Source organism: Paraglaciecola marina (genome assembly GCF_004360155.1).
In the GTDB taxonomy this organism is placed as follows: domain Bacteria; phylum Pseudomonadota; class Gammaproteobacteria; order Enterobacterales; family Alteromonadaceae; genus Paraglaciecola; species Paraglaciecola marina.
The window spans coordinates 1-57,671 of sequence record NZ_ML178726.1 but is presented as its reverse complement, the minus strand read 5'-3'; the positions used below and the strand labels follow the sequence as shown (position 1 = coordinate 57,671).

Annotated in this window: 47 protein-coding genes and 1 pseudogene (1 of these 48 running past the window's edge); 25 read left to right on the top strand and 23 right to left on the bottom strand. The window is 40.5% G+C overall.

What is annotated here, in order from left to right:
- Both EOK74_RS05145 and EOK74_RS05140 read right to left on the bottom strand, forming a co-directional pair.
- Nucleotides 1–823 carry the 5' portion of a hypothetical protein gene (locus tag EOK74_RS05145; protein WP_133468853.1) on the bottom strand. 629 nt of this gene lie to the left of the window's left edge, so only the first 823 of its 1,452 coding nucleotides appear in the window; it begins with the start codon at nucleotides 821–823; the stop codon falls past the left edge of the window.
- A gap of 174 nt (nucleotides 824–997) precedes the next feature.
- On the bottom strand, nucleotides 998–1,963 hold the full coding sequence (locus EOK74_RS05140) for a C1 family peptidase (protein WP_133468852.1): 966 nt from the start codon (nucleotides 1,961–1,963) through the stop codon (nucleotides 998–1,000).
- A gap of 232 nt (nucleotides 1,964–2,195) precedes the next feature.
- Here EOK74_RS05140 and EOK74_RS05135 point away from each other — a divergent pair, with 232 nt between their 5' ends.
- The 3 genes from EOK74_RS05135 to EOK74_RS05125 all read left to right on the top strand — a co-directional run bounded on the left by EOK74_RS05135 (nucleotide 2,196) and on the right by EOK74_RS05125 (nucleotide 5,348).
- A complete protein-coding gene (locus EOK74_RS05135) occupies nucleotides 2,196–3,350 on the top strand; it encodes a hypothetical protein (RefSeq protein WP_133468851.1) in 1,155 nt (384 codons plus the stop codon).
- 371 nt (nucleotides 3,351–3,721) lie between these two features.
- On the top strand, nucleotides 3,722–4,747 hold the full coding sequence (locus EOK74_RS05130; RefSeq protein ID WP_239024020.1) for a YHYH protein: 1,026 nt from the start codon (nucleotides 3,722–3,724) through the stop codon (nucleotides 4,745–4,747).
- A gap of 115 nt (nucleotides 4,748–4,862) precedes the next feature.
- Nucleotides 4,863–5,348, top strand: coding sequence for a hypothetical protein (locus tag EOK74_RS05125; RefSeq protein WP_133468850.1), 486 nt, complete (start codon nucleotides 4,863–4,865; stop codon nucleotides 5,346–5,348).
- A 116-nt stretch (nucleotides 5,349–5,464) separates the two neighbouring features.
- Here EOK74_RS05125 and EOK74_RS21235 read toward each other — a convergent pair whose 3' ends face one another.
- The 3 genes and pseudogenes from EOK74_RS21235 to EOK74_RS20940 all read right to left on the bottom strand — a co-directional run bounded on the left by EOK74_RS21235 (nucleotide 5,465) and on the right by EOK74_RS20940 (nucleotide 7,423).
- Entirely contained in the window at nucleotides 5,465–6,568 is a 1,104-nt protein-coding gene (locus tag EOK74_RS21235; protein ID WP_338047271.1) for a methyl-accepting chemotaxis protein, read from the bottom strand.
- Nucleotides 6,569–6,598: 30 nt separating this feature from the next.
- Nucleotides 6,599–6,985: pseudogene (locus EOK74_RS21230) on the bottom strand (cache domain-containing protein); the annotation flags it as partial.
- Nucleotides 6,986–6,997: 12 nt separating this feature from the next.
- Nucleotides 6,998–7,423 (bottom strand): hypothetical protein, encoded by a 426-nt coding sequence (locus tag EOK74_RS20940; protein ID WP_205964522.1) that lies wholly within the window; start codon nucleotides 7,421–7,423, stop codon nucleotides 6,998–7,000.
- A gap of 862 nt (nucleotides 7,424–8,285) precedes the next feature.
- Here EOK74_RS20940 and katG point away from each other — a divergent pair.
- The 9 genes from katG (at nucleotide 8,286) to EOK74_RS05075 (ending at nucleotide 20,219) form a co-directional block, all read left to right on the top strand.
- Nucleotides 8,286–10,442, top strand: coding sequence for a catalase/peroxidase HPI (gene katG, locus EOK74_RS05115; protein WP_133468849.1), 2,157 nt, complete (start codon nucleotides 8,286–8,288; stop codon nucleotides 10,440–10,442).
- 261 nt (nucleotides 10,443–10,703) lie between these two features.
- Entirely contained in the window at nucleotides 10,704–11,501 is a 798-nt protein-coding gene (locus EOK74_RS05110) for a substrate-binding periplasmic protein (protein ID WP_133468848.1), read from the top strand.
- Between the two features lie 322 nt (nucleotides 11,502–11,823).
- Complete coding sequence (locus EOK74_RS05105; RefSeq protein ID WP_133468847.1) at nucleotides 11,824–13,434, top strand: catalase; 1,611 nt, start codon at nucleotides 11,824–11,826, stop codon at nucleotides 13,432–13,434.
- Nucleotides 13,435–13,549: 115 nt separating this feature from the next.
- Nucleotides 13,550–14,131 (top strand): ankyrin repeat domain-containing protein, encoded by a 582-nt coding sequence (locus tag EOK74_RS05100; protein WP_133468846.1) that lies wholly within the window; start codon nucleotides 13,550–13,552, stop codon nucleotides 14,129–14,131.
- A gap of 69 nt (nucleotides 14,132–14,200) precedes the next feature.
- Nucleotides 14,201–14,593: an OsmC family protein gene (locus tag EOK74_RS05095; protein ID WP_133468845.1), complete on the top strand. Its 393-nt coding sequence runs from the start codon at nucleotides 14,201–14,203 to the stop codon at nucleotides 14,591–14,593.
- Between the two features lie 180 nt (nucleotides 14,594–14,773).
- Complete coding sequence (locus EOK74_RS05090) at nucleotides 14,774–15,799, top strand: HlyD family secretion protein (RefSeq protein ID WP_133468844.1); 1,026 nt, start codon at nucleotides 14,774–14,776, stop codon at nucleotides 15,797–15,799.
- Between the two features lie 14 nt (nucleotides 15,800–15,813).
- Nucleotides 15,814–18,594 (top strand): ribosome-associated ATPase/putative transporter RbbA, encoded by a 2,781-nt coding sequence (gene rbbA / locus EOK74_RS05085; protein ID WP_133468843.1) that lies wholly within the window; start codon nucleotides 15,814–15,816, stop codon nucleotides 18,592–18,594.
- Nucleotides 18,595–19,722, top strand: coding sequence for an ABC transporter permease (locus EOK74_RS05080; RefSeq protein ID WP_133468842.1), 1,128 nt, complete (start codon nucleotides 18,595–18,597; stop codon nucleotides 19,720–19,722). It begins immediately after the preceding gene.
- Between the two features lie 290 nt (nucleotides 19,723–20,012).
- Nucleotides 20,013–20,219, top strand: coding sequence for a cold-shock protein (locus EOK74_RS05075; RefSeq protein WP_133468841.1), 207 nt, complete (start codon nucleotides 20,013–20,015; stop codon nucleotides 20,217–20,219).
- Between the two features lie 221 nt (nucleotides 20,220–20,440).
- On the opposite strand, the gene EOK74_RS05070 is transcribed toward EOK74_RS05075, so the two are convergent.
- The 3 genes from EOK74_RS05070 to arfA all read right to left on the bottom strand — a co-directional run bounded on the left by EOK74_RS05070 (nucleotide 20,441) and on the right by arfA (nucleotide 22,853).
- Entirely contained in the window at nucleotides 20,441–22,207 is a 1,767-nt protein-coding gene (locus EOK74_RS05070; protein WP_133468840.1) for a hypothetical protein, read from the bottom strand.
- Between the two features lie 113 nt (nucleotides 22,208–22,320).
- Nucleotides 22,321–22,572, bottom strand: a complete 252-nt coding sequence (locus EOK74_RS05065) for a hypothetical protein (RefSeq protein WP_133468839.1) — start codon at nucleotides 22,570–22,572, stop codon at nucleotides 22,321–22,323.
- Between the two features lie 80 nt (nucleotides 22,573–22,652).
- Entirely contained in the window at nucleotides 22,653–22,853 is a 201-nt protein-coding gene (gene arfA, locus EOK74_RS05060) for an alternative ribosome rescue factor ArfA (protein WP_133468838.1), read from the bottom strand.
- Between the two features lie 229 nt (nucleotides 22,854–23,082).
- Between arfA and EOK74_RS05055 the strand changes: the two genes are divergently transcribed.
- Nucleotides 23,083–23,490, top strand: coding sequence for a hypothetical protein (locus EOK74_RS05055; protein ID WP_133468837.1), 408 nt, complete (start codon nucleotides 23,083–23,085; stop codon nucleotides 23,488–23,490).
- 33 nt (nucleotides 23,491–23,523) lie between these two features.
- The gene (locus EOK74_RS05050; protein WP_133468836.1) at nucleotides 23,524–24,306 is read left to right on the top strand and encodes a phytanoyl-CoA dioxygenase family protein; all 783 of its coding nucleotides are present in this window, start codon (nucleotides 23,524–23,526) and stop codon (nucleotides 24,304–24,306) included.
- 15 nt (nucleotides 24,307–24,321) lie between these two features.
- Here the strand turns inward: EOK74_RS05050 and EOK74_RS20810 are convergent, their stop codons facing one another.
- Nucleotides 24,322–24,483, bottom strand: a complete 162-nt coding sequence (locus tag EOK74_RS20810) for a hypothetical protein (RefSeq protein ID WP_166638718.1) — start codon at nucleotides 24,481–24,483, stop codon at nucleotides 24,322–24,324.
- A 7-nt stretch (nucleotides 24,484–24,490) separates the two neighbouring features.
- Entirely contained in the window at nucleotides 24,491–24,709 is a 219-nt protein-coding gene (locus EOK74_RS05045) for a hypothetical protein (protein ID WP_133468835.1), read from the bottom strand.
- Between EOK74_RS05045 and EOK74_RS05040 the strand changes: the two genes are divergently transcribed.
- Nucleotides 24,708–25,505 carry a DUF1223 domain-containing protein gene (locus EOK74_RS05040; RefSeq protein WP_133468834.1) on the top strand — a complete coding sequence of 266 codons (798 nt, stop codon included), beginning with the start codon at nucleotides 24,708–24,710 and terminating at the stop codon, nucleotides 25,503–25,505. The genes EOK74_RS05045 and EOK74_RS05040 overlap by 2 nt on opposite strands.
- Here EOK74_RS05040 and EOK74_RS05035 read toward each other — a convergent pair.
- The 4 genes from EOK74_RS05035 to EOK74_RS05020 all read right to left on the bottom strand — a co-directional run bounded on the left by EOK74_RS05035 (nucleotide 25,502) and on the right by EOK74_RS05020 (nucleotide 30,659).
- Nucleotides 25,502–26,095 carry a DUF6624 domain-containing protein gene (locus EOK74_RS05035; protein WP_133468833.1) on the bottom strand — a complete coding sequence of 198 codons (594 nt, stop codon included), beginning with the start codon at nucleotides 26,093–26,095 and terminating at the stop codon, nucleotides 25,502–25,504. The genes EOK74_RS05040 and EOK74_RS05035 overlap by 4 nt on opposite strands.
- Before the next feature lie 188 nt (nucleotides 26,096–26,283).
- Nucleotides 26,284–28,395 carry a S9 family peptidase gene (locus tag EOK74_RS05030; protein ID WP_239024019.1) on the bottom strand — a complete coding sequence of 704 codons (2,112 nt, stop codon included), beginning with the start codon at nucleotides 28,393–28,395 and terminating at the stop codon, nucleotides 26,284–26,286.
- A 366-nt stretch (nucleotides 28,396–28,761) separates the two neighbouring features.
- Complete coding sequence (locus EOK74_RS05025) at nucleotides 28,762–29,415, bottom strand: dUTP diphosphatase (protein WP_133468831.1); 654 nt, start codon at nucleotides 29,413–29,415, stop codon at nucleotides 28,762–28,764.
- A gap of 14 nt (nucleotides 29,416–29,429) precedes the next feature.
- Entirely contained in the window at nucleotides 29,430–30,659 is a 1,230-nt protein-coding gene (locus EOK74_RS05020) for a multifunctional CCA addition/repair protein (protein ID WP_133468871.1), read from the bottom strand.
- A 177-nt stretch (nucleotides 30,660–30,836) separates the two neighbouring features.
- Here EOK74_RS05020 and EOK74_RS05015 point away from each other — a divergent pair, with 177 nt between their 5' ends.
- The 6 genes from EOK74_RS05015 to EOK74_RS04990 all read left to right on the top strand — a co-directional run bounded on the left by EOK74_RS05015 (nucleotide 30,837) and on the right by EOK74_RS04990 (nucleotide 38,780).
- Entirely contained in the window at nucleotides 30,837–31,748 is a 912-nt protein-coding gene (locus tag EOK74_RS05015; RefSeq protein ID WP_133468830.1) for an ExeA family protein, read from the top strand.
- The gene (locus EOK74_RS05010) at nucleotides 31,741–32,784 is read left to right on the top strand and encodes a general secretion pathway protein GspB (protein ID WP_133468829.1); all 1,044 of its coding nucleotides are present in this window, start codon (nucleotides 31,741–31,743) and stop codon (nucleotides 32,782–32,784) included. Before EOK74_RS05015 ends, EOK74_RS05010 begins: the two co-directional genes overlap by 8 nt.
- Nucleotides 32,785–32,991: 207 nt before the next feature.
- Nucleotides 32,992–33,777, top strand: coding sequence for a substrate-binding periplasmic protein (locus tag EOK74_RS05005; RefSeq protein ID WP_133468828.1), 786 nt, complete (start codon nucleotides 32,992–32,994; stop codon nucleotides 33,775–33,777).
- Between the two features lie 112 nt (nucleotides 33,778–33,889).
- Nucleotides 33,890–35,266: an MFS transporter gene (locus tag EOK74_RS05000; RefSeq protein WP_133468827.1), complete on the top strand. Its 1,377-nt coding sequence runs from the start codon at nucleotides 33,890–33,892 to the stop codon at nucleotides 35,264–35,266.
- On the top strand, nucleotides 35,253–37,637 hold the full coding sequence (locus EOK74_RS04995; RefSeq protein ID WP_239024018.1) for a GH36-type glycosyl hydrolase domain-containing protein: 2,385 nt from the start codon (nucleotides 35,253–35,255) through the stop codon (nucleotides 37,635–37,637). Before EOK74_RS05000 ends, EOK74_RS04995 begins: the two co-directional genes overlap by 14 nt.
- A 357-nt stretch (nucleotides 37,638–37,994) precedes the next feature.
- The gene (locus tag EOK74_RS04990; RefSeq protein ID WP_133468826.1) at nucleotides 37,995–38,780 is read left to right on the top strand and encodes a substrate-binding periplasmic protein; all 786 of its coding nucleotides are present in this window, start codon (nucleotides 37,995–37,997) and stop codon (nucleotides 38,778–38,780) included.
- 37 nt (nucleotides 38,781–38,817) lie between these two features.
- Here EOK74_RS04990 and leuD read toward each other — a convergent pair whose 3' ends face one another.
- From leuD to leuA, 4 genes are all read right to left on the bottom strand, one after another.
- The gene (gene leuD, locus EOK74_RS04985; RefSeq protein ID WP_133468825.1) at nucleotides 38,818–39,441 is read right to left on the bottom strand and encodes a 3-isopropylmalate dehydratase small subunit; all 624 of its coding nucleotides are present in this window, start codon (nucleotides 39,439–39,441) and stop codon (nucleotides 38,818–38,820) included.
- Nucleotides 39,442–39,458: 17 nt separating this feature from the next.
- Nucleotides 39,459–40,871, bottom strand: coding sequence for a 3-isopropylmalate dehydratase large subunit (gene leuC, locus EOK74_RS04980; RefSeq protein WP_133468824.1), 1,413 nt, complete (start codon nucleotides 40,869–40,871; stop codon nucleotides 39,459–39,461).
- A 77-nt stretch (nucleotides 40,872–40,948) separates the two neighbouring features.
- A complete protein-coding gene (gene leuB, locus EOK74_RS04975) occupies nucleotides 40,949–42,037 on the bottom strand; it encodes a 3-isopropylmalate dehydrogenase (protein WP_133468823.1) in 1,089 nt (362 codons plus the stop codon).
- A gap of 6 nt (nucleotides 42,038–42,043) precedes the next feature.
- Nucleotides 42,044–43,618 carry a 2-isopropylmalate synthase gene (gene leuA, locus EOK74_RS04970; RefSeq protein WP_133468822.1) on the bottom strand — a complete coding sequence of 525 codons (1,575 nt, stop codon included), beginning with the start codon at nucleotides 43,616–43,618 and terminating at the stop codon, nucleotides 42,044–42,046.
- A gap of 467 nt (nucleotides 43,619–44,085) precedes the next feature.
- Between leuA and EOK74_RS04965 the strand changes: the two genes are divergently transcribed.
- Together EOK74_RS04965 and EOK74_RS04960 are read left to right on the top strand one after the other, a co-directional pair.
- Nucleotides 44,086–45,975 (top strand): bifunctional acetyl-CoA hydrolase/transferase family protein/GNAT family N-acetyltransferase, encoded by a 1,890-nt coding sequence (locus EOK74_RS04965; RefSeq protein WP_133468821.1) that lies wholly within the window; start codon nucleotides 44,086–44,088, stop codon nucleotides 45,973–45,975.
- Nucleotides 45,972–46,895 carry a histone deacetylase family protein gene (locus tag EOK74_RS04960; protein ID WP_133468820.1) on the top strand — a complete coding sequence of 308 codons (924 nt, stop codon included), beginning with the start codon at nucleotides 45,972–45,974 and terminating at the stop codon, nucleotides 46,893–46,895. Before EOK74_RS04965 ends, EOK74_RS04960 begins: the two co-directional genes overlap by 4 nt.
- A gap of 7 nt (nucleotides 46,896–46,902) precedes the next feature.
- On the opposite strand, the gene EOK74_RS04955 is transcribed toward EOK74_RS04960, so the two are convergent.
- The 4 genes from EOK74_RS04955 to EOK74_RS04940 form a co-directional block, all read right to left on the bottom strand.
- Nucleotides 46,903–47,553, bottom strand: a complete 651-nt coding sequence (locus EOK74_RS04955; RefSeq protein WP_133468819.1) for a GDSL-type esterase/lipase family protein — start codon at nucleotides 47,551–47,553, stop codon at nucleotides 46,903–46,905.
- Nucleotides 47,550–49,274, bottom strand: a complete 1,725-nt coding sequence (locus EOK74_RS04950; protein ID WP_133468818.1) for a DUF885 domain-containing protein — start codon at nucleotides 49,272–49,274, stop codon at nucleotides 47,550–47,552. The genes EOK74_RS04955 and EOK74_RS04950 overlap by 4 nt, the downstream gene beginning before the upstream one ends.
- Nucleotides 49,275–49,687: 413 nt before the next feature.
- Nucleotides 49,688–51,313, bottom strand: a complete 1,626-nt coding sequence (locus tag EOK74_RS04945) for a PepSY-associated TM helix domain-containing protein (RefSeq protein WP_133468817.1) — start codon at nucleotides 51,311–51,313, stop codon at nucleotides 49,688–49,690.
- A 7-nt stretch (nucleotides 51,314–51,320) separates the two neighbouring features.
- Nucleotides 51,321–51,692, bottom strand: coding sequence for a hypothetical protein (locus EOK74_RS04940; RefSeq protein ID WP_239024017.1), 372 nt, complete (start codon nucleotides 51,690–51,692; stop codon nucleotides 51,321–51,323).
- Between the two features lie 66 nt (nucleotides 51,693–51,758).
- On the opposite strand from EOK74_RS04940, the gene EOK74_RS04935 reads away from it, so the two are divergent.
- Nucleotides 51,759–54,089, top strand: coding sequence for a TonB-dependent receptor (locus tag EOK74_RS04935; RefSeq protein ID WP_133468816.1), 2,331 nt, complete (start codon nucleotides 51,759–51,761; stop codon nucleotides 54,087–54,089).
- A 1,740-nt stretch (nucleotides 54,090–55,829) separates the two neighbouring features.
- Here the strand turns inward: EOK74_RS04935 and EOK74_RS04920 are convergent.
- Nucleotides 55,830–56,279 (bottom strand): GNAT family N-acetyltransferase, encoded by a 450-nt coding sequence (locus tag EOK74_RS04920; RefSeq protein WP_205964520.1) that lies wholly within the window; start codon nucleotides 56,277–56,279, stop codon nucleotides 55,830–55,832.
- Nucleotides 56,280–56,537: 258 nt separating this feature from the next.
- Here EOK74_RS04920 and EOK74_RS04915 point away from each other — a divergent pair, with 258 nt between their 5' ends.
- Nucleotides 56,538–57,455, top strand: a complete 918-nt coding sequence (locus EOK74_RS04915; RefSeq protein WP_133468814.1) for a LysR substrate-binding domain-containing protein — start codon at nucleotides 56,538–56,540, stop codon at nucleotides 57,453–57,455.
- Nucleotides 57,456–57,671: the final 216 nt, after the last annotated feature.

Here is a 57,671-nt window from a genome sequence, read left to right as displayed (position 1 = left end):
TTCTATTACCTTTGGTATACTTAAATTTATTATGTCGCGCCCATAAATGATTCAGAATATCGTAAGCGACAATTGAGCCTAGGCTATGGCCTACAATTACTATACGATCATAGTCGCCACTTTGATGGATACGTTCCACAAGTTCAATGCCGCCTTTGCGAATGGCTTGACGGATATTAATATTTGCTGGGTTCGCCCTTACATATCTAGCGACATCACCAAAATATTTAGTGAATTTACTTTTAAGCCAATTTAATCCACATAACGCTAAAATTTCACCAATAGTAATAATTACTATTAACACGCTTTGACCCACTTCTTTGCATGTATCATCTATGTGATTGACTAATGCTCCCCAGCCCACTAGAGACATACCCGCAAGAATTATAAGCCCCCAGAGTGCAAACCATAAAGGCTTAAGAGTGTTAGGGTGGTCATCATATTTTCTGGGGCGACAAACTAAAAGAGTTAGAAACCAGCCCACAAAGTGTTCCCATTTTGTATTGACGGTATGGTGAGCCCAGTAGTACTCATAAAAATCTGTTCGGTAGACACTTTCTTTACCAGAAGACAATGTAGGTTTATTTGTGGTTAATCTTCGTTGTTCAAAAGATTCGCTCACACTACTGGGTTTATTCCAAAAATGAGGATCTTTAAGGTTTGGATCTTGTTTAAATACATGGTTAACAAACTCACGAATAGTATCCATTGGGCGCTGCTCACCCATGCCATGAATAACTACTACTGCTTGCTTCAAATTATTTTTTGAAAGTGAATCTTTAGTTGTTGCGGCTTGTTCGTTGGTGTTTGAAATACTTACCATAAATCATTCCTTTGTAACTCGGCGTTTTCTCTCAATTAGTATTGAGTACTTCAAAATTCAGTTTGTGATTGTTTACACAGTAGATGAAAGGTGTTTCGTTGGTCAAATTTAAGCCTAGTTAATTATTTTTTGCGGTTATTAAAGTTTTGAAACTAAGCTTTTTGACTTGGTGTATTAACCGAAATTTCCGGTTTGTAGCCACTCAACTTTAAATACGGTCCAAAAATCTCTTGCTAAGCCAGCAGTAATATATTCAAAAGGTAAGTAGCCATACCCATGGTCTCCCCATTCAACCCCCCAAGAATTTTTGAATATAATAGAGGGTATATTTCTGCCATCTTGCGTTTGATGGTCGTCATCATATCCAACGGCCAGAACCGCATGTCCTCCTTTGACTTTATCAATTGTACTCGGGAAAGGTACGTCTGCTGCGCCGGAAAGCGAACTATAAACGGTAAAGCCAAAACTGATACAAAAACCGGCTGTTAACACCCTTTTTATAGCTAGGATTAGATCATCTGATGAAATGCCATAATGGTCGATTCTAGCGTAGTTTAGTGCTTTAAAATTTTCCGCATATGCGTATAAAAATGGACTTGGCTCTACTTCGAATTGGTTGACATCGTAAGGCCAGTGAGTTTCTGGAGGCGAACCGAAGGCAACAACTGATTGAATACTGGTACGAATGTATGCACCGGTGTCTCCTTCCCATCCGAGTAGGTTTCTGGTTACTTTATAAGTGAACAATCTAGAAAGATCTACATGTTCTTTACCTGAGCGTCGCATCATATATTCTAAAAGGTTAATGGCAGCTTGTGCAGTGCAAGACCCTAAAACTCCTTGATCGTCTACTGGTGAACAATCGACACTATTGTCAACCCATCTTGGCAGAGGTAAATTTTTAAGAATGATAGAATCGCTCTCTGACAATGGCCCTGATACTTCTGTGCTATTCAAGGTTCGATCTCTTAAATCTGGTAAATCTGGTTGCCAACCTAAAGAAACTTGTTTTTTACTTCCACTATATTCGTGATTGGCCCAGCTTCTTCGACAAATTAATGAATGGTGACACTGCACTGCTGAAGGCTTAATTTGGCTGTTAGGTTTGTCTCTAGTTACAACGGCTTGACTTTTAGTCATCGTTTTTTCCTTGGTATATTTTTAATTTCAGTTACTAATATTGCAGCAGTGCTCTATGAGTTGTTTATCTCTCAGGAGGTTTACGGATTCTGATTGGTTTAATGTTCTACAAATATCAGTGAAAAATATTTTGGTGATGGTTATCCATGAATAATTTAAGAGTCTAGCGAGCGAGTGAGAGGTTTTGAATGGTTGTTGCACTGATCTACCAAAACAATAAATGGAGCTTCATATGAACAAGTCGATGTTAATCACCGCTATAACGTTAGGGTCTTTAGCCATTTCATTTCCGAATAAGGCTGAAGAGTCAAAAAATTCCATACTTACAGTTGATTGCAAAAATGACACACAAAAGAGCTGTGTGGACGCTGAGATTGATAAGCTTATCCCGAGTTTCAAGCTGTGCTCTGCTGGAGAGCTTGAAGACGACGTGTACCTTGAGAGTTTTGCAAATAAAAAGTTCCCTCAGCCTACTCCCCCAACAGATATGATTAAACAACAAAAAGTCGATTGGATTAGTAGAGTCATAAAAATTTGTAAAGATGAACCCACTCCACAAGAAATAGAAAAGAAAAATGCAGATTTTACCGAGTATTCTAGTTGGACTAATCAATTTATGGTGGGATATGCCATTGCTTCCGCCTATGAAGATGATGGCACACATAAAGGGCTAACTGAGCAATCTCCTTTAGCTCAATTTAGTTTTGATGGACGATGGCTTGTTGGTAAAAAAGCACCTATTCATTGGGAGATAGGTGGTTTTTTGGCTAGTAGCCCTTCGTTTATTGATGCTGAGGATAGCTCATCAGAAGTAGATGTTGATCCTGTCGAAGAGGCAGAAGTAGAGGTTGATGCCGGTGACAATACCGATACTGATGTCGCCGCCGATGAGGATGTGACTAGTGTAACTAAACCTACATTTAATGATGTTGTAGGCTCCTTAGATGTATACACCAAACTTACAACGAGTTTTTGGAATGATGATAAAGGTGAGTTGAAAGATTATTTTGCAGTCGGAGGCATTGCTGGTTTTAAAACAAGAGACAAAGTGGCTGATGATTTAGATGCCGTGGTGTATTACTACGGACCAATTCTCGAATATCGTTATTACGGTAAAGACATGCGTACTAATAAAAATTCCATTCCAAGAGGTAAAGTATGGGCTGGTTATTTAAGATTTGAAGAATATGGAGGATTGGAAGATCAAGACCGTTTGTTGTTAGTTGGTGAATGGCAACTTAACGACAATGAAGAAGCTGAGCCAGAAGAAGGGCGATTTGTAGTCGGACTGAAAGCAAATTTGGGTGAAGGAGCTGATGATGTTGGAATTTACTTCGCATACCGCACAGGTTTTGACAGCATTCAATCATTCTTAACAGGGAAGTAATTTGTCAGTTTTAAAAGAAATATGGAATTAGAAATAGTTCCGTTATCCGCTGTTTTATCAATGTTATCAAACACATTTACTTTCAAAACTGGGCATGATCTTCTTCATCTATAATGTAAAAGGTCATGCTCTACTTTTATTCTGTAAAATAGATAAACACTTTTACACAACGATTAAAGTATTGCCGCTTCCTCATTTTATCCACATTCTTTTATTTTTTATCTTTTAGAGTAAACCTCGATATCGGTTGCTATCAAGTATTCAGTTTTTAATTAGCTGCTATTTTTGCTAGCACCTTTTCATGAAAAAACTACTTATGTGTTTGGTTGTAGTTGTGACTTTAATTCTTGGCGTTGATTGGGGAGAGTGGTGTGAATAATAAAATAATTCGAGTAAGTGCTATTACATTTTGTCTGTTTATGGCGGCCTGTAGCGATAGTAATTCTGACGATTCATCGGTTGTCGAAGACACTGTCGTTGATAGTGGCACTGACGACTCAAGTGTTGACTCTGATGAGCTTGTTTTAGATGTAGACGCTACTTTATTTTTAACCGGCGAAAATGTCAGTATTGATACTGTGTCTTGTTCTTTAAGTGATGGTACAGAAACATTATGTTATGAAATTACCTCTAAACACACAGCAACCGAACATGATATGGGCCCTTGGTGCCCAGAGACCATTTATGACACTGCTGAAAACGGTGGTTTATGGTTTGATAATGGTGAAATAAATGATCTTGATGGTGAGTTTATTTTAAACCTTGCGACTTACTACGACGACCCTGGTTTTAAGATGTATGAAGATGATGGCTCTGTGCGCCGTATGGAAACCGCCGAACAATGTGCCCAAGGTGCCGATCCTAATATTGAAGATGAGTTTACTAATATGTGTGCACAGTGTTTGCCAGAGTGGGTGAGTACTCAGGTGTCTTACTTAATTCCAATTACCCCAAGTAAACAAAGCGAGTCAGTCGTTCTTAGTGATGGGCCAACCTTAGAAGTTCAAGGAGTTGATTATGGCCCAACCGTGCGAGGCCTAGCATTTAATGGCGTGAGGTTTGATCATCCAGCTGACATAGATATTATTCTGGCGGGATATCAAATAGCACCAGTAGATGATGCAGGGGGGCATGTTAACAATAGTTTGGGTTATCACTATCATGGTGATACCGGCATGACGACCCGTATTGAACAGTCTGATGGTCATTCTGCCATGATTGGTTATGCCTTAGATGGCTATGGGTTATACGCGAAGTTAGATGATGAAGATAACGAAGCGACTGACCTAGATGAATGTCGGGGCCATACAGATGATACCCGTGGTTATCATTATCATGTTTTGTCATTGGAAAGTAATGAGTTTCTAGATTGTTTCTATGGAGCTTGGGCTGAATAAAATAGAGTGATGAAACTCTATTTAAATAGTTTTATTCAAGTACAAAACCTAAACCTTACTAGAAAGGTTTAGGTTTTTTTTCAATATCCCGTAAATTAATTGAGGTGTATTTAGTATGAAAAAATTCATACTGTTTATAGTGGTTTTTTGGTTATCATTTAATGTTCAAGCCCACGGTTTTGACTATTCCGTGGTGACGTTTACCGAGCAAGATAACAATACTTGGAGCTTACACATAAAATCGTCATTAGATGCATTTAGAAAAGAGGTGAAAATGCATTTTTCTGATACTCCATACGCCACACCCGAGGAGTTCAATCAGCAAGTTTTGGCCCATTTAAATAAAACACTACAAGTGACTGTAAAAGGTAAAGTTATTCCACTTGGGAAAGGTACAGTTTATCTGGGACACGAGACCTCAGTGCTTTTTACTGAAGTAAAAATACCTGCGAATACTGCTGCAATTAAGTTGGTAAATGGTGCAGTGAAAGATATATATAGGCATACTACAAAGTTATTTGTAGCCCCTCATGGCTTAGCGAAAAGCTCGTATATTTTAAATCAATCAAATCACTTTACTGCCGAGTTTAAGGTTCAGTAAATGTTTACTGTGCTTAAGTCGAACCAAGTAACCATAAATCTTGTTTTTAATCCGTCTAAGCTAACCTTTTGTGACTTACGTAAAGTTTGTTTTAAATTGCCATGTCTCCTTAATCACTAAGACTCATTTGATTTAAAATGAGACACCATGCTTTGTAATTCTGTGGATAATCTATTTAACGTGGTAGCTGATTCGGAAACTTGATTAGACAAAGCGTCTGATTTTACCGTGCCATTATGAATTTGGGTTACGTTGGTATTGATCTCTTCGGCTACATGATGCTGCTTTTCGGCAGATAGACTGATTTCGATCATTTTGCCCTTTATATCTAAAACTGATTTTAAGATGTTCTCGAACACTGCAGATGTTTCAGTTGCTAGGTCTACCGAGCTTTTCGCTACTGCGACGCTATGATTCATCTTGGTTGCGGATGCATTGGTTTTTTGCTGAAAATTATTGAGCATTTTGTCAATTTCATCTGTGGCTTCAGTGGTGCGTCCAGCAAGGGTTCTTACTTCATCAGCAACCACAGCAAAACCTCTGCCTTGCTCTCCTGCTCTTGCTGCTTCAATAGCAGCGTTTAGGGCCAATAAGTTGGTCTGTGCAGCTATTGCTTTAATGGTGTCTAAAATGCCAACTATATTGCTAGATTCTTTTGCTAAGGCTCCCATTGTATCGTTTGACTCGTCTATCTCAACTTGCAAACCTTGCAGCGATGCCATGGTTTGTTTGATTAAGTCGTTACCTTCTTGTACTTGCTCTTCACTATTCTCCGCAGCCTCAGCTGCTGTTGTACAGTTTGTGGCAACTACATTAGATGTTTGAACCATCTCATTAAAAGCAGTTGATACTTGATCAACAGATTTGACTTGATGTGAAACTACTTCACTTAATTCATCAGACAGGGTGTCCGATTGATCTGCAACATCGCTAATTTGAGCACATGATGACTTTGTGTGGCCAATAATACTGTCGATTGATTCAACTAAGTGATTGAAAGCTTGTGCCATTTGCCCTGACTCATCATTGGAGTTTATCGACAATCGTTGGGTTAAGTCTCCCTCACCATGGCTAATATCAGTTAGGCGATTGGCCATAACGTTAATTGGTCGAATGGCGGTACTTGCTAAGAAATAACCAATAACGATAAAGATCGCCACCATGAAAATAGCAATAATGACGGTAGTTATTATAAGTTTGTTCGCGTTGGAAAATACCACTCTACTTGGGACTAACCCTATAAATTTCCAGCCTAAATCAGGTGAGGTATAGACTTTTGCAAGCCATGTTTCGCCTTTTATGCTTAACTCCTGCAAATCTGATTTATCACTTAACATACGGTAAGGCTTGGAAGCTTCAGACAGAGGTTTAAAGTTGTTGTTCGGGTCTGATGGGGCGGCCAATACCGCGCCGGTATCTTCAACCATAACAACATAGCCTTCACCGCCAAACTTCATGCCTTTTAACACTTCAGTTAGCTTAGCTAAAGATACATCAACTCCTACAACTCCATGAAAACCATTTTTACCGTCAAACCTTTGAACATAATCTAATAAAGGCGCGCCATTCGATGCATCAGCATAGGCAGGAATGCGTACCGATTTTTGACTATTTACGGCCTTAGTGTACCAACCACGCTCTCTAGGGTCTTAGTTAGCCGTGCCAACAGAAGGAGGCCATTGCAAATATCCACCATCGTTGCTGCCTAACCATATATAGGCCAGCTCTGGATGTGACTTACCAAAATCATCCATCATGGCAAACGCTATTTGCTCGGCAGGCGAGTTTTTATCAGGAGTCATCATGTACGACGGTTGGTCGGTATAAATTTTAATGTCTCCAGGCTTAAGATTTGTGAGGGCATTTGCTCTGGCAAAAAATGCTGCGTTTTCAGCTAACCCATTAAGAAAATGGGAAAACATAGTATCTACTAACCCAATTTCGTGGGTGCTTTTTTGTTCAAAAGCTAGCAAAGCATTTGAGCGTACATTGTTGATAATTACTAAGGATATTATTAGCAAAGGAAGAACTACACTGACTGCGATCAGAGCAATTATTTTAGATTTTATTGTCATAGTTATTTTAATCTAATGTTAATAAAAAACAGTAAGTTGGAAGTTTTTTGTAAAACCCAAAAGAGCATTAGTTTTGTACACTTACTGATTGAATAATACAACCAAGGTCTAATGATGCTGGTGAGAAATAGACATGTTTATGTCGTTATTAGATGTCCTAATTGGATTTGCTAGGTCTGAGTATTTTTTTCAAGCAACAAAAGATTAATTGCAACGCTCCTTTGTAATTTAACTATGATTTTTGGAACAAGGGATTAGTAGTAATTGAAGGGGGGTAAGAATACCCACTTCCTTAGTTGTGTGTATCGCTTGATGAATAAATTTACTTTGTATTATTACGCTGGGTTCGCCCTGTTAGTATTCATCTAAACGTATTTAGCTAAGGGGGACGCTAGAATTTAGGCTGTTGAATAGGCGTTCAGTACAAGTGATTGTTACATCATGGTAAGCCCCGTGTCACTTTTACAAAGACTTTATAAGCCATAAACAGTAATTTTTGAAATCCGAGTGTAACTATGTAAATAGCAATATTGGGGGTATGGGTCGCCCAGAGTAAGCTTTATAAGTTGCGTGTTTGTTTGCATTGGCTGTAAGTCCGCTGGCAATAATAGCTTCGAAACTAATAACTTGCATAACAACAGAATTGTTAACCTTATGCTATACCTTATTAGCAATTTAACAGTAGCATCTTCATCAATACGTTAAACACCTATTTAATAGTTAAAATCTATTAAAGTAATCTAAATTAATTGTTTTAAATGATTGAAGTTGTCGTTAATAATGACCACATAGACACTTACAATTAATTAATTAATTAATTAATTAATTAATTCATTTCATTAAAGAAGTAGGAGATTTAGATATGTCACAGAGCAAATGTCCAGTTATGCATGGTGGTGCAACTGCAAGTAATATGTCAGTAATGGAGTGGTGGCCAAAAGCCCTCAACCTAGATATCTTGCATCAGCATGATACAAAGACCAACCCTTTGGGAGATAGTTTCGATTATAGAGAAGCTATTAAAGCACTAAACGTTGACGAACTGAAAAAAGACCTGCATGCAATGATGACAGATAGCCAAAAATGGTGGCCAGCAGATTGGGGTCATTATGGAGGCTTGATGATAAGAATGACTTGGCATGCCGCTGGAACTTACCGCATAGCCGACGGTCGTGGAGGTGCTGCTACTGGTAATCAGCGTTTTGCACCATTAAATTCTTGGCCTGACAATGCTAATTTGGATAAAGCTCGTCGTTTACTTTGGCCCATTAAGAAAAAATATGGCAACAAACTAAGCTGGGCTGATTTAATTGCCTATGCAGGTACCATCGCCTATGAATCTATGGGATTAAAAACCTTTGGGTTTGCATTTGGTCGTGAAGATATTTGGCACCCAGAAAAAGATATTTATTGGGGAGCTGAAAAAGAATGGCTAGCCCCAAGCGGTGGCGAAGGTTCTCGTTACTCTGGTGAGCGAGACTTAGAGAATCCTTTGGCTGCAGTTATGATGGGCCTTATTTACGTAAACCCTGAAGGGGTAGATGGTAATCCTGACCCACTTAAAACGGCTCAAGATATGCGTGTGACGTTCGAGCGTATGGCAATGGACGATGAAGAAACTGTGGCACTAACCGCTGGTGGACACACTGTAGGTAAAACCCACGGAAACGGTGATGCTGCTTTACTTGAAGCTGATCCAGAAGGCGCTGGCTTAGAAGAGCAAGGCTTTGGATGGATGAATAATACCAAACGGGGTATTGGCAGAAATACAGTCACAAGTGGTATTGAAGGAGCGTGGACCACACACCCAACCAAATGGGACAATGGTTTTTTCAAGTTATTGCTGAATCACGAATGGGAACTGACAAAAAGCCCTGCAGGGGCTTGGCAGTGGGAGCCTATCGACATTGCAGAAGCAGATAAGCCTGTTGATGTTGAAGATTTAACAACGCGTTTGAACCCGATTATGACAGATGCCGATATGGCTCTGAAAATGGATCCTACTTACCGAGAAATTTCAGAAAAATTCAGTAAAGATCAAGCTTATTTTTCAGAAGTATTTGCTCGCGCATGGTTTAAGTTAACCCACAGAGACTTAGGGCCGAAAGCACGTTACTTTGGGCCTGATGTACCCAGTGAAGATTTGATTTGGCAAGACCCTGTCCCAGCTGGTGCAACTGACTATGATATCGACTCTGTAAGGGCAAAAATAATCGAAAGTGATTTAAGTGCTAACGATTTGGTGTCTACTGCTTGGGACAGTGCCAGGACTTACAGAGATTCAGACAAACGTGGCGGTGCAAACGGTGCTCGTATCCGACTTGCCCCCCTAAAAGATTGGGAAGGAAACGAACCTGCACGCTTAGCCAATGTGCTTAGGGTGTTAGAAGGTATTGCCATTGAAACAGGTGCAAGTGTTGCTGATGTCATAGTTATTGCCGGTAATATTGGTGTTGAGCATGCCGCTAGAGCTGCGGGGTTCGATGTGCGTGTGCCATTTTCACCGGGCCGAGGTGATGCAAGTCTTGAAATGACTGACGTAGAGGCATTTGAAGTGTTAGAGCCTGTACATGACGGTTTCCGTAACTTCTTAAAAGCAAATTACGTAGTGACGCCTGAGGAACTATTACTCGATAGAAGTCAGTTGATGGGGTTAACCGCACCAGAAATGACAGTGTTAGTGGGAGGAATGCGAGTTATAGGTACAAACTTTAATGGCACCAAGCATGGTGTGTTTACTGACAATGAAGGTGCTTTAACCAACGACTTCTTCGTAAACCTTACCGATATGAATTACAGTTGGAAACCAACTGGTAAAAATTCATATGATATTTGTGACCGAGAAACAGATGCAGTGAAATGGACAGCGACGAGAGTTGACTTAGTCTTTGGCTCAAACTCAATTTTACGTTCATATGCAGAAGTGTATGCGCAAGATGATAGCAAAGAGAAGTTTGTAAAAGACTTTGTTGCAGCTTGGGTAAAAGTTATGAATGCAGATAGGTTTGATGTTGCATAATTTTTATTAGTCAAAAAATACAGCTCCGAGCGTAAGCATCGGGGTTTTTTTTTGTGTTTTTTAATATGAGCTGAAATAAAGTTTGGCTAAAAGTGGGAGGGGGTGTTTCTAATACAGTCCCACTTATGTCACCTAATAAGTGGGTATATTTAATATTATCTTTTGTTCTGGAGTTTTTATTGTAAAATCATAGGCTTGTGGCTAGTTTTGCATAAGTATGCAGTGTTCGGTCTATCGCTCCAAGAAAGTAGATGGTGTTAAATGTTTAAAGTACCCCGTTACGTTTATTCAATAATGTTAGGCTGTATGCTAATGATAGGTTTACCGTTGACGGCTTGTGAGCTGGTGATAAAGGCTGTTAGTAGTGATGATTGGCCTCCATATTTTTATAAAGCCTACGGTAAAGAAGCTGGCTTAGAAGTTGATATATTACATACAGTGTTAGAAAAAACACCTTACTGTATAGAATTTGTGGCTATGCCCTCTTTAAGCCGAGCTGTTGAAGAATTAAAACGTAATCGAGTAGACCTACTTGTTGCTTCAAGTTTTAATCAAGACAGAGCGAATTTTTCGCAGTTTAGTCAATCGTATCGTGATGAAAAAATGGTTATGTTTGAAAATAAACATAACAAAACACTTTCTCAACCCCTAGCCACCACTGCAAATTATAAAGATTATATCAACCAAGAAAATATTTTTATAGCTGTACACCGGGGAAGTCATTACGGTAAAGAATTTGATCAGTTTTTAGGTAATTTTAAAGGTAATACAATTAGTACTACCTTTGCTAAACAGCGTTTCGATTTGCTTAAGAAAGGCAGGGTAGACTTTGCTATTGAAGATGAGTTGGCTGGCGTTTTTTTGATGGCAGATGCGAATTATTATGAACATATAGTTAATACTCAAATAGTTGTATTTAATGAGCCTGTATATTACATGTTGAGGAAAGGGTTAATGAATGAGCAACAATTGGAGGTATTCAATCTAGCTATCAAGGATAGCTTGCAACAAATTCAAGACTTAATTCAAGAGTATTCTAATTACAAACCGAAACTCTAACTTTTCCCAGATTTAATTAGGTTACAAAGTTATATCTACTGCCCTTTATTTAAATACATTTTCAAAACTTACCCCTTGCTTCACAAATCTAGAACATCACCTTCGATTTAATTCAATTTATTAGTATCACCTTTCTCATCATAATTCTTTCAAGCCACAGGATAGGCCGCAAAAATTACAACTAGATTAGCGAAAAATTCGAATTGTGAAATGTTTGCGACACACCACAAAGTGAATTGTCGCAACTTAAAATGAAAGACACGGCTTAAGGTTATTGACACAAATGACCCTAAGCAACATAAGACTAAATTGGAGACTTATTATGAAAATCAAAGCGTCAATTATGATTGCAGCAACGCTTTTTAGCGTAGCGACTCTGTCGAGCGCTGATACGCTTACACGCCAGAATGGTGCGCCAGTGGGCGATAATCAAAATTCACAAACTGCAGGCCCCTGGGGACCTGTATTATTACAAGACAGTCATTTAATTGAAAAATTAGCTGCCTTTGATCGTGAACGTGTTCCAGAGCGTGTGGTTCATGCTCGTGGTACGGGTGTGCATGGCTACTATGAAAACTATGTTGATTTATCTGACATTACAGTTGCTGCGCCTTTTCAAGGCGAGAACAAAAAGACAGATGTTTTCGTACGTTTTTCAGCGGTAATACACGGTCACCAGTCACCAGAAACTTTACGTGACCCTCGTGGTTTTGCGGTTAAGTTTTATACAGAACAAGGTAACTGGGATTTAGTGGGTAATAACTTCCCGATTTTCTTCATTCGAGATGCAATTAAGTTTCCGGACATGGTTCACAGCTTAAAACCATCACCTGTGACGAATGCGCAAAGTGCGGCTCGTTTGTTTGACTTTTTCTCTCACGTTCCAGAATCAACTCACATGTTGACGCACTTGTTCTCTGATATGGGAACACCAAAAAGCTACTTAAATATGGATGGTTCTAGTGTTCATGCCTTCAAATTTGTAAATGAAAAGGGTCAAGTAAAATACTTCAAGCTAACTTGGAAAACTAACCAAGGTGAGAAAAATTTCACTGCTGCAGAAGCACAAGCTATGCAGGGTAAAGATTTCCAACCTATGACTACTGATATTTACACTCGTATCGGTGAAAAAGGTGAGACAGCGTCATGGGATTTATACTTACAAACCATGGATCCTGAGCAACTTGATGACTTTGATTTCAACCCGTTAGATACCACTAAAATCTGGCCTGTATCTTTAGTTCCGGCTAAGAAAATTGGTAAGTTAACCCTTAATCGTGTACCCAATAACTTCTTTGAAGAAACTGAACAAGCTGCATTTGCACCTAGCAACTTGATCCCAGGTATCGAGCCATCTGAAGACAGAATGCTACAAGGCCGTTTATTCTCATATGCTGATACCCAGCGTTACAGAATTGGCGTGAATGCTTACCGCATTCCAATTAACGCGCCGCGTAATGCAAAAATTGATAACCACGAGCAACACGGTAAATTACGTACAACTAGTAGCGCTCGTGATGTGAACTATCAACCAAGCCGTCGTGTAGCTTTAGATGATGACAACCAGTACAAATATGCTCAAACGCCTTTGTCTGGTACAACGCAACAAGCTCCTTTTTACAAGCAGCGTAACTTTGCACAAGCAGGTGAGAAATTCCGCTCATTCACAAAAGTTGAGCAGCAGCATTTAATTGAAAACTTAGGAACAACACTAGCAGGTGTACCTGAAGAAGAAATCCGCGTCATTATCAGTGCCTATATGTATAACGCTGATAAAAACTACGGTAAAGGTGTTGCTAAGCTTGCGAATGCACCATTAAGCAAAGTAAAAGTCACAGCTAAGCAATTAATGGATGTACAAGCTGAGCGTGAAAAGCGCGCTAAGAAAGTTGCAGAGGGTTTCAGCCGTATTTCTTACAAAGCTGATTTATAACTCAAGTATGTCGCCTGCCACGTTTTAAATAACACTGTGGCAGGAAACAATTTAACGTTAAGGTGTGCAGTGGTTAAGTCATCGCATGCCTTCTTTATTTAAAGAGGACGCAATCATGAAGACAGTTTTTCAACTATCCATTAAAAGCATGATGACACTAATTGTGCTTACTTTGGCATTTTCAGGCCAAGCAGAGCCTGTTGATAGTGAGCAATTAAAAACCATCTACTTTGATGCCGCTAGAAAAGGCGACGTATCAACACTAACTGCTTATTACGCTGCAGGGTTAAGCCCAAATGTTGCAGATAAAAAAGGCTATACAGCTCTGATTTTAGCTGCTTATCACGGTGAAACAGATGTCGTTAATTATTTGATTAATGAGGCTAATGCTAACGCTTGTCAAGAAGATAACTCTGGAAACACCGCGTTAATGGGGGCAATTTTTAAAGGCAACTTTGGCGCGATAAAAGCGTTAATTGGTGCTGATTGTGATATTGACCAAACCAATGAAAACGGTCAAACCGCGGCAATGTTCGCAACACTTTTTAATCGCACAGAAACGATTACTGCTCTAACAGAAGCGGGCGCTGATTTAGGGGCTAAAGATAGCTCAGGAAATAGCCTAGTGGATATAGCACTTAGCCAAGGTAACTATGAATTAGCCGAGCACTTAGTTGAAAAAACACAGGGTGAGTAATCTAGTTTATTGTTTTTGGCTCTGACGTATACTAAAAGACCAGCTTAATTTTTATTGTAAAGGTGAGTTATGAAAATTGAAATTGATTTACTTGAAGGTCAAAAAATTCAGGCAAGTTTTGGTAAACATCAAATTATTAGTGATCAAAGTTTCAGCGCAGGCGGTGATGAGTCTCATCCTGAGCCCTTCGATTACTTTCTTGCAAGTATGCCGCTTTGCGCCGCTTTTTATATACGAAAGTTTTGTGAGTCAAGAGATATCAGTACCGAGGGCATAACCCTCACCCAAGACAATAGTAATATTGGCGAAGATAAATATCATAAGCGTTTTAGTATCGATGTGACCGTTCCTGATAGCTTTCCTCAGAAATATAAAAAAGCGTTATTGGCCGCCGCTAACACATGCACGGTTAAAAAAGTGATTCAAACCATGCCTGAATTTGAGATTAAAATTGCAGAGTAATTAAGAACTTGGTTCAGCTTGCTGTGACCTTAAAGAACCGATTATTCGTTATATTACAGGCAAGGCCTGGCAACTACTTAAGGCAAGTCATACCAATAAGCTTTTGATTGACTCACATCAATGATTTTTTCTTTACCTTAGTCATAATACTTTTCAGGTATTACTGGAGAGTTTTATATTATGGCGACAGGCTTAAAAAAATTATTGGTGGCCGTAATCGTCACTGGTGTTGCCATTGTGGTGTGGCAAGTTTGGCAAGAGATGCAAGAACCAAGTGTGCCAGATGGCATTGCATTTGGTAATGGTCGAATAGAAGCGGTACAAACCGATATTTCAACTAAAATTGCTGGGCGAGTCGATGCTATTTTGGTCCAAGAAGGCGATTTAGTAGAAGCTGGCCAAATAGTTGCGAGCATAGAAACCAGTCAATTGCGGGCCAAGTTACTTCAAGCTCAGGCCGCCGTCGCAAGTGCCGAGAGTTTGGTCGCATCCGCTCAGGCAGCCATAGCACAAAGCCAGGCCCAGCAGGTATTGGCCGAGCAAGAGCTGACCCGTTCTAAAGAGTTAATCAAAAAACAATTAACCAGTACCGAAGAATACGACACTAAAGTAAGCCAACTGGCCGTGGCAAAAGCCAATGTGGCCGCCGCCGAAGCAATGTTAGAGTCTAGGTTGCGTAATGTGGATGCATCAGAAGCTACTGTACTCGAAATTCAGACACAGATAGACGACTCCACTCTCGTGTCGCCTAGCAAAGGGCGTGTTTTATACCGTCTCACAGAGCCAAGTGAAGTGTTGGGCAGTGGTGGTAAGGTACTAACATTATTGAATTTGACTGATATATACATGGAGGTGTATTTACCTACCTCTGTGGTACAGCGTATTTCAATAGGCGCGCCAGCACGTATTCAACTAGATTTCATGGACACTATCATTCCTGCCAACGTGAGTTTTGTCTCTCCTGAATCTCAATTTACACCTAAGTCTGTTGAAACTGCTACCGAGCGAGAAAAATTGATGTTTCGCGTTAAGGTGAGGGTACCTCAAGCTTTAGTGCAACAACATATTGAACTTGTGAAAACTGGCGTAAGAGGTGTGGCATATATTCAATTGAGCCCTGTTGCGGAAGACTCAGTTACTCCTTGGCCTGAATTTCTACAAAACTTGCCGTCAGGATATCTCTCAACTACAGATACAACACAATAGGGTAACGACAGCATATGGCTGATGACAAGCAACCTCTTGTGTGTATTAAAGGCCTTTCTCATGTTTATAAGAAGGTTCAGGCTCTTGATGACATTAGCTTATCTATACCAAGAGGGTTAATGATAGGTTTACTTGGGCCTGATGGTGTAGGTAAGTCTACCTTGCTTGGCCTTATCTCTGGCGCTCGTAAGCTTCAAAAAGGTAGCTTAGAGGTTTTGGGCGGAGACATGGCATCGCTGAAACATCGAGAGCACGTGAGGCCTAAAATTTCCTATATGCCTCAAGGGTTAGGTAAAAACCTGTATGCAGACCTCAGTGTAAATGAAAACCTCGATTTTTTTGGAAAACTGTTTGGTCAAAATTCACAAGAACGTAAAGAGCGAATTGAACGTCTAACTAAAGCCACGGGTTTGTATCCTTTTTTACCACGCCCAGCGGGCAAGCTATCCGGGGGCATGAAACAAAAACTTGGTTTATGTTGTTCACTTATCCACGACCCTGATTTACTTATTTTAGATGAGCCTACCACTGGGGTTGACCCATTATCACGCCGTCAATTCTGGCAATTAATTGATTCTATCCGTCAAGAAAAACCCAATTTAAGTGTGATTGTATCAACTGCTTACATGGATGAAGCTGACGGTTTTGATTGGTTAGTGGCTATGGATGCAGGGCAAGTTTTAGATACAGGTAGCCCCCAGGAATTAAAAACCAAAACTGCCACAGATAACCTTGAAAGTGCCTTTGTTAAGCTTTTACCTAAAAGTAAGCGTGGTGATAGTCATTCATTAACTATTCCGCCATTAGCAAAAAGTAATGGGGTTCCAGCCATAGTTGCCAAAGGAATGACTCGGCGTTTTGACGAATTTATTGCTGTGAATAATGTAAGTTTTGAAATACAAGCAGGTGAAATATTTGGATTTTTAGGGTCTAACGGTTGCGGTAAAACAACCACAATGAAAATGCTAACTGGTTTGTTACCTTTGTCTGAGGGGGAGGCTAAGTTATTTGGTAAGCCATTAGATGCGAATGATTTAGAAACCCGTAAACGTGTTGGGTTTATGACCCAAGCATTCTCTTTATACGGAGAACTTACTATTAAACAAAACCTAGAGTTACATGGGCGTTTGTTTCATATGAGTTCTCAAAAGTGCCAAGAACGTATAGCAAGTTTAGTTGAACGATTTGACTTAAAGGCGCAAATAGATGAAAAGGCAGATGCGCTGCCTTTAGGTATACGGCAACGTTTATCATTAGCAGTCGCTGTGATCCACGAGCCAGAAATGTTAATTCTTGATGAGCCTACCTCGGGTGTTGACCCTGTGGCTCGTGACGGTTTTTGGGAATTACTTATCGAGCTGTCTCGTAAAGATAAGGTCACCATTTTCATCTCGACCCATTTTATGAATGAGGCAATGCGCTGTGATCGTATTTCGTTAATGCATGCAGGTCAGGTACTGGTCTACGATACACCGCAACAAATTATTGAAACGAAACAAGCGGATTCATTAGAGCAGGCCTTTATTCATTACTTAGAAGATGCCAGCCAAGTCCAACAACAAAAGCCAGAAAAGCAGGAGACAACTACAGCCTCTAAACCTGAAGATATAGAGCCAGTAATTAACTCAAACCTGGCCACACTTTCGTCACCTAAAGAGGCTGTGCAAGGTTTTAGTTTGACTCGTCTTTTGGCTTATAGTTATTTAGAGGTGATGGAAGTGATGCGAGACCCTGTGCGTATCGCCTTTGCCTTTTTCGGAAGTGCTATTTTATTACTCGTTGTAGCCTATGGTATTTCATTAGATGTAGAAGACCTGAGGTTTGCTGCATTAGATAATGACCAATCCCCTGAGAGTCGCCAGTATTTAAGTCACTTTTCTGGTTCGTATTATTTTTTGGAACAAGATGAATTACATAGTGTCGATGAGGTTGAGCGCCGCTTAAAAGCCAATGACATTTCCTTGGCCATTGAGATACCGTCGGGCTTTGGGCGAGACTTAAAAAATGGCCATACGCCTGTCGTGTCCGTTTGGATAGATGGAGCCAATACCTTACGTTCTGGCACCATTGAAGGCTATGTGGAAGGAAGTCATGCCAGATATTTAACGCAGCTTGCAACTGATGCTGGTATTGATGCAAGTGCAGCCCTGAAGGTTTCATTACAGCCTCGTTTTGTTTACAACCCTTCTTTTGAGTCTATTTATTCTTTTGGCCCCAAAACCCCAGCTTTATTGCTATTAATGTTTCCAGCTATTTTGATGGCAGTGAGTATTGCCAGAGAAAAAGAAATTGGCACCATTACTAATTTTTATGTGGCGCCAACTCGACCTTTAGAGTTTTTGTTAGGTAAGCAGTTACCCTATCTGGGTATAGGTTTGGCTAATTTCTTTATTTTAACTTTGTTAGTGGTGTTTGTATTGCAGGTGCCTATCAAAGGCAGCTTAGTCGGTTTGACGTTAGGGGCTTTTTTGTATGTATTTGCTGCTACTGGCTTTGGGTTGTTAATGTCTTCAATCACTAAGTCGCAAGTGGCTGCCGTATTTGCGACAACCATCCTCACCGCTATGCCGACTATCTCTTTCTCTGGATTATTACAGCCTATTTCTACATTAGAGGGAGGGGCTTACTTTATAGGTACAATTTGGCCTGCGACTTACTATTTACATTTAAGTGTGGCGGCTTTCACTAAAGGCTTAAGCTTTTATGAGTTGAGCTACGACTTAATCATTCTCGCCATTATGGGGCCTATCTTAGTCACAATAGCCACCATGTTTTTAAAGAAGCAGGAGGCTTAAATGTTAAAAACGTGGTTGAACATTTTTTGGTTAGGTACCAAAGAGCTGCGCAGTATCATGAGTGATAAAGGCATGGTGATTTTGATTATTTACTCATTTACCTTAGCCATTTATGGTCAAGCTACTGCGACCAGTGAAACCGTCAATAATGCTTCGATTGCTATTGTAGATGAAGATCATTCTGCTTTGTCAGGCATTATTGCTAATGCCCTGTATCCGCCTTATTTTAACGTGCCTGAGTTGATATCAGCGGATCAAGTCAATGCTGCAATGGACCAAAGTCAATTTATGTTTGTGGTTGAAATCCCCCCAAACTTTGAACGTGATATTCGTGAAGGGCGCCAGCCAAAGGTACAAATTAATGTGGATGCAACCGCTGTTTCACAGGCCAGTCTTGGTAGCAGTTATATTCAAAGTATTGTGACCAAAGAAGTGAATCTATTCGTTAATCGCACAGATAACAGCGCCCAAAGTTCGGTAGAATTAGTTAAGCGGTTTGCCTTTAACCCGAATGCGACCGGCATGTGGTTTGGGGCTATTAATGCCTTGATTAATCAAATATCTATCATCACCATTATTTTAACTGGTTCTGCATTGTTGCGTGAGCGAGAGCACGGCACCATAGAGCATTTAATGGTGATGCCTTTAACCGCGTTTCAAATTGTTATGGCTAAAGTATGGGCTAATGGCCTGGTTATTCTAATAGCTTACAGGGTCTCCTTGTACTTTATTGTTGGATGGGCACTTGATGTGCCTTTGGCGGGCTCGAGCCTATTGCTGCTGATAGGTACCTCTTTATATTTATTTGCGGCTGCCGCTATTGGTATATTTTTAGGGACCATAGCCAGTACCATGGCGCAATTTGGTTTGTTGGTTATGATGGTAATCATACCTTTGATGACCTTATCGGGAGGAATGTCGCCCATTGAAAGCCAGCCCCAATTAATCCAACCGGTCACCTGGTTTCTCCCGTCACGACATTTCGTTTCGTTTTCTCAAGCGGTTGTGTTTCGTGGTGCCGACTTCAGTATTATCTGGCCGCAGTTGGTGACTATGGTGGGTCTAGGGGGCTTATTTTTTGGGGGAAGCCTGCTGCTGTTTCGACGCTCTCTAGCAACCAGCAGTTGAACGACACCTTTTGAGCGATATCTTGGCTGATTCTTGTTTATTTGATGTATTTCTTAGTTAGTTTGCCTTGAATGACGAGTTATCCTGTTAGCTGCGTACTTAATCTGTTAGTCTCTTCGCACTTGAACGGACATTTAGTGATGTATTTCCTAAATTTGTAACCACTGGGTCTTAAAAAATAAAGATTTGGCTAAGTTATAAAGTCTGTTATTTGTGATTCAAAAAACTGAGCTCGTAATGGTGATAACGAGTTTAGTCATTAAAATTCACCGATTAAAGAAGAAATTAATATGAGTAAAGGTACAGTTAAGTGGTTTAACGCTGACAAAGGTTTTGGTTTTATAACTCCAGAAGATGGCGGCAAAGATTTGTTCGTACATCATTCAGAGATCCAAGCTGGTGGCGGATACGCTACTTTAGCCGATGGTCAAGCTGTTGAGTTTGAAGTTGGCCAAGGTCAAAAAGGTCCATGCGCTAACAAAGTTATCGCCCTTTAAGTTAAATCTACATAACAAGATACTTAACCTGAAATTGGTTATTTAAGTGTTAAAGCTTAAAATTTGAGCCGAACTCAATCAAGTACAAGGTTATGTACTTTAAGTTAAATTGAATATCTGGAGGCTGAGCTACCGTTAGGTTACTCAGCCTCTTTCTTTTGTGCTTTTAAAAATCACTGTTAAGTCGCAAATATTTGATCTTTGACTTGATAGCATTTGCTTTATTCAACTTCACTTTCGCTCTCTTGTTCTTTCATCACTTCGAGCATGGCTTGAAACTTTTTCTGCATGTCATCTAGGTCGATATCAAATTCAGTTTGCCACGTTTCTCCGAAATCTTTGGTACTTATCACTTCACCTTTGTCACATAAAAAGAACAAGGTTTGTTGATAAGTGAGCATGGGAAGTAAGGTGTGACAGGTATCTTGGGTTAGCCCGTGAGCCTGCCAATCATTCTTGCTAACCGTGTCCGCCGCGGCAGCAGTTACAATTTTTAACTCGCTAGATTTTGTGCTGTTCTTTCTTACCCTTGCCACCGTCACTATCGTGTTGTCGGCTAGAATAGTCGGTAAGCTAATGTCACTTTTAGCATCACCGAACAATTTTAAGTTACGGTTTATGTCATGCCAGGTCTGTCCATCATCTAGGCTATAAACTTGATCGCCTACACCGTCCCACTGACTCACTTCAAGGCCTACTAAGGCTCCACTTCTAAGCTTCTCAAGTTTTACCAAAGAATTCGTTTTAGTGGAATTCCAGGCGCCTGTTGCACTGCTGTAGTCATATACTTTGTTGTCATTTATAACTCTTAAAGAACCGTCTGCTTTGATCCAAGGAAATAAGCCGCCGTTTTGTACTAACCAATCATTCTTGTTTTTCTTTTTAAAATTACCCACATGTTTCCAAGGAGTGGTGAGTGATTCAAACTCGTATACGTGATAGTCCATGGCTTCACTAGTCAAGGCATAGTGTTTATTTACACCTTGTCCAAACCAAACTATTGCTTCTTTAGCAGCTACCGGTTGTAATTCTGTCCAATCTTTGGCTTGGCTTTCTTTTACAAAAATCAATCCTCGTTCACTGCCTACAGCAATCGTATTACCAAGCTCAATGACGGATGATAGTTGACCATTGGTGGGGAGGTCATTTTGGAGCCACTCTCCATCTTCTTGTAAAATTTTCAATTGACCAAACCTAGCGGCAATGGCTCCCATAGCTCCTGTGTTTAGATAAGATGCCCTTTCTCCGTAAGCGTTTTCTCTTGAAAGCTCACCTAGCTTCTGCCTAAGTGTATCTAGATCATCAGCGGTCCAGCTGAGCGTATCTTCAAAATTAATGTTCTCACTTAAGTTAGGGTAGTGACTAAGGATAAAGCGAGTAAAATCTTGGGTGTCATTTAGGCGTGTGACATAGGCCTTCTGAGAAGAGCGGTTACTCCAAAAAGATTTTTCTTTTACGTTTAAAAGGGGTTGAAATACTAAGCTTCCCAAATTTGTAAACCTATTCTCTTTGACCTCAAAATTGCCTGCCGCTTGGTACACAGGCATGGATAACCATGAACTTAGGTCGCCATTTGAAAAAAAGCTGTACAAGCTAGAAATCATATATGTGCCTTCTGGCATGCTTCCCACAAACAACTGGCTATCAATCACGCCCATATTATTGGGTGCTAAGGAGTATATTTCGGGATCCCAGTCCACTTTGTCTGGGTCAAACGCTTTACCTTTGGATGCAGCCTTAGCTTTGGCTGCATCAATGGCGATTTGTTTGAGTTCATCCATGTTATCGGTGCGAATAACGATAATTTCTGTCCAGCCTTTGTGCAATGAGGCTAGTCTGTCTGTATTGTTGATGACCTGCACTGCGACTACGCCATTACCTATAGGTAGCTCACTACTGGATGATATTTGAGTAGATTGAATGGTGGTTGACCCACACCCAGTTAAAAAGAGAGTTATCGCAATTATCTTGAGAACTAGATACCGCATTGTGATTCCTTAGGTTTTGGTTAAATTGGCAAGACAATCTTTGATGTTGACCTTAAAAGCTCAGAATTTCAAGGGTTTAAGTTGTGACCTTTTGTAGGAGAGGTCGCTAGGCTTTATTTGCTAAATATTTTACCGCCAATGATTTTAAAAGCCGGGGTGCCCCGTATAAGGGTATCTCTGGCAAAAGTGGCATGACAATTTGGGCAAGTACAGGGGGTACTGGTAAAGTCTTTGGTTATTCGTTCTTTAAAGCATTTCGCTAAGGCACCTTTGCCGCCTTTACGATATTTAAAAAGTTGAGTTTTGCATTGGCTACAATAGATATCGACTGAGGAGCTAGGGGCTTTTTTATTAGGCTTAGCCATGCGGTTTCAGCCTAGTTGATGTGTCTAATGGTAAAATACAAAGATAAAAACCTTATTTAATCACTGCTACAAGCCATGCTTTAAGCAGCTATTAAATAAGACTCTTGTCTTACATTTTTAGCTTTACGTTGGTAAGAGCCTTTACCTTTTTTAGGTTTGACAACTTGCATCTTGTAAACTTTAGATGTGACTAAAGCCGCCAAAAAATTATCTTTAATTTCTCCTCGCCCCAAGTCGGTTTTATTATTAGCTTTTGCTAATTGCTTTTTTTGTTTGTTCATTTTGGTTCCTTTAAAGGTTGTTTTTACACTACTAGTCAGTAGTGAACACTTATTATATAGCTGAATGTGTAAAACAAAATAGTATTTGCTTACGTTATTTATTGATTATTTTTGCAGTTAAATTAGTTCCTTCATATTAAGCAGTATCATATCATTAGGTGCTTATTCTTTAAGGCATCAACTCACCCCAAACCCTGCAAAAAATATTAATGAAGGCATACGTAAACATATGATTTCTAAAAAAGTCCGTGAACTTTTTACGTCTATGATGGAAGCACAAAGTGAAGGTACCCCCGTTACTTATGATATAGAAACCGAGCAGTACACCGGGTATTTCAATCAAGTTGTGGTAAATAAATTTATTGATGCTGGTTTGTTAGAGCTGGTAGACGATACTGATGGGTTAAGCTGTCTTATTATAAATAACCGAGATGATTTTTTAAGCGGGTTTGCTTCGGGGGTGAACGAAGCTCGCTTAGGTCGAGACCAGTATTACGCAGACTACAATGCCAACCCGTTTGCTTTTTCTGTTGGTTTTGAGCACTTTTTATATTTAAACAAAAAGCCTAGATTGTTAGTTGGGTATATTTGCCATGGGTTTATAAATGACGAGACAGGCGAAATACATGTTCAGTAACCGGTTTTTACACACTGATGTGGTGCTTAGGTAATGCATAGCGACCAAAATCAATGGGCTACCCAATACGAAGAGCTGGGATACTTTGTTATTCGTGGTTATTTCACTGCTGCTGAAATGTCTGCACTCAGAGAGGTTATCTTAATGTTTCATGAAGGATGGAAACAAGACAATCCTGAATTTTATAAAGAAGTGGCGTTTAATTCCTCTTTGATAACTGGTAGCCAATACCTTGATGCTAAAGACAGGGTTAAGCTGTTTAATTTTATTAGTTCACCAAAAATGATGAGTGTCATTGAGTCTTTGATCCCAACTCATGCTGCTTTTATGAATACCCAATTGTTTTTCAATCCGGTAAATCCTGAGTTAAAGGATTTTTGGCATCGAGATTGTCAATATGATCACGATCTTGCAGGTCAAAAAAAGGCGATTGCAGAAACCCAAGTGGTGCACTTGCGAGTGCCTTTGTTCGATGAATTAGGGATGGAGTTAATACCTGGTACTCACAAACGTTGGGATACCCAAGAAGAGCTAGATGTCCGCGAAGAGGAAAATGGCAGACGCAGTAATGATAGTTTACCCGGTGCTACAAGCATTCCTCTTGCAGCTGGGGACGTATTGGTGTTTTCTGCAGATATGATTCATCGTGGTTTATACGGGTTAGACCGCCTAGCATGGGATATTTTGGTTTTTGATGCTACCGCTGATTTTGCAGACTATGTTGACCCTGACTGCTTACCCACTCCGGCTATGTTATCCAAACTCCATGACCCTCGTTTATTTGCTAAAACGCTCTCGTTAACGTCTGACAACTAAAGTCTGTAGGCTACTTTAACCTTTAGATTGGGAAGTATTGAAGGACTGGGCGTACTGACGTTCGTGACGCTCGTTTTTATGGCCAGAGCCCTTATGTCCAAAAAAGGCACAAGAGCTAGTTAAAACCGTTATTACGGCTATGGTTGCCACTAATTTCACACCTTGCATGTTTTTCATTACTTACTCACAGGTTAATCTTGAATATCATTTTATCTTTATGGTCTTTCGAGGTAAAGACTGCAGATAAGTTCACTGAATCTGGCATGAACATGGCTAATATTTGGTTTTCACCTGCTTGTTTACCTGCCCACAATGACATGAAAATGTGATTTTTGTTGTGATGATACTGTGATATTTGGGTCTTATAGTTAGTTGATGATTTCGCTTTTTGATGGTTAAACATGAATAATTATTTTTTGATAGTTAGTGGAACTGAGGGCGTGGCTTTGCGCCAATTTATCTGGGTAATGCTAGTGCTTTTTTCTAGTTTTACTGCCCATAGCTTTGAAAAAATTGAGTTTACGTCTTCTTCACAGCGCCCTCTATTGTTAGAGCTATATTCTTCACAAGGTTGCAGTAGCTGTCCTCCAGCTCAAAAGTGGGTGAATAGTTTTACTGAGTCTCCTGATTTGTGGAGTAAGTTCATACCTATTGTTTTTCATGTGGATTATTGGGATTACATTGGTTGGAAAGACCCGTTTTCATCTGCTGAGTTTTCAAACAGGCAAAGGAGCTTTAAGAGTGCTGGGTTAATAAATTCGGTATATACCCCAGGGTTTGTGGTAAATGGCCATGAGTGGAAAGGATGGTTTACTGGCAATGCCATAGACACAAGTAAACTTGAACGAACATCTAATATCACTTTAACTGTAAGCGCGGAGCAAGAAAGGGTGAGGGTCAATTATGATTATATTGATCCAAGGAAAGCAGAAGAGGGGCGTATCCATGTTGCAGTTTTAGGTTTTGATGTTGAAACCCAAGTTAAAGCCGGTGAAAACGCCCACAGGACCTTGCGTGATAATTTTATGGTACTAGGTTATCAGCAGCAAAAAATGCACAGCGTTCAGCATGTCATTCAATATCCTAAACTATCTGCTACAGCTAAAAAATATGCCTTGGTAGTATGGACAAGCAAACCTAATGGGTTAGTGCCAACTCAAGCTGTAGGAGGGTATTTACCACAAAGTTTTAATTTTTAAGGTAACTCGGTTAACTCCAGCTGCTTTTTAAACTCTGCGAATGGCGGTAGGTTCAACTCAGCCCTTAATTGGTCTAAGGAGTCGACATTCTCAATAGGGCTAAAAACAAGCTTGCCCTGTGTAATCTGGTATTGAGTGCCAAACACTTGCTTTTGCCCTTTTCTAATCGCCACTAAGTCTGTGATATCAGCGACACTTTGCCCTGTTACCCCTTGGCCGTTCATATAAGATTGAATAATAAGTGGCAGCATGTTTTGTTGAAAATCTAAGTCTTCAGAATACTTCACTATAGTCACAGCTGCATTTACCCCTTGGCTGCCTACTAAGGATTGGCTAGGCCAGCCGTGAAGAGAAACGATTTCTTCAAGAGTTTGGGTGTGCAGATTCAATATATCCGTTTGTAATTGCTGTAGCACTTGGTTATCTGTGGCGCTTTGCTGGGTTACTTCTAAGGCTTGCTGCGCCATTTGAGTGAGGCGGTTTTGCAACTGGGTCTGAACTTCTGCATTGATCTTTTGGCTAAACACCAGTAAGCACAAAATTAAACTTAATGCAGTGCAAAGGTGGAAGTTTATCAGGAGGTTTTTCATAAGGTTAGTACTTCTAAATTTTGGACGTTATTAAGCCATAATTAGCTTCGATAATCAGCGCTAAAATTACAATTTTCACCATAATGAATGATGGATAAATGCATTCATTTTATGTTTTAACTATAACGCAAAAACTAGGGTTAAATAAGAAAGGGCACCGATTAATGATGCCCTTTAAAATAGAATAATTACTCAGAGTCACTAGATTCTTGTTTCGCTGGGTCGTATTTGGCAAACCAACCCATAATGTTATCGGTTTTGCTGACCAAACGACTGGGGCGAGAGGCTATGTAATGGGGTGCACTGGGTACCCGTATTAACGCCGTATCTACCTTTAACATCTTTAATGCTGTGTAAAATTGCTCAGCTTCCCATGCTGGAGTTCGGTAGTCTTCTTCACCCACCATCAACAAAGTAGGCGTGGTGACTTTATCTACATAACTGATGGGAGAGCGCTTTAAATATACCTCAGGCTCAGACCAAGGGTCTGCTCGTACCCAATGTCTTCTAACAAACTGACCAATATCTGCTGCTAATGCCATAGTCATCCAGTTAATCACTGGTTTTATGGAGGCAGCTGCGGCAAAGCGTTTGGTTTTGGTGGTTATCCAAGCTGTTAATATTCCGCCTCCTGAGCCACCTGTAACAAACAAGCGTTCTGGATCTGCATATTTTTTAGCTACTACTTCATCGACTACTGTCATAAGATCATCGTAGTCGTACCCTGGATAGGCTAAATCTATACTTAGTGCAAAGTCTTCACCATAACCAGTTGAGCCTCTAGGATTAACCCAAACTGTTACATAGCCTTCAGCTGCATAACGTTGTATTTCGCTAGCAAAGAAAGGCCCATACATGGCATAAGGTCCGCCATGAATCTCCAAAATCATAGGGTAGCTTCCATCTGCTTTAAAGTCAGGAGGAAAAGCCACCCAAGCTTCTATCTCTAACCCATCGTGGGAAGATTTAACTTTAATTTCTTCTACCGGTGCCATATCTAAGTAGGGCAGTACATCGTCATTCAGCGCAGTGAGTATTTGTTGATCTTTACCTTTTATAGTGGCAACACCGACTTCAGCGGGGCGATCGCTAAAGCCGGCGGTATAGGCAACCAAAGGCTTTTTATTGTGGCTAACTGAAAAGCTACCCGCTGCGTAGGGGCGGCCAATTGATGTACCACCTATATTGGTGATGAGCTTGGTGATTTTGCCTTTTAAACTAATATTAAACAGACTTAATACACCATGGTCTTCTGATAAAACTAATAAGCTTTTACCATCAGGGGCCCAAAGTGTTTGACCTATGCTACCAGCAAAGTCTGCAGCCAATGGTTTAACATTGCTACCATCTGCATCCATTACATACAAGTCTGTCTGTTGATAAGACAAGACTTTATCGTCATAGCCTAAAAACGCGATAGTTTTGCCATTTGGTGAAACTAGGGGGGTGTGGTCCGGCCCATCTCTACTGGTTAATGCCGTGATATCTAGCGTGCTCAAATCTAGTTTATAAATTTCACTTTCGATGAAATCTAGGTACCCGTCCTCAGCTAGATTTCCAGTGACTAGCAGGTTTTGATTGTCGAGCCATTCTGGATTTGATAGTCCGGATTCTTCAAAGGTTATTTGTCTTGGGGTTCCGCCATTTACAGGGAGTGTAAAGGTTTGATTTGCGCCTTCTGGTAGGTAGCCTGCGCCATCAAAACGAAAAGTGAGTTCATCTATTACATTGAAAGGTTTATTCCACTGTGCGCCTTTGGGTTGTTTTAGTGGGTTAGCAAATGAGGTTTTCTTTGCTTCTACAAACATATTAAAGGCTAAGTGACTGCCATCTGGTGACCAAACTATCCCAGATGCACCGGCAAATAATTGAGCCAATGAGTAGCTTATGCCCGTATCAATAAAAACACGCTTTAGTTCAGGTGTACCATTATGATAGCTGGTAAATACTAAGCTTTTTCCATCGGGAGACCACACTGGAGAGGAGGCGTATTGGTCTGCAATTAGAGGTCGATTTTGACCTGATTTAATATCTAATATCCATAATTTACCTGCGTCTTTGTCGGTGGTTTTATCCATGCTTTGACGCAAATAAACAATGGTTTTACCGTCTGGAGAAATTTTCGGGTCTTTTGCGTATTCCATATCGAATACACGTTCTGCGGTAAATCGCTTAGAAGGTGTTTTAGTATCACTGGCTGCCAATATTGAAGTTGGCAGTAGCGTAGCAGACACTACTGAACAGGTAATAACTGCCCGTAGCATTTTTAGATTGACGAACTTTTCAAACAAGTTCTGCATAGTATTATCCCTTGTAATCATTATTGTAGTTTTATGAGGTGGCCTATTATCAGAGCAAAACACCAGTCTAAACTGTATCACGATAACTAGAACCTAGGTTAAGTCAGCTTGGTTTGCATAGGTGTTTTGGTCAAATTATTTGTAAGAAAAAATGTGGTAAGTTGGCTGGCAGGGAGGGAGTGAATACTGCGTCTGAATTAGGATGCATTACTAGGTATAAGTATAGGCAGTCACAGGAATTAGAGGGGATTGTAGCCGAAACAATCATTGCTGCCTTAGTCTTAAACTAAAAAACTGTACCAAGGTACAGTTTTTTAGGAATGAATTTCAATTCGTATAGGAATACTTTTTTAACTAAGGTTAGGTTTAACTAGGATAACGCTCACTGAGACCAGTATAAACTTGGTCGCTGTAGTCAGCTAAGCTGATATCCAAACTATTCAACACCTCTACTAAGTGTTCATTGTCTTCTTGGCCATTCCACACCTTAATGTAACTGCCGTCTTTGTAGCCATGATCTTGGCGGAAAAAATTTAAAATGTTTTTCCCCACATATTGGCGGTACAACTCGTCTGAGTCCATTTCAGCTTGTTCTACTATTTTGATAAATAGTGGTACATCAAAGCGTTTAGCTGCACATAAACCTGTCATCAGTTCTAAATTATCTAAAATATCCAAGGTACTGAAATCGTAATCTTTACCGTCAAAGGTCACGGTCGTTTTAGTTGATGTGAGCTGCTCCGCTATGGTATTGGCAGATAACTGAACGTCGCCTTTAAAACTAATGAGTATTTCTGACAGTGCAAAATGCCAAATGTCCACTAACTCCATTTGCAATTGTGGTAAGTCTTTTTGCTGTGCTTTCCACCATTTCCAGCCATGATGCTCAATGCCTTCAACTGACTCAATCATAGCGGCTCGTAAATATCCATAACCGGCGTTTAGCCAGTCAGGGTTTACTTTTGCATTCATATTGCCTTGTAACGTTAACATAGTGGCTAGTTGCGTGGGTGTAAGCATAATGGAGCGGATCCTTATTTGTTGTCGCTATTTTTAAGTTCGTTGATAATACGTATACGTTCTTGGTTTACTTGTTCTTTAATGGCAGGGCCATTGTAGCCTTTGGCAACTATGGCTTTTATATCAACCTTAGCGGCTCGAGAGTATGCCTGCCAAATATAATCTGCATTTGCATAGGGGATGTCCTCAAAGGTGGTTCTGCCTCTAGCATCAGCTTTGCAGGCTAACAAAAAGTCTGCAAAGCGTTCTGGCTTACGCCAAGCATCACATGCGTTTAACATGGCTAAAATCGTACTGGCTTTAAGCTCATAAGCTTTATGCACATGGGTATGGTATTCACTTACCATCAAGCCTAGATCTCGGCATTCATTGGGCACTTTTAGGCGTAAACTTAAGGTGCGAATAGCATCTACGCCTAGCTTTTCGTGCCCCCGGTGAGAAGGCCATTTTTCTGAAGGCGTTAAACCTTTACCTAAGTCATGAACTAACGCCGCATAACGTACAGATAAGGTTTTTGAAAGCCGAGTTACTTGCTGTAAAACCATCATAATATGAACGCCAGTATCGACCTCTGGGTGCCATCTCGGGGGGTTGGGTATTCCCCATAATACATCTAGTTCTGGGAACCACTCGGTTAATCCACCACAGGCTCTTAAACTTTCAAAGTACACTTCTGGGTGATCTTCAAGTATTGCCCTAGCGGTTTCTTGCCAGACTCGCTCTGCACTCAGGGCTTTAAGTTCGCCATTGGCCACTATGGTTTGCATTAACGATAGAGTTTCTGGGGCTATGGTAAACCCTAGGTAATGATATCTGGCGGCGAACCTAGCAACCCGTAGTACCCTTAAAGGATCTTCTATAAAGGCATCGGATACATGGCGTAATATTTTGTTATCTAAATCTTGTCGGCCTTGGTAAGGGTCGATAATTTGACCTTCTTGGTCCATGGCCATGGCATTGATGGTGAGGTCGCGGCGCAGTAAATCTTCTTTTAAGGTCACTTTGCTTGAGGCGTCACAACTAAAGCCTGTGTAACCGGCACCTACTTTTCTTTCTATGCGCGCTAATGCGTATTCTTCTTTACTCTTAGGATGCAAAAAGACGGGGAAATCGGCCCCTACTGCCACATAACCTTGTTGTAACATTTGTTCTGGGGTGGCGCCTACCACCACCCAATCTTTATCTTTAATTGGGCGTTCTAATAATTTATCGCGGACAGCGCCGCCAACTAGGTAGGTTTGCATAATAAGTTCGTAATTTTCATTCAAACTATTATGCCTCAGTGCACTGCATTGCAGAAGCCAACTTTGTTGAAAAATACAATTAAAAAAACACAGCGCCTTTGACAATATCCAGCTAACTGGTTAGTTTACGTCAGTTACTTTAACCTGCTATTTAACTCACGAGTATCTATCAAACTTATGTACTTAAGCTATTTTGGATTATCTGATAATCCTTTCTCAATCGCTCCTAATCCTGATTATTTATACATGAGCCCTAGGCATAAAGAAGCCTTGGCACATTTGATTTTTGGGTTAAGAGAAAGCGGTGGATTTGTGATGTTAACTGGTGAGGTAGGTACTGGAAAAACCACTGTATCACGCAAGTTAATGCAACAGTTGCCTGAAAACACCCAAGTGGCAATGATTTTAAACCCAACACTATCAGCCTTAGAGTTATTAGCCACTATATGTGATGAGTTAGGTATTGAATATTCAAGCAAACGGGCTAGTTTGAAGTATTTTACAGACAAGATTTTAAATAAATTAGCCAGCAATCATGAGTTGGGAATTAATACCGTACTAATTGTAGATGAGGCGCAGCACCTATTGCCCGAGGTGTTAGAACAGTTAAGGTTACTAACAAATTTAGAAACCAATCGAGAAAAACTTCTTAAAGTGGTGCTAATTGGGCAGCCAGAGTTACAGCAATTGTTAAAGCGTAATGAGTTACGGCAATTAGCTCAACGTATTACTGCCCGTTATCATTTATTGCCATTGACCTCTGCTGAAGTGGGTGCATATATCGGCCATAGGCTAGGTGTGGCAAATGGTGATGTGAGTGTGTTTTCAAAAGCCACGCTCAAAACTGCATTTCATATAAGTGGCGGTATTCCCAGAGTGATCAATCTTTTGTGTGACAGAGCACTGACTTTGACATTCACCAAACAGTTACCCGCGGTACCACAACATATATTTGTAGTGGCAGCGGAGCAAATTTTAGGAGCTGATGTTGTTAAACAAAGGCGAGGTAAGTCATGGACGTATACCTTGTTAGCAATTTTTGCAGCCTCTGTGGCTGCAGGTTTTTGGGTAGGGTCGCTAAATGGGTAAGGTAATTAACATACAAGCGCTAACCCCTGGAATGGTAATTATCCGTGTTACTCAACAAAATGGCCCTGTGAGGATAAGAAAGACGGGCTTAGTAAGTAGCCAAGCTATGGTGCAAGGCTTGATTGAAATGGGTATTCAAGAAGTTGAAATAGACCCAGAGCAAACCGTTGAAGTAGAGCCTGTACAGGTTAACAAGTCTGCTACCCAGAAAATGCTTGAAAGTAATCACGTTACTAATACACGAATAGATGATGGCTTGTCTGATCAATTCCATCGCAGCTTATTTCTACCTTCAGTGCAAGATATTCCTTCAGCTTGGTTGTTTTATACTAAACGATACGGCTTAGCTGTGTTAATTGCTATTGGAGGCTTTGGGCTTGGGTGGGCAGGATCTCATTATGAAGGGGTTAAACAGTGGTTTGTTTCAACCTCTGTTATCGAGCCTAACTTAGATAAGTCAGTGGCAGAAGCGGCTTCTCCACAAGTTAATAGAATAGGTGACTCGTCATCTTCTGAAGCAGCGGATAGGGAAAATGAAGTTATCTCTACACAGGCCTTACCTGTTCAAGAAAGTTCGGCTCAACTCCTACAAGAGGATGAAAAATTTGTCCCCCCAACTTCTGATAAAACACACTTAGTTGTAGAGGCTACGCCTGAATTAGCTCCAGAGCCTACGACTACACCATCAGAAGAGCAGCCAATATCAGCAGACCTGTTAGCAAAATTTAGAGAGGCGGTGTCTGAAGTCGGAGAAAATGCTCCAAATCCAGAAGTACAAAATGCTCAGCTTGATAATGGCGTGTCTAGAATAGATAAGTTACCTGTGTGGGTATTGACAGAGCTACCCAATATGTCATTTTCTGCTCATATGTACGCCTCTGATGACGCTGAACGTTGGGTCAGAGTAAATGGAACCAGAATGGTTGAGGGAGATATGATAGAAGGCTCGGTTGAAATTATTAGCATTTCTCCACAGCAGGTTGTTTTAAGCTATGAAGGCCATAAATTTGTAATGGATGCATTGACTGATTGGTGATTTATTTCGTTTTTCTTTTTTGAGCTAAGTTAATGATACACATTAGCGGTTGTTTATTATTTAATAGTATGTGATTTTTAACTTTACTTGCTTTAATGCTCGCTTCTTAAGCTAAATGTGTTGTTGATGCCTTATTCGCTAAGTAAGTTTTTTCGTTTTAGAGTTTTATAAAAAGACCCATAAATAAAGGACTTAATAGGGCCAAGAATGAATTTTCCTATGAAATTTTCGATATTCCTTCCCATGTCTGTACTGGTAATTGTTTTAGGATGGTTACCCGTTAGCTATGCTGATGAGCTTTTTGAAAGAGGTTCAGTAAAGCTAGCAACAGGTAAAGGATATGCTCCGTTTGTAGATGAAGATTTATCTGCTGGGGGTTGGTCTGTAGATATAGTTAGGCATACATTTAAGCAGCTAAGTTTAGATATTCAGCTTGATGTCCTACCTTGGGACCGAGCTTTAAAGTGGACCAAGGATAGAAAAGTACTGGCTGCGTTTCCATTCGTTTATTCAAAGCTACGTGCAGAGCAATTTCTTTTTTCTGAACCAATAAACTACGTACCTATACATATGTATGTCGCCAAAGATTCAGGCTTTTTATCCATAGAGCAACTTAAAGGTAAACGGCTGTGTTTTCCTTTGGACTATACTATCGGCTCGGTGGAACAAGCTATTTTTGATAAATTTGAGATGATTATCAATAGAGCTAAAGACGGCTTTGCATGTGTAAAGCATGTGAACAAAGGCTGGAGTGATGCTGGGATAACCAATGGCTATATTGATGCGGCGAGAATAAATATTATCTCTGATGAAAAAGTAGATTCAATTAGGATATTTAACGAGTTGCTAGGCAACACCCCCCTTTATTTAGTTATCAGTAAACAACATCCACAAGGTCAAAAATGGATCGATGAATTTAATCATGGACTCAAGTTGCTGGAGTCCAGCGGTAAAAAATCAATCATAGATAAACAACACCTGCAAAACTTGTAACTTTTATTCTCTTTGATTTTAGAAATCAAATAACACTGTAAACGTTTTCATTAATGTAATAGCATTGTGTTTATTATGTTTTAAAGTTGTACGTTTAATTAAGGTGTACTTGATGACCGATAAATCTTCAAACCAAAAACTTACTATTTTTGAAAAAGTTGGATATGCCATGGGGGATGTAGCCTCTAATTTTTATTGGCGTGTGTTTGATGTTTTTCTCTTTATTTTTTATACCGATGTTTTTGGTTTATCTCCCGCTGCTGTTGGTACTATGATGTTGGTGACTAGGCTCATTGATGCCTTTTCTGACCCTATAATGGGGGCCATGGCCGACCGTACTCAAACTCGCTTTGGTAAATTCAGACCTTATTTACTGTGGGGCATTATCCCAATTGCAGCCGCTGGTATTTTAACCTTTACCGTGCCTGATTTAGATGAAGGCGGTAAGCTTATTTGGGCTTACTGCACCTATATATTTATGATGTTGGCTTATACCTTTATCAATGTGCCCTACGGTGCCTTGTTAGGAGTAGTTACTGCTGATAGTCAGCAACGTACTACCTTAACTAGTTTTAGATTTATTGGGGCATTTTCTGGCGGGACTTTAGTGGCCTATATGACTCCTAAGCTGGTGGAGTGGTTAGGTCAAGGTAATGAAGCTTTAGGCTGGCAGCTCACTATGACTGTGTACGGCTTTGTGGCTTTAGCATTATTTGTGGCTACCTTTGTTGCTACCAAAGAGCGTATCAGCCCGCCTGTAGGGCAACAAACACCTGTTATTCAAGACATCAAAGACTTGTTATCGAATAAACCTTGGATCGTGTTATTTTCTTTGGCCTTGGTGATCATGATGACTATTTCATTACGGGGTAGTGTGGGGACATTCTATTTCAAATATTATGTAAATCGTGAAGAGTTAATTGGTACCTTTTTAACTATTTACATGATTTCTCTGGCTGTTGGTGCAGCCAGCACGCCTTTACTAACTAAGTTCTTGGATAAGAAAAAGCTCTTAATGTTACTAATGGCCTTAGTCGCCATATTATCAACCGTGTTTTATTTTGTTCCCAAAGACCAGATTTGGCTAATGTATTCTTTACAAGGGGCTATTGGTCTGTGTCTTGGTCCCAAGTCGCCTTTGGTTTTTTCTATGTACGCCGATACGGCCGATTACTCTCAGTGGAAAACCGGAAGGCGTGCCACGGCTATGGTTTTTTCAGCTGCGGCGTTTGCGCAAAAATTAGGTGGTGCTCTAGCCGGAGCCATGATTGGCTGGATGTTAGGGGCGTTAGGGTATGTAGCTAACCAAAGTCAGAATGCTGGTTCAGAGCAAGGTATAGTTTTACTCATGACGCTTATTCCTGCTGGGTTTGCTGTATTAGCGGTGTTTGTGGTGCGTTTTTATACCTTAGATGAAGCCCAAATGGAAACATTACATAAAGAACTTAAATTTAATGAAACACAAGAGGTAGACAGTGTCAGTAATTGATCCATCAATACTTGAGTGCCATAACGGCGGCGCAAGTTATAGCTTAAAAAGCCCAACTGTATTACCAAACGCCAGTGCATTTTTGTGGAATAAAAAAATGCTAATTCAGGCAAATTGTCGAGGCTATGCTATCGCACAGTTTATGCAACCAGAGGCTGGAAAGTACGTTTCTGGTCCTGCCTTAGAAGCAAAAACCTTTATGCAACCAGAGCAACCTTATTACGCTCATCATCCTGGTCGCTTCGTATATGTGAAAGACAATGGTGACGGTTCGATATTTTCTGCACCTTATGAGCCGGTACGTGCTCCATTAACACATTTTGAGTTTATTCCTGAACCTCATCAGATAAGCTGGGTATCAGAATATAAGCAAATCAGAGTGACTTTATGTTTACGTCTACCTACAGAAACTGCTGTGGAATGTTGGCAGGTTAAGGTTGAAAATCTATCTGATGTTGAGCGAGACATTAGCGTTTATCCATATTTTCCTGTGGGATATCGTTCTTGGATGAATCAGTCTGGATTGTTTAATGTTGACTTAAATGCAGTCGTTTGCAGAAGCATAGAGCCATATCAGAAGGTGCAAGACTACTTTAAAAACCAATGCTTACATGAGCTCACTTTTTTAACTTCAGATGTTAAAGTTGATGCTTGGGAGACCAGTCAGCATATTTTTGAAGGCGAGGGCGGCCTGCATCAGCCTAGTGCTATTTCTGCTAAAAGTTTAAGTAATAGTGAAGCAAATTATTGTACTCCAACTGCTGTGATGCAGTTCAATATGCTGCTAAGTAAAGCTGAAACAAAAACAATCAACTTACTATTTGGCCCAGCGAAAGATCATCAACAAGTAAGCGAATATAGAAGCTCACTTTTACAGGTTGACAGTTTTGATACTTTTGCAACCCAGTACCAAGGTTATCTGCAAAAAGGGCGGGGTGTTTTGCAAGTAGAAACCCCTGACGCAGAGTTCGATGCATATGTTAATCATTGGTTAGCAAGACAACTTTATTATCACGGAGACGTAAACCGCTTAACTACAGATCCGCAAACTCGTAATTATTTACAAGATAATATGGGCATGACCTATATCTTGCCAGAGGTCGGTCGTGCTGCCTTTATACGAGCTTTGAGTCAGCAAGCCGCAACAGGTGAAATGCCCGATGGTGTATTGATAGCCGAAGGTGCTGAACTTAAATATATCAATCAGGTTCCCCATACTGACCACTGCGTATGGCTACCCATATGCTTGAAAGCCTATTTAGATGAAACCGCAGATTATGCCATGTTAGACGAATTGGTTGGTTTTAGTGATGGCGAAGAACAAGCGACGGTTGCTGAACATATTATTCGAGCCATGCAATGGTTAGCAAAAAGTCGCGATGAAAGAGGCTTAAGTTATATCAATCAAGGTGATTGGTGTGACCCTATGAATATGGTGGGCTACAAAGGCAAAGGTGTCTCTGCATGGTTAACTTTAGCTTCTGCATATGCCATTAATGTCTGGGCTGAAATTGAGCACAGCGCATTATCAGAGCATTCGGCAGATACAAAAGTACTGTTAACCCAAGCTGAAGAAATGAACCAAAAGGTGAATGCCTACTGCTGGGCAGGAGACCGTTTTGCTCGTGGTATAACTGATGATGGCAGAGTGTTTGGTACTGAAAAAGACGAGCAGGGCCAATTATTCCTTAACCCACAAAGTTGGGCGTTTTTAAGCGGTGCTGCGAGTAACGAACAAGTGCCTTTAATGTTGCGTGCCATAAGTGAAAATTTAGAAACCCCCTATGGTTGCATGATGCTGGCACCCAGTTATACCCAAATGGTAGAAGATGTAGGTCGGGTCACCCAAAAATTCGCTGGCACCGCTGAAAATGGCTCTGTATATAATCATGCTAATGCGTTCTATATTTATAGCTTGTATACCTTAGGCGAAGATGACTTAGCCTTTCAGGAGCTTAAAAATATGTTACCTAATAGTGATGATATGCAGCAAAGAGGTCAGTTACCTTTGTTCATTCCCAATTATTACCGCGGTGCATATTACCAATACCCAGCAGAAGCCGGTAAATCAAGCCAGTTATTTAATACAGGTACAATCTCTTGGTTTTATCGTTGTTTAATTGAAAACTTATTCGGAGTTGTTGGTTGTAAACAAGGTTTAAAAATAACTCCACAATTACCGAGTCATTGGGAAACGGCTAAAATAAACCGAGTTTTTAGAGGTGCAACCTTCGATATTAAGTTTACTCGAGAAAAGAGCTGCAACAAGCAAATGGTTTGGGTAAATGAAGTCTTACTTGATGGTGATTGTATTAATAATGTTGAGTCAGGACAGACATATCAGGTGAAAGTGACCTTACCAACCCAGTAACCTTTACCTTTTGTTTTTTAATATAAGGTGCAGCTAGTTTTGCTAGTCTGTGCCTTGCACCTAACTCCTCTGACTTTTCCTTTCTCGTACTCATTATTGATTAAAGTAAGTGGCAAGTTAGACTATTAAAATTTAGGCTGCTGAACTAAACTTATTTTTAGAATAGTTTTAAGCTATTGATTTTCTTTTTATTATTCTCATTCATATTAAAAAGTGATCTCTTAGCATGTATCCAGCGTTTCTTGTACTGAGTTTCAGTTTGTAATTATGAAGACCGAATGCCTAGAGCAAGAATGTTTTAAATAGGCCTATTTAAGTTGTAAGTGAGTGGGCGGTTATTATTTCAGGTTAGTATTAATGCCTTTTTTGACGTGCACATTAAAATATATTTTTAGTTTAACTTGGGGTTTTTCTCGCTTGTTAATGATGGCCTTAGGGGCAAATGTTGCCCATGCTGAGAATACTAAAATACACGTTGTAACTGAATATTTTCAAAACTACCAGCTCAAAACTGAAAGCGGCCAATTGAGTGGTTTTGCTGTAGAAGTGGTTGAGGCCTTATTCGATAAAACAGAGTTTACTGCGGACATTAGTGCTTTACCTTGGAGCCGCGCCCTTAAAATAGCGAAAGAAGAAAAAAACACTTTAATTTTTTCTATCGCTCGTACTAAAAGTCGCCAGAAGTACTTCACTTGGATTGGTATTTTAAGCAGTGAGCCACAGTTTGTTTGGGCTTTGAAAGACAGATTTCCTAATAAATTTTTGCAGCAAGAAGAGTTAATTCCCTATCACTTTGTTGTTATTCGAAACACGAACCCAGAAGATATGTTGACTGAACGGGGCTTTACTAATCTTGTGAGGGTATCTTCTGAGAGTCAGTTGGTGGGTATGTTATACAAGCACAGGGCCGACTTTATCGCGAGTGGTGAAAGCGTGATGCGGAACAGGTTACGAGCTCAAGGGTATGCTTTCAGCGATATTACGCCTGTGTATAATTTTGAAGATCTCAGCACTGATTTAGGATTAGCTTTTAATATAAATACGGATCCTAAAATTATTACTGTTTTTCAAAAAGCATTTCTAGAGATGCAACAAAGTGGTGAGTTATCGAATTTTAAAGAAAAGTGGAATATCAATTATTAAAGGTGACGATATTGGCGTCACCTTTAATCAATGATAGCTAAACTTGTTGCCAAGCGGGGCGACTATTTTCAAAAGCACTGATTTGCGCGTCTAACTCTAAGGTTTGACCTATAGCATCAAGGCCTTTTAACAAATTAGTTTTATGTTGCTCTGCAATTTCAAAACTAAAACTGTGATCTCCAACAACTACAGTTTGCTGTTCTAAATTAACTGTAATACTGGTAGTTGGGTCTTGTTTTACTAATGAGAATAATATATCCATTTGTTCACTTTTAAGCTGAACGGGCAGTAATTGGTTGTTGATGCAATTGCCATAAAATATATCTGCAAAACTCGTGGCAATAAGTACCTTAAAACCGTAATCATCTAAGGCCCAAGGGGCATGTTCACGGCTTGACCCACAACCAAAGTTTTCACGAACTAGTAAAATACTCGTGCCTTGGTGCTCGGGTTTATTTAAAGAAAATTCAGGGTTTAATTCCTGCTCATGTAAATCCAAATAACGCCAATCATGGAATAAATGTTTACCATAACCGCTGCGAGTTACAGCAGTTAAAAACTGCTTAGGGATAATTTGGTCAGTATCGACATTCGCTTGATTTAATGGCGCTGCGGTACCTGTGTGTATGTTTATCCCAGCAGGAGTGGTTTGAGTTGTCATAAGTCTATCCTCTTGGGTTATTGATAGTCGCGAACGTCAGCGAAATGGCCAGCCAATGCAGCAGCAGCTGCCATAGCAGGGCTAACTAAGTGAGTACGCGCACCACGGCCTTGACGACCTTCAAAGTTACGGTTACTAGTTGATGCGCAACGATCGCCACTTTGTAGAATGTCGTCATTCATACCTAAGCACATAGAACAACCAGGTAAACGCCATTCAAACCCAGCTTCGATAAATATTTTATCTAACTGTTCTTGTTCAGCTTGTTGCTTAACCGATACTGAGCCAGGTACCACAATTGCAGTAACACCTTCAGCCACTTTTCCTTGCTTGGCAATGGCAGCCGCAGCGCGCATATCTTCAATACGGCCATTGGTGCAAGAGCCTATAAATACGTTGTTTACAGCTAAGTCCGATAGTTTCTGACCAGGAGTTAAGTCCATGTACTTAAGGGCTTTAACTGCAGAGTCTTGGTCAATTGGGTCGCTAAAGTCAGCTACCGCTGGTACAGGTGTGTTCACGCCTATAACTTGTCCTGGGTTAGTTCCCCAAGTGACTTGTGGCGTGATGTCCGCTGCATTTAGTTCAATAATCGAGTCAAAGCTTGCGCCTTCATCAGTGACTAGGCCTTTCCAATAGGCAACTGCTTGGGTCCAGTCATCACCTTTAGGGGCGTATTCACGGCCTTCTAGGTAATCAAAAGTAGTTTGGTCTGGTGCGATTAACCCTGCTTTAGCACCGGCTTCGATACTCATGTTGCAGACTGTCATTCGTTCTTCCATGGTCAAAGCTGAAATTGCTTCTCCGCTATATTCAATAACGTGGCCTGTTGCGCCAGCGTGACCAATAGCACCTATGATAGCTAAGATAATATCTTTAGCTGTAATACCAATAGGTAGGCTACCGTTTACCTTCACTAGCATGCTTTTCGCTTTGCTTTGTTTTAAGGTTTGAGTTGCAAACACATGCTCTACTTGTGATGTACCAATACCAAAAGCGAGCGCGCCAAATGCACCATGAGTCGCTGTGTGTGAATCACCACACACTACCGTCATGCCGGGCTGAATTAAGCCGAGTTCAGGCCCCATAACATGGACAATACCTTGCTTCTGGTGACCTACAGGGAATAAAGAAATACCGTGTTTCTGACAGTTATTAGCAAGGGTTTGTAGTTGCAACTGATTTGTTGGACCACAAGCATCGATTGCTAATGAACGGGTAGAAATACTGTGATCCATAGTGGCGAAGGTGCGCTGCGGGCAGCGTACTTTTCTGTTTTTGTCATCAAGGCCTGCAAAGGCTTGAGGAGAGGTCACTTCATGAATTAAGTGACGGTCGATATACATTAGTCCTTCACTGCCGACGGCTGAAGAGGTGTTTTTATCGATGGCATGGTCTTGCCATATTTTGTCGTATAAGGTTGTCGCCATTATGCGTACTCTTTTGGTTGTTTGTTACTATAGGGCCTTTTATAGGAAGGCCACACTTTAATTAGGCATTGAATTGCTTATACAATTTGTGCCACTACGTAATCGCCTACGGCACTGGTGCTCTTAGCTTGGTCGCGGTTTTCTGGGGCTAATAATTCGCCCGTTAATATGCCGTCACTTAAGGTCTTCTGCACTGCAGCGTCAATAGCATCTGCAGCTGCAACTTCGTTCAAACTATAACGGAGTAACATTGACAGTGATAAGATTTGAGCAATTGGGTTCGCTATGCCTTTGCCTGCGATATCTGGGGCTGAACCGCCAGCTGGTTCGTACATGCCGTAGCCATCACCATTAATACTGGCTGAAGGAAGTAAGCCCATAGAGCCTGTAATCATTGCGCATTCGTCAGAGATAATGTCCCCAAACAAGTTTGAACATAACATCACATCGTACTGGCTGGGCTCACGAATGAGTTGCATAGTCGCATTATCAATATAGATATGCTCTAGCTCAACTTCTGGATAATCTTTAGCGACTTCTTCGGTGACTTCTCGCCATAGGCGACTGCAAACTAACACGTTTGCTTTATCAACTGAGGTCACCTTTTTGCTGCGCTTCATCGCAGCTTCAAATGCAGTAATAGCGATACGGCGGATCTCTTTACGGCTGTAACGCATGGTGTCATACGCAAACTCTTCTTCGCCAGAGCCTTCTAACCCTTTTGGTTGCCCAAAATAAATGCCACTGGTTAACTCACGCATAACTAATACATCAAAGCCACTAGCGGCAATGTCTGCACGTAAAGGTGAAAGGTTTTCAAGACCAGGATAAATCTTAGCTGGACGTAAATTACTAAATAAATCAAAATGGCCACGCAAGGCTAATAAAGCTGCACGTTCTGGTCTTTCTTCTAAAGGCAGACTGTCCCACTTAGGGCCACCGATAGAACCAAATAATATGGCGTTGGCTTCTTCACACCCTTTAAGAGTTTCTGGTGGTAAGGCTTGGCCGTGGTTATCGATAGCAATACCACCTACATCAAAATCGTTCAGCTCAAAGTTAATGTCGAATTTTTTGCTTACTGCGGCTAATACTTTTTTGGCTTCGACCATGACTTCAGGTCCGATGCCATCGCCTGCCAATACTGCTAACTTATAGTCAGACATTATTTTTTATACCTCTGAATTTTGAATGTTTTGTTGTTTTTGCTGATCGATTTGGTCAGCTAAATGTGTATTGTTGAGTACGTAAATAAGGGCTTTTACGCCAGATTCAACTATATCAGTGGCCAAACCTATACCATTGAATCGTCTGCCATTGTACTCGGCTATGACAGATACCTGAGCAAGGGCATTTGCGCCTTCGCCTTTTGAATCGAGTTTGAAATCTACAATGTCTACATTTTCGTGACCAAGTACTTTAGTGATTGCGTTGTAAGCTGCGTCGACTGGGCCGTTTCCGATCGCGGACTCTGTGATATCTATTTCGCCAACTTGCATACAAACAGTGGCGCTAGGAATGATCTCTTTACCTGAGTTTGCTTGTAAGTACTTAAGCTTGTAATGCTCTTCATCTTGTTTTTGCTGACTAAAAAACAACAAGGCTTCTAAATCGTAATCAAATACTTGGCCTTTTTTGTCGGCTAGTTTAACGAATGCTTCGTAAACCGTTTCTAGGTCGAAATCAGATTCCTTGTAACCTAATTCAAGCAATCTGTGCTTGATAACATGGCGCCCAGAACGAGACGTTAAGTTTAGGTTGTTCTTGTTTATGCCGACACTTTCTGGTGTCATGATTTCGTAAGTGTTTTGCCCTTTTAACACGCCATCTTGATGAATGCCTGATGAGTGACTAAAGGCATTTGCGCCTACAATTGCTTTGTTTGCCTGTACTGGCATATTGCAAAGGTTGCTGACTAATTTTGAAGTACGAGATATTTCTTCACTTTTGATATTGGTTTTTAAACCTAAGATTGCTTCTCGGGTTTGCAAAATCATAGCAATTTCTTCAAGTGAGCAATTACCTGCACGTTCACCTAAGCCATTAATAGTGGCTTCTACTTGTCTTGCACCTTGTTCAACGGCAGCTAGTGAATTAGCAACAGCTAAACCCAAGTCATTGTGACAGTGGACAGAGATAGTCGCTTTGTCTATGTTAGGCACGCGGTTATACAAGTTTTGGATAATGCCCCCAAATTCAGTGGGTGTGGTGTAACCAACTGTATCTGGGATATTCACTGTGGTTGCACCAGCGTTAATAGCGGCTTCAACCATACGGCATAAGTAGTCAATGTGTGTACGACCAGCGTCTTCACAAGAAAACTCCACATCGTCAGTATATTTACGTGCGTGTTGTACGGCCTTAACGGCCATTTCTACTACTTCATCCTGTGATTTACGTAACTTGGTGTTCACGTGAATATCAGATGTGGCGATAAATGTGTGAATACGAAAGCGCTCTGCAACTTTTAATGATTCGCCACAGGCATCAATGTCTTTAGCCAAGGCACGCGATAAACCACAAACAGTGGCTGTTTTGATTTCTCGGGCAATGGTTTGTACAGATTGAAAGTCACCAGGAGAAGATACCGGGAAACCAGCTTCGATTATATCTACACCAAGACGTTCCAGTGCCAGAGCAATTTTTAATTTCTCTTTAACGCTCAAACTAGCCGGAAGCGCTTGTTCGCCGTCCCGCAAGGTGGTGTCGAAAATCTTGACTTGGTTAGTGTTAACCCCGTTAGACATACCTTTCTCCTAATTGGTCTTTAAATTCACTTTCATTAATATTTAAAACACATACAAAAAACCCGTGCTGAGCACGGGTTCTGTAAACTGGTTAACGCTTGCTTACAACCTACCCGTGCAGTCTTGCTGCCAGCAGGAGTAATGTAGAAAAAATGGCGTTATTCATGTTTTAAATTCTTTAAAATTATATGTAACAAATTTGAGGCGTATTTGTAACCCGTTAGGCCGCTCAGGTCAACTGAAATAGGCCTAAAGCATATAACTTAAAAATATAAATTTAAATTTTTGTAGGGTTTTTAAGGAGCCTTAAGTGAGTTTTACAATAAAAAACAGTGCGTGGTATGAAAATGTCACAGTTTTAAGCTTCTATTAATTTATTAGCTTTAAAAATAACTGCTGTAGATCAAATAATTTGCCCAAGAATATTGTTAACATAGTGTTTGAATTTTTACATTAGGTGATTTTTTATGTCCCTTGTTAAACATCAATTCGATAGAAAAGTTGATTGGCATAGCTTACTTGATTCCGGTAATCGAGTTTTTATCGGTTCTTACGCTGCTGTCCCTAATGCATTAATTGATAGCTTGATTGAAGATGCAAAAGGGCTAAACGATATTGAGCTTACCCATATGGGGACCTTGTCTGATGACAAGTGGGCCTTACCCGAATACGCCTCAAGATTTAAAGTGAATACCTTTTTCATTCATGGTGACACAGTAAGGCAAGCGGTAGATGAAGGACGAGCTGATTACACCCCATGTTTTTTATCAGAGGTGTCAGGGTTATTTACCAGTGACACCTTACCCTTAGATGCCGCATTGATTATGGTTTCACCTCCTGACGAGCTAGGGTATTGCTCCTTGGGTGTGTCGGTAGACGTAGTTATGTCAGCAGCGCGGGCGGCTAAGCATATTATTGCCCAAGTTAACCCGTCAATGCCCAGAACATGTGGCCAAACATTTCTACATATAAGTGAATTCAGTGCTTGTATCGAAGCTGAGCAGCCACTGCCTGAAGTAGACATGTCGGAAACATCAAAAATTGTTGATCGCATCGGTCAATATACAGCCATTCTTATAGATGATGGGGCCACTTTACAGTTAGGTATTGGCAAAATTCCAGATGCAGTAACCCGTTATTTGTATCAACATAAAAACCTTGGAATTCATTCTGAATTATTGTGTGATGGTTTAGTTGATTTAATCAAAAGGGGAGTCGTAACCAACAGGTACAAGACTTTTCACCCGGGTAAGACGGTAGTGAGTTTTTGTTTTGGATCTAAAAATTTGTATGACTTTGTAGATATAAACCCCCATGTTGAATTTTATCCGTCTGGTTACGTAAATAAACCAGCAAACATTGCAAAAAATGACAATATGGTGTCAATCAACAGCGCACTGCAGGTTGATCTTAGTGGACAAGTTGTGGCTGATTCAATTGGTTATGACTTTTACAGTGGTATTGGTGGTCAAGTCGATTTTGTAACCGGAGCGTCAAAAAGTAAAAACGGCAGACCCATTATTGCGCTACCATCTACAGCGAAAAATGGTGAGGTTTCTAGAATTGTAGCCACCTTATCCGAAGGTTCTGGGGTGGTAACATCAAGGGGGAATGTGCATTATGTGATTACTGAATTTGGAATAGCCAGCCTACAGGGTAAAAGTGTACGCGAGCGCGCTCTAGAGTTAATACGTGTTGCACACCCTAAATTTAGAGATGAGCTATTAGCTAAAATTCGAGAAAAATATTGGGTCCCCGACTACCAAACACGTACACCAACCGATATCCCAGAATTAGGTGAAGTGCAGATTTCACGTATTCAGTTTCAGGATCAGCAATTCTATATGCGGCCACTAAACCCTTCAGATGAACGCCGTCTACAAGAGTTTTTTTATTCTCATACTAAAGAAACCATTCGTATGCGTTACAACTTTACACCGGGCCAAATGACCCGAGAAAAGTCGTGTGACTTGGTTAGTGTTGATCAAAGTAAAGACGTTGCGTTAACAATTGTTCAAGATGACGGTTCTAAAGTTCGAATTGAAGCGGTGGGGCGTTATTATCTTTACGAGCAGCAAAATTCATGTGAAGTGGCCTTTGTTACCCGTGAAACTAACCAAGGTAAGGGTATGGCAAGTCGTTTGTTAAGAGCCATGATAGATATTGCAGAAAAACGTGGTTTAACGAGCATGTTTGCGTTAGTAAAAAATAATAATTTACCGATGATTTCTGTCTTTGAACAATTTGGCTTTGTGCGGAAATTTGATTCAGAGCCAGGAGAGATTGAATTGGTAAAACGTTTAAATCTTGATGCTGTCGAACTTGCACCTGACATTAAAAATGGTGGCTTGCTATGACAGTGACTATTATGCGTAGTCCTAAGTGCAATCTGCATAATATGGGGCCAGAACACCCTGAAGAACCAGCTAGAATGCATAAAATCAATGACCAAATTATTTCATCTGGTTTGGAGCCGGTGGTGCATTTTGCTTACGCCAAAGCCGCCCCCATATCTGCATTAGAGCGGGCTCATGATAAGGACTTTGTTAAAAGTGTATTCGATAAAGCGCCTAAAGATCCTGATGAAAGGGTTTGGCTCGACGAAGACACTATCATGATGCATAGAAGTTTAGATGCTGCTTTACATGCGGCAGGTGCAGTGGTTGACGCCGTTGATTTAGTCATGTCAGGACAAACTAAAAGTGTATTTTGTGCGGTTCGTCCACCGGGTCACCATGCGGGGCGCGCTAATTCTTCAGGTTTTTGTATTTTTAACAATGTCGCTATTGGTGCAATGCATGCCCTAGAAAAGTATGGCTTGGAGCGAGTCGCTATTATCGATTTTGACGTGCATCATGGTGATGGCACACAAGATATAGTAAAAGATGATGAACGTATTTTGTTTGGCTCCTCTTTCCAACATCCATTTTTTCCATTTTGTGGTGATGAGCCTAGTCGAGAAGGTATAATTAATGTACCTGTGCCAGCTGGAACAAGCCCAGAAGACTACAGAGAGCTCATTAAACACTGGTTTACAGCTATTGATGAGTTCAGACCTCAGATGATATTTATATCAGCTGGGTTTGACTCACATGCCGAAGATGACATGGGGCACCTGCGTTTAGTTGAAAGTGATTATGCATGGATAACCGAGAACCTCAAAAGTCTAGCTGAAAAACACTGCAAAGGGAGAATTGTATCAGTGCTTGAAGGGGGATATGCCTTGAGTGCTTTGGCCAGAAGCGTAGTAGCTCATGTTAAAGTCTTATCAGGTTAAGTCTTGTTTATTTGTTTGCAATCTTTGCGTTTACTTCTTTCGCCCAGATCACGTATTGGGTTGCGTTGGGGTGCAGCAAGTCTGGCATAACCGACTCTAACAACTCTCCTTTATTGGTCAGAAAGTGGTGGTTAATATTGAGCCACAATATTTGTTCTCTATTGCAATAGTGACAGATAATCGCATTTGTCTCATCTACTGCTTTACGCATTCGTTTTGCTTGGTTTCGGCTTCTAGGAAAAATAGCCATTAGAATCACTTTACTCGTAGGTAATCGTGTTGTGATTTCTTGCAGTATTGAAGTAATGCCGGCAGCCGTTTGAGCTGGAGTGTCATGTCTGTGCCCTGGGTTGTTAGTGCCAATCAAAAGTACGACCCAATCAGGTGATAATCCCTCTAATTCACCATTTTGAATGCGCCATAATAAATGCTCTGTTCGGTCACCCGAAAACCCAAGATTAATTGCATGTTTTGAGGCAAAATGTTCTTGCCAAGCTTGTTCGCCTTCTACCTCCCAAGCGTGAGTGATCGAGTCTCCTAAAAATAGTATTTTAGCTTTTTTGTTGACCGTTTTAACTTCTTGGCACTTTTGCTGGTGGCGCAGTTGCCACCAGTCTTCGGAGCGCGCTACTGGGATAACGGCAAGATGTTCAGTCATATGCTTTGCTGTAATGCTATCCAATCATTGATCACGTCTTCTAATACCGCCATAGGTAACGAGCCCTGACCAATAACAGTGTCGTGAAAGCTACGAATATCAAATTTTGCACCAAGTGTTGTTTCTGATTTTGCTCTTAATTCTCGAATTTTTATTTCGCCCATTTTGTAAGACAGGGCTTGTCCAGGCCAAGATATGTAGCGGTCAATTTGATCGGCAATAGACTTTTCGGTAAGGGCGGTATATTTAGACAAATAATCAATAGCTTGTTGGCGGCTCCACCCAAAGGCGTGGATGCCAGTATCGACTACTAAGCGCGCTGCTCGCCATATCTCGTAGCCTAAACGTCCAAAGTCGCTGTAGGGATCTTCATAAAAACCGGCTTCTTTACCTAAACGCTCTGAATATAACCCCCAGCCTTCTCCAAAGGCAGAATGACTCAAAGTCCGTCTAAAATTAGGTACATTCAGCTCCATGGCAATAGCGTTTTGTAAATGGTGTCCGGGAACGGCTTCGTGCAAGCTAAGTGCTTCTAAGTTATACAAGGGTTGCTGCGAAGGTACAGAGGTTAAAAAGTAGGTCCCCGGAGAGCGGCTATCGGGCGGCGGCATGTAAAAAGCGCCCCGAGTCGCAGAGCCCTTTATAGTAAAAGTGTTGCGGGGTAGGTGGCCAAAAAAGCTAGGTAGTTTGCCGTACATTTTTTGGGTAATAAAGGCTGTTTTTTCTAATACATCTTGTGGATCAGGTGCATAAAACTGCGGGTCGGTGGCGAGAAAGTTTAAGAACTCAGCATAGCTACCTTTGAATCCTACCTGGTCAATAATCGCCTGCATTTCTTGACGAATACGTTTTACTTCACTTAGGCCTAGTTTATGGATTTCTTTTGGCGTGGCATCTGTAGTGGTGTAATAGTTAGCCGCATATTTATAATAATCAGTCCCGCCTTTTACGCTGGCTATTCCCGCTTCTTTGCGGCAATTTGGCATGTATTCATTTACGAAAAAATCATAAAAGTCTTGATAGGCGGGGATAACTTTTTCTGCCAGTAAGCTAGCTGCTTGCTTACTATATTGGGATGTTTGTTTTGCAGTAAACTTGGCTGGATAGCGAGTGAATGGCTCGTACATCGCACTAGCTTTTACATCTTCTACAATATGTTTGCTTATGGTGTGATGATAGTTTTTAAAGCTTTCACAGTAGTGCACAAAACCTGCTGCGACACCTGCTTTCATTAGGTTAATGTTTTCTTGGTTAAAGCGAGGGTAATCGCTAAGGCTTATAAGAAAATCGTCATAATCCTGAGTGCTTAAAAATGCCATATTAGCCGGCGCTTCGGCAAAATAGGTGTGCCACCCACTTAGAAAATTAACAGGGAAATATTTGTCTTGGTATTGATAGCTTGAAGCTTCGGTCTCACGCTCGTATTTGAATAAGCGGAAATTCATTAATTGCTCAGCACTAAGATCTGTGGGATTTATTTCACTCAGTTGTTGTAATACATTTTGGTTGTATGTTTCACGGCGTTTAAAGGCTTCAGGGGTAAACTCAGCCAGTTTTCCCTTTGGTTTCCAACCGTCAGGATCAGTACGAAAAAATACTTTTTCTTGGGTGGCAAACTGCCAATGTTGATCAATTATTTTTGATAAATCTTCATCAGCACTAGCCAAGGATTGTGAACTTAGTAAAGCGAATAGGGATAAGGATAGTAATTTTTTTAGCATAAACTGCCTTTGAGTAAGAGCGACTTAATCCACCTTTACAGGTGTCATTGCAACGAGTGTTGTGGCTCAGATTAATACAAATTTTAGGAATATAACAGGGAGCGATTACACAGGGATGTTTGCTGGTAGACATTGTCTAACCAGCAAGAAAAGACAAATAGCGCAAGTTGAGATTTTTCTATGCGCGTTTCTGATATCCCCTCAAAAAAGTGACACACATACCTAAGAGGGCGAACATAGCCAAGAATATAAAGAAGCCTCTAGCTAAGCCATAAAGATTACAAAAGAGTATGAGTGCAGCAAAATTAATGGCAGTCCCAAATACTTGGTTTGAAATTTTATTGGTTAAGGCGCCATCTCGGTTGAGTGAAAATATGCCTATAGTGGTTAAAATAATTGCGATAAATAACATGCTAGGCCTCTCTTTCAATGGCGGTTTGAGGTACAGAGGTAGTGCTTAGTTCATGGCGTTGCTGTGACATTTTGTTATAGGAAACCAATAACAGTGTACCTAAAAACAGCATAGTCAAATCGACCGAGACGGATACATAGTGCTGGGTCTCAAATACATTGAATACATGACTACCAGTGAATAACCCATCTAATGGCATAATAAGTACCATGAGTAAGCCACTTCCTAATATTATAATTTTTAAAGCCAGTGCCTGCTTTATAACAAATGGCAATATGATTGCCCCTAACCAGACGCCAAAAAAGGTCTTGAAAATCAAGCTGGTATGGTCTTGTTCTGGGAGAGTTTTATCGAAAATTAACTGAGCAATAAACAAAGCCACAGTGGCCAGAACAATACCACCACAGCTACCAATGAGCAGTTTATTAAAGTTTTGGTAGGTACGTTTACTATGGGTGGGGTTTTGTGCGTTTAACCCCCGCTCAATCCAAAGCATTAAGCCTGTAATGGGAACCAGTGCAGTGGATAACCCTAGTATTGCCCAAATACACTTTACAAGTAAGCCTCCAAAGTTTCCAAAATGTAACGGGAACATGGCGTCCAATATTTTGCCTGTTACCCCTTCTAAACGGCCAAAATTAGCTTGTGTTCTTATATATTCAGCTGTGGCACCATGAAATACTAAGGTCTCGCCTCCCAACTGTTCACTGCCATCACCAGAAATATACACAAGGGCATTTTGGTCGCCGTACCCCATGATTGCTACATTGTCGAAGGTTAAGTCAGGTCGTTTTTGAATACTAATGTCTATTATGTCTGCTAATTTTGTTGGTTGGGCAACATTGGCGACGATTGGTGCTTTGATAGCGGTGAAGGTTTCGAGTAATTTTTCTTGATCACCATTAAAGCCAACATAGGCTGCTGCAGGGACCAAAATAACAGTGGCTAAGCCTAAAAATGCGCCGGTAAATGCGATAACAGAATGAAATAACACAGCCCAAACACTCATGACTTTATGGCCATCGTTTAACATCAAGGAAAATGTCTTAGATACTCTAAAGGTAAATAACTGAGCCAGAATTTTTCTATGAATGAATAGTCCTGTAACGATAGATACCATCAAGGTCAGCCCAAGCAAGCCAGTTAAAATAAGCCCTACAGGCCTACCTAGATGTAAATCGGCATGGAAGTGGGCTAGAAACGTCGACATGTCGTATTTCTCTAGTTCAAAAAATGTGTCCATGTCATTTTTGGATACCAAGCTCCAGTTTAGGGGGTGAAATTCAAATACGGTTCCTTTGTGCTCTTCACCTCCTTCAGGGGTTTCAAAGTGACCTTCGTAAATCACCCTAGCGGTTTCTGACAGCCGAGCGCTAGGCAAACGAATGTGTACTTCTTCTAAGTAATCAGGCCCTACTTTTTGCGCGTATTGTTCAATAGTGTTTTCTATTTTATGAGACTGAATAGGAATTTCTGCTCTGATTTCTTGATTTGACCAAATCTTTAATTCAGGTCGAGTAAACACGGCAACTGCACCACTAAATGCAATGACAAATAGCAATATTCCGGTAATAAGCCCTACCCATGAGTGCAGAGTGTAAAGTTTTTTTATGGTGATGCTTTTCATTTAAGTGCTACTCCGCGCTCAACGCAAAGTAAATACATGCGATATGGATGAGAATTAGTGTGGCCATTACCAGCCATACTTTAGTTACAGACTTTGCCATATAGCTGTATATGAATAGGGCAGTCCAAATAAATGGAAAAAATAAAGTAGGCAGCCCAATAGCATCATTTTTATGAAAGGGGAGGTAAGTCGCCATGCCAGGGATCATAACAACCGATGTAATCAAGGTGAGTACAATTGCTAAGAAGGTGCGGTTCTTAAATCCATTAAAAGTAGTATTTTTACGTTCCATAGGAAAAGTTAAAGCTTTAGCGATTAAAACACTAAAAATACAGTACTTCGAGCTTCCTTGCAAACAGTAATCATTATCACTTGCCATTGATAATGATTATCAATTAATGTTAAATTTCCACAAAATTCGGCCATTCATAATCATGGAAAAGTAATGAAATTTAGAAAATTAATATTAGGGATTAATGCAGCAATGTTGGCTGCTTCATGTAACACGTTAGCTGAAGAGCCAGTGAACTTAGAAAAAATTATGGTAACTGGGCAAAAAATTGATAGAACACTGAAAGAAACACCTAATAGTGTTGTAGTGGTGACTAATGAGCAGTTAGAAAAACAGAATGCGCAAAATATTACTGATGTATTTACAGGTATGGCAAATGTCGCAGGAGAGTTAGGTCAGGGATTTAATATAAGAGGTATTGACGCATTTAATGTGTCTGGTGGCGGTAATAGCTACCTTGTGACTATGTATTTAGACGGTGCTCCTTTACCTTATCGGGTTGCAAATAGTGGTGCAGTTCCTGTTTGGGATTTGAGTCAAATTGAGGTTTTCCGAGGACCACAGTCAACCCTGCAAGGACGTAATGCTTTAGCTGGCGCTATACATTTAAGAACACAAGATCCTACCTATGAATGGGGAGGTAAAGCCAAGTTAACCCTTGGAAACCTAGGTCAAAAAGAGTATGCCTTTGCTGGTGGCGGTGCGTTAATTGATGATTTGTTGGCATTTAGGGTCTCGGTTGAAGATAAAACCTTAGATGGTGATATCTATAATGAGACTCGAAATGAAGAATCAAATTATGAAGAGTCTGCCACTATTCGCGGTAAGTTACTGTTTCAACCTACAGACGATCTAACCGCCTTACTGACTTTGACCAACACCGAAAGTGAGTTAGGACCGCAATGGGCGACCTTTAATTATGGGGAGTCTGTTTATGACCGAGAAACTTGGTTCAACTCAGATATTTGGTCTAGAACAGATACAGATATAGCTACCTTAGAAGTCACTTGGGATATTTCAGACGAACTATCTTTAGTGACAGTGCTAACGACAAACGAATCTGAGTACGGATACAACTGGGATGGTGATTTAACAGCAGAACAATTGGTTGCTGACAACGAATATAACAGAGTAGATAAAACTCATAGTCAAGAACTACGTTTAACCTACGACGGAGACAAATTAGAAGCAGTAGTAGGCTTTTATGCGTCACAATTGGCGGTATCTGACTTAGCCACAGGTGAACGTTACATTGGGTTAGAAAGTGCCATAGGTGTGGACTTTTCAACCGCGGTTGTGGGCTTTTTAATGCAAAATGGCTTTGATCAAGCGACGTCTATTGGGTTAGCGGGCCAAGTTGTTCCCCTATATCCTGATATTGATCCTATTGTTTTATCGTTAAACTCAAGCCTTACCCAAGATGTGGACTCCATATCTTTGTATTCGGATTTTAAATACTCACTTACAGATTCAATTGATATTTTAGCCGGGCTGCGCTTTGACAATGAAGAGCAAACGAATTCCTCCGATACTATATATCTTATAAATAATACCCTGCCAGACCCAAGTGTGTTTGATGCACAAACAGGGTTACTTATCAGTGGTATTAATGCTTATTTGACTAGTTTTGCTGATTCAGCCTCGGGAGTCGAGCCGCCATCTTCTGCCGACTTCGATGCATTTTTACCGAAGTTAGGTATTAGTTACCATGTAAATGACAAGATAACTACCAGTTTGATTTATCAAAAAGGTTACCGCTCTGGTGGTGTTGGCACTAATACCGCCGACAACTATTTATATACATATGATGCTGAATACACAGACAACCTTGAGCTGTCATATCGCTCGGTTTGGTTAAATGGAAGTTTGATGTTAAATGCCAATGCCTTCTATACAAAATGGACTGATCAACAAGTGCAAAACCAGTTGTCTACTCGTCAATACGACATAGTGACCCAAAATGCTGGTGAGTCTGAAGTAAAAGGATTTGAAGTCGAGGCATATTACTATCCAACTAGTCGATTATCTGTCAACGCAGGTTTAGGTTATGCACATTCAGAATTTATAGACTTCACCTACAACATTGCCGGGACAGACATTGAAAGAGATTTGTCAGGGCGTTCTTTCGCTGATGCGCCGCAGTGGACCGCTAACATAGCTGTAGAGTATGAGTTTGAATCAGGTGTGTTTACTAATATCAACGCAAGTTATCAAGATAAGTCTACGGCTTATTTAGATCCTGAGCGCTCTTTGGGAGTCGCAGGGCTCGATCCTCACAACGATGGCAGAACGTTAATTAATGCTCAAGCTGGATATGATTTCGGCAACTTTTTAGTGAGAGTAGATGTACGCAACTTGCTCGATGAGGAATATATAAGTCAGTATTTCTCTGACGCAGTGGATTCAGATGCGGTTGATGCTTATGGGGACCATCAATTAGGCCGCGCACGGCAAGTAAGTGTGAGCTTGCAGGCTAAGTTTTAATTATCTTGAGGGGAGTATTAATACCTCCCCTCAAATAAATTTTGGTAGAGTAAACTTACTAGTAGACAAGGCGATAGATCGAATATAAATTAACCAATCACGATGTTCGAGTCGTGAACAATTCAAAGAGCTTACAATTCTGTAGTTTCTTTTATTTTCTCACTTGAAAAGTGCATGCGGTATATGGAAGAAAGGATTTTTTATTAAAAGGATATAGCAATGAATAAATGTGATTATTTTTCAAAAATAACCTACGTTCTCCCTCTAGTATTTTTAGCCGCATGTGGTGGCTCCTCAAACAATAACTCTATAGAAGACCCTGTTAATTCGGTGGCAACCGCCGAAGGTGTATTTATTGATAGCCCTGTTGAGGGCTTAAATTATGTATCTGGCAGTATTGAGGGTACAACCGACGCTAATGGTGTTTTTACCTATGAAGTGGGGGAGGAGATTACCTTTAGTGTCGGAGATATCGTAATTGGAAGCGCTACTGGAGCTGCAACTTTGACTCCTCTATCATTAGTTGATGATGCGCTAGACGAGACAAACCCTACCGTTGTTAACATTGCCACATTTTTACAAACGTTAGACGATGATGGTGATCCGGAAAATGGCATTACTATTACTGAGATGCAACATACTGAAGCAACCTCCCTAACCATTAACTTTGAACTCAGTATTTTTGATTTTGAATATGATGCAGATGTGCAAACCGCTGTTAGTCTGTTGACCTCGGTAAGTTACGCTGGCGCTAGGGCACTTATTTCTGCTGATGACGCTTTAGCTCACCTTCAAGGGAGTCTTGGCATCGAAGTAGAGGATGATGTTGCTGATGACGATATAGTTGACNAGTAGAGGATGATGTTGCTGATGACGATATAGTTGACGATGACGTCGTAGAAGATGACGTCGTAGAAGATGACGTCGTAGAAGATGACGTCGTAGAAGATGACGTCGTAGAAGATGACGTCGTAGAAGATGATGTCGTGGAAGATGATGTCGTGGAAGATGACGTTGTAGAAGATGACGTTGTAGAAGATGACGTTGTAGAAGATGACGTTGTAGAAGATGACGTCGTGGAAGATGACGTCGTGGAAGATGATGTTGTAATTGATGATAGTGACTACGGAAGCATTGCCATTTCTGGTACCGATGCAGCTACCATAGGTTCTCCATTAGTCGTTGAGTCCGCGGTTTATGGGCGCGATGACCTAACCAATTTAGAAACCTCTGTGGTCATGACAGGTATGGGTATTACACTAGGTGAAAGGGGTGATAACTTTCTCTTTGATTTCGCAACGGCTACTGATGGGTTTATAATTGTGGTGGGTGATTTATCACTATTCGATGGCGGTATCATTATCTCGATGACGATTATGAAAGACTCAATAGAATACGACTATGTTTGTGATTCTGAATGCAACACTATTCTTGACTTAGAAAACCAAACTGTGACATTTAACGATACGGTTGTAAATTACGATAGCAACCCCGCATTAACGCTAAATGGCACCGTCAGCTGGGAATATGAGTAGAGTGCTATTGCCCATTCAAGCTTTGTTGAGTGGGCAAAACCCATCAGATGAATAATTGGCGTAAGTAAATCAATCAAACCAGCACCTTAAATGCTGGTTTTCACTTAATGTCGGCATTGGGTGAGAGATGTCGAATAAACTAAATTATTGTTCTTATTAATAAATCTCACAGACTGAATGTGTTAATTTTCTATAGTTGGACAGATTAGTGGTGAAGGGCTAAAAAATAGCTTATGTAGTCTTGCTTACAATACCCCTTTGACTTGTATAACTTTTGTGCGCCAGCATTCGTTTTTGCTGTTTGTAAAAATATTCCCTTTGCTAGTGTTTGCTTAGCGTGTTGTTGTGCGTGGTTAAGTAACTTTGAGCCTATTCTGAGATTTTGGTATTCAGGCAAAACATAGAGATCATTTAAAATCCAAGTGCGATTTGCTGATACCGATGAAAAACTGGGATACAACTGAGTAAACCCCAGCTGTGTAGACTTACCTTTAGCTACAAAAATAACCGACTCTTGATTTGAAATACGGTCAATTAAAAATGCCTTGGCTAATTTTATGTCGCTAGTTTGTTTGTAAAAAACACGGTAATTATCAAATAAAACACTTAGCTTTTCTATATCTTGTAGTGTTGCCTGGACGATCTCAATTTTCATTTTACATTCTCTTTTTACGTAACTCTTACTTATAGTTTGACTGCTGATGGGTGTTTAAAGCCTTTCCAATTTTATTTAACCATAAGTTTAACTTTTTGGTTCTTGTGGCTGATTTGTTACTTTGCTTAGACTCTTTGTTTGTGTAGGTGCTAGGTGTTTTATTTGACATCTTTATTCTCCATTTGATGGAGTACATTCTGTGTTTTTTGTGGCAGTATTACGAACAATCAAAATTTGCCTTTAATATAAGTTAAACTAATGGATAAGCGCTTAAGACATATTGCGTTATTACGCTGTTTTGATGCAGCCGCTCGGCATCAAAGCTACAGTTTAGCGGCTAATGAATTGTCTATTACTCAGGCTGCTGTGAGTCAACAAATTAGAAATCTCGAAGCACACTTTAAAGTGAAGTTATTTAATCGAGAAGGTCGTGCTATGCGATTGACAAAACAAGGTAAAACTCTGTCGGCATCTGTGGCTAAAGCATTTAATGAGTTGTCTTACGGATTTGATCGCATTCAGGCCGAGCCTGAAGCAGGCGTGTTAACCGTTACGGCATCACCGTCATTTTGTTCTAGGTGGTTGGTACCTAGGCTTTGGAAGTTTTCTGCTTTATATCCCAAAGTGCAAGTTAGGGCGTTAGCCTCTCCCCAATACGAAGATGTTCGCCATTCAGATATTGATGTGGCTATCCGCCAAGGTGAAAAGCAGGTTAATAACGTACATCAAGAAGTGTTGTTTGTTGATCCTGTTTTTCCAATATGCTCGCCTAGGGTCTACCAAGATGAAAAGCTAACGACGCCTGATAAGATCAATCAGTGCCGCTTGGTTGAAGCTATTAACTCAGGGCAAGTTGGTTTTAGTTGGAAAGACTGGTTTAAACTTGCGAAGGTGGATATCGAGCCTAACTGTTATAAGTGGGTGGAAGTGACCACTTGGGAAATGGGCATCAATGCAGTATTGAGTGGTCATGGAGTTTTTTTAACAGCGGGTAGTATGGCGCAAGATTTAATTGACTCTGGAGCATTAATTAAACCCTTTGATATTCAAATAGAACCAGGGTTAAAGTTTTCACTATTATATGATGAAGAGTCTCCCAGAATAAACAGAATTAATGTCTTTACCGAATGGTTGAAAATAGAATTAGCTGCAAAAAACGCCCAAAAAAAAGCCTGATAACAAATCAGGCTTAAAGGAGCACACACATAAAAACTATATATTCAGAGTTATTAAACTAGCATAAGTTCAATTTTAAGGTTGTTTTTTTTACCTAAAAGTGGCGTTACATAATGGTTTTATTTTAAATAGGCCAAAAAAAAGCCTGATAACAAATCAGGCTTAAAATGAGAACATGTCTCATCCTGAAATACGTTGACATAAAGAGGACTTCTT

What these genes read in the sequence shown, in the direction of transcription:
- EOK74_RS05140 (WP_133468852.1), bottom strand. Translation starts at nt 1,963, where the DNA reads ATGACTAAAAGTCAAGCCGTTGTAACTAGAGACAAACCTAACAGCCAA.
- EOK74_RS05135 (WP_133468851.1), top strand. Translation starts at nt 2,196, where the DNA reads ATGAACAAGTCGATGTTAATCACCGCTATAACGTTAGGGTCTTTAGCC.
- EOK74_RS05125 (WP_133468850.1), top strand. Translation starts at nt 4,863, where the DNA reads ATGAAAAAATTCATACTGTTTATAGTGGTTTTTTGGTTATCATTTAAT.
- EOK74_RS20940 (WP_205964522.1), bottom strand. Translation starts at nt 7,423, where the DNA reads ATGACAATAAAATCTAAAATAATTGCTCTGATCGCAGTCAGTGTAGTT.
- katG (WP_133468849.1), top strand. Translation starts at nt 8,286, where the DNA reads ATGTCACAGAGCAAATGTCCAGTTATGCATGGTGGTGCAACTGCAAGT.
- EOK74_RS05110 (WP_133468848.1), top strand. Translation starts at nt 10,704, where the DNA reads ATGTTTAAAGTACCCCGTTACGTTTATTCAATAATGTTAGGCTGTATG.
- EOK74_RS05105 (WP_133468847.1), top strand. Translation starts at nt 11,824, where the DNA reads ATGAAAATCAAAGCGTCAATTATGATTGCAGCAACGCTTTTTAGCGTA.
- EOK74_RS05100 (WP_133468846.1), top strand. Translation starts at nt 13,550, where the DNA reads ATGAAGACAGTTTTTCAACTATCCATTAAAAGCATGATGACACTAATT.
- EOK74_RS05095 (WP_133468845.1), top strand. Translation starts at nt 14,201, where the DNA reads ATGAAAATTGAAATTGATTTACTTGAAGGTCAAAAAATTCAGGCAAGT.
- EOK74_RS05090 (WP_133468844.1), top strand. Translation starts at nt 14,774, where the DNA reads ATGGCGACAGGCTTAAAAAAATTATTGGTGGCCGTAATCGTCACTGGT.
- rbbA (WP_133468843.1), top strand. Translation starts at nt 15,814, where the DNA reads ATGGCTGATGACAAGCAACCTCTTGTGTGTATTAAAGGCCTTTCTCAT.
- EOK74_RS05080 (WP_133468842.1), top strand. Translation starts at nt 18,595, where the DNA reads ATGTTAAAAACGTGGTTGAACATTTTTTGGTTAGGTACCAAAGAGCTG.
- EOK74_RS05075 (WP_133468841.1), top strand. Translation starts at nt 20,013, where the DNA reads ATGAGTAAAGGTACAGTTAAGTGGTTTAACGCTGACAAAGGTTTTGGT.
- EOK74_RS05070 (WP_133468840.1), bottom strand. Translation starts at nt 22,207, where the DNA reads ATGCGGTATCTAGTTCTCAAGATAATTGCGATAACTCTCTTTTTAACT.
- EOK74_RS05065 (WP_133468839.1), bottom strand. Translation starts at nt 22,572, where the DNA reads ATGGCTAAGCCTAATAAAAAAGCCCCTAGCTCCTCAGTCGATATCTAT.
- arfA (WP_133468838.1), bottom strand. Translation starts at nt 22,853, where the DNA reads ATGAACAAACAAAAAAAGCAATTAGCAAAAGCTAATAATAAAACCGAC.
- EOK74_RS05055 (WP_133468837.1), top strand. Translation starts at nt 23,083, where the DNA reads ATGATTTCTAAAAAAGTCCGTGAACTTTTTACGTCTATGATGGAAGCA.
- EOK74_RS05050 (WP_133468836.1), top strand. Translation starts at nt 23,524, where the DNA reads ATGCATAGCGACCAAAATCAATGGGCTACCCAATACGAAGAGCTGGGA.
- EOK74_RS20810 (WP_166638718.1), bottom strand. Translation starts at nt 24,483, where the DNA reads ATGAAAAACATGCAAGGTGTGAAATTAGTGGCAACCATAGCCGTAATA.
- EOK74_RS05040 (WP_133468834.1), top strand. Translation starts at nt 24,708, where the DNA reads ATGAATAATTATTTTTTGATAGTTAGTGGAACTGAGGGCGTGGCTTTG.
- EOK74_RS05045 (WP_133468835.1), bottom strand. Translation starts at nt 24,709, where the DNA reads ATGTTTAACCATCAAAAAGCGAAATCATCAACTAACTATAAGACCCAA.
- EOK74_RS05035 (WP_133468833.1), bottom strand. Translation starts at nt 26,095, where the DNA reads ATGAAAAACCTCCTGATAAACTTCCACCTTTGCACTGCATTAAGTTTA.
- EOK74_RS05030 (WP_239024019.1), bottom strand. Translation starts at nt 28,395, where the DNA reads ATGCAGAACTTGTTTGAAAAGTTCGTCAATCTAAAAATGCTACGGGCA.
- EOK74_RS05025 (WP_133468831.1), bottom strand. Translation starts at nt 29,415, where the DNA reads ATGCTTACACCCACGCAACTAGCCACTATGTTAACGTTACAAGGCAAT.
- EOK74_RS05020 (WP_133468871.1), bottom strand. Translation starts at nt 30,659, where the DNA reads ATGCAAACCTACCTAGTTGGCGGCGCTGTCCGCGATAAATTATTAGAA.
- EOK74_RS05015 (WP_133468830.1), top strand. Translation starts at nt 30,837, where the DNA reads ATGTACTTAAGCTATTTTGGATTATCTGATAATCCTTTCTCAATCGCT.
- EOK74_RS05010 (WP_133468829.1), top strand. Translation starts at nt 31,741, where the DNA reads ATGGGTAAGGTAATTAACATACAAGCGCTAACCCCTGGAATGGTAATT.
- EOK74_RS05005 (WP_133468828.1), top strand. Translation starts at nt 32,992, where the DNA reads ATGAATTTTCCTATGAAATTTTCGATATTCCTTCCCATGTCTGTACTG.
- EOK74_RS05000 (WP_133468827.1), top strand. Translation starts at nt 33,890, where the DNA reads ATGACCGATAAATCTTCAAACCAAAAACTTACTATTTTTGAAAAAGTT.
- EOK74_RS04990 (WP_133468826.1), top strand. Translation starts at nt 37,995, where the DNA reads ATGCCTTTTTTGACGTGCACATTAAAATATATTTTTAGTTTAACTTGG.
- leuD (WP_133468825.1), bottom strand. Translation starts at nt 39,441, where the DNA reads ATGACAACTCAAACCACTCCTGCTGGGATAAACATACACACAGGTACC.
- leuC (WP_133468824.1), bottom strand. Translation starts at nt 40,871, where the DNA reads ATGGCGACAACCTTATACGACAAAATATGGCAAGACCATGCCATCGAT.
- leuB (WP_133468823.1), bottom strand. Translation starts at nt 42,037, where the DNA reads ATGTCTGACTATAAGTTAGCAGTATTGGCAGGCGATGGCATCGGACCT.
- leuA (WP_133468822.1), bottom strand. Translation starts at nt 43,618, where the DNA reads ATGTCTAACGGGGTTAACACTAACCAAGTCAAGATTTTCGACACCACC.
- EOK74_RS04965 (WP_133468821.1), top strand. Translation starts at nt 44,086, where the DNA reads ATGTCCCTTGTTAAACATCAATTCGATAGAAAAGTTGATTGGCATAGC.
- EOK74_RS04960 (WP_133468820.1), top strand. Translation starts at nt 45,972, where the DNA reads ATGACAGTGACTATTATGCGTAGTCCTAAGTGCAATCTGCATAATATG.
- EOK74_RS04955 (WP_133468819.1), bottom strand. Translation starts at nt 47,553, where the DNA reads ATGACTGAACATCTTGCCGTTATCCCAGTAGCGCGCTCCGAAGACTGG.
- EOK74_RS04950 (WP_133468818.1), bottom strand. Translation starts at nt 49,274, where the DNA reads ATGCTAAAAAAATTACTATCCTTATCCCTATTCGCTTTACTAAGTTCA.
- EOK74_RS04945 (WP_133468817.1), bottom strand. Translation starts at nt 51,313, where the DNA reads ATGAAAAGCATCACCATAAAAAAACTTTACACTCTGCACTCATGGGTA.
- EOK74_RS04940 (WP_239024017.1), bottom strand. Translation starts at nt 51,692, where the DNA reads ATGGCAAGTGATAATGATTACTGTTTGCAAGGAAGCTCGAAGTACTGT.
- EOK74_RS04935 (WP_133468816.1), top strand. Translation starts at nt 51,759, where the DNA reads ATGAAATTTAGAAAATTAATATTAGGGATTAATGCAGCAATGTTGGCT.
- EOK74_RS04920 (WP_205964520.1), bottom strand. Translation starts at nt 56,279, where the DNA reads ATGAAAATTGAGATCGTCCAGGCAACACTACAAGATATAGAAAAGCTA.
- EOK74_RS04915 (WP_133468814.1), top strand. Translation starts at nt 56,538, where the DNA reads ATGGATAAGCGCTTAAGACATATTGCGTTATTACGCTGTTTTGATGCA.